Raw genomic sequence first — 53,472 nt, forward strand, 5'->3', positions numbered from 1 at the left:
GTGGCGGGCATATCGCCGCACCGGCGGCTTCCTGCTTCCGGCCATCGTGCTCTACCCTCTGGTCTTCGGCATCTCCGCCGGGTACCTGACCCTGTCCAAGATATCCCCCATGTGGATCCAGTTCTGGCTGCCCGTGGGACTGGTCATTGCCGCGGAAATCCGCGCCCGGCGGGACGCTGATCATGCTGGAAAAATCTGAACCGCGCCAATCATCTTCCCAGCCGCCTTCGGCAAATCGGGACCAGCCTGAGCCGTGCCGGGTTTGCGAGGAACGAACCGTGCCGATCTTCCAGGCCCGCATCCTGGACAAGCACGACGCGACCTATTTCCGTTGTTCCGGGTGCGGCCTGATCCAGACCGAACCGCCATATTGGCTGGACGAGGCCTACGATCAGGCCATCGCCGTCCAGGACGTGGGCCTGGTGCGGCGCAACCTGGAACTCGCGGCCAAGCTGCGGAACATCCTGCCGGCCCATTTCGATCCGGCCGGACGATTTCTGGACTACGCCGGGGGGTACGGGCTGATGGTCCGGCTGATGCGGGACGAGGGATTTGATTTTCATCGCCATGACCCGCTGTGCGCGAATATCTTCGCCCAGGGCTTCGACATCCCGGAACTGAAGGGCCTGGCGGACCGGGCGAGCCAGACGGGCTTGGCGGACCGGAGCTTCGAGGCGATCACGGCCTTTGAGCTGCTGGAGCATCTGGAAGAGCCGACGGCAACGGTACGCCACCTGCTGGAGCATACCGATGCCTTGCTTTTTTCCACCCGCCTGCAACCCGACCCCCCGCCCCGCGGCGTGGACGACTGGTGGTACTTTTGCCCTCAGACCGGGCAGCACGTCACCTTCTACACCCTGCCCGCCCTGCGCGTGCTGGCCGAGAAAACAGGCACGACCCTCTATTCCGACGGCACGGCCCTGCATCTGCTGACCAGGCGAACGTTTTCCGCTGATCCCCTGGCCCGGCCCAGGGGCGTCCTCGCCTCCCTGGAACGGCTCCTGGAACGCTGGCGACGGTCCCTGAACAAGCGGATGTTCCCGGTCAAACATCCGCGAAGCCTGCTTCCCGAGGACGCCCGGCGCACGGCCTGCCCACGTCCCGACAGGCCGGAGGCATTTGAAACGGATCGGCCCAAATGACCCCGATTCCCGCGTTCTGCATGCCCTGGCATACCGCCGTGAGCAATGCCTTCCAGGAAATCCTGGCAGCGCCGTTGCGCGGCATGCTGGACATCGCCTTGACCCCCTGGGACCAGAAACCCCAAGCACCCCTGGACGTCTTGGACCGTGATCCCGGACGGCCCCTGATTTTCTGCCAACTGCCCCCGCCTCCGGAACTGCTGCGCCGGGACACGGCCCGGATCGTCTGGCTACCCATGTGGGACAACGTGGCCCGGTGGCCCGAGTCCTTCTGGGCCGGGCTGGCCCGGTCGCCGGCCCGGCCGCGCATCGTGGCCTTTTCCCGGCCCGTGGAGCAGCTTGCGCGGCGCTTCGGTCTGCCCACGCTGCGAGTGCGATTCTATTTCGAACCAGAACGGTTTGAGCCTGTCCGGCGAGATTCCGAGCGGACCATGATCTATTGGAACCGGGTCGGCCTGTACAGCGAAGCGGCCATCCGCCGCATTTGCGCCGATCTGGCCGTGGAGAAATTGATCCACGTCCATCGCCCTGACCCGGGATACGACCATCCAGGCTTGGCTCTGCCGGAGAGCCTGGGAAAAACCCGTGTGCTGACCATCCGCGACTTCCTCCCGGACGCCGAGCATCAACGGCTCCTGGGGCAAAGCTCCCTCTGCCTAGCCCCCCGGGCCCGCGAAGGCGTGGGCCTGACCGTGCTCCAATCCATGGCCCGCGGTGCCTGCGTTTTGGCCTACGACGGTCCGGCAACCAACGAATACGTGGTCCACGGCCACAGCGGCCATCTGTTTCGCTCCTCCTCTCGCGCCGTGCATAAATGGCGCAAGTCCCTGGGCAAGCGCTGGCACCGCCTTACGGGGAAGCCACAGCCATACCTCTACCACATGGTCGGCGTCGGTCAGGTCGGGTCGGCGCTGCGCCGGATCGACCCGGACCACCTCGGCGCGACGGCCCGGGAGGAGCATGAACAGGGGTATGCCAACTGGAAAAGCGGGCTGGATGGGTACGCCGATTTTCTCGCTAATTGGTAGGGTGGTCGTGTGGTAGCTTGGTGGCCTGGCAGGATCACAGATCGATCCAGGCCAGGGGATCGGATCGGAGTTGGCCGTTTTTTTCCCGCAGGGTTCGGACGTCCAGGCGCAGGGGCACAAAGAGATTCAGGGCCGCCGCACCGAAGGGCAGCTTGCGCGCCAGACGGCGAAATATCTGGGCCGCCCGAATTTCGCGGGGGGAAAAATACTTTCGGGTGACCTCTTCCCGCTCCCGACGGTGGGCCGCCTCGGATGCCGGGTCGTTGGACACGCCGCCGATGCGGAACACGGCCACCGGGCGTTTCAGGTAGATACCCCGGATACCGTGCTTGAGAAACGCCCGGAGCAGCCATTCGTGATCCGCGGTGATGCGCAGCCGGGTGTCGAACGTCCCGCACCGGTCAAAGACGTCCCGAAGATAGAAGATGGCCTGCTGGGTGATGGTCCGCTCCACCAGGGTCAGCCGATTCATCTGACGGTGGCGGCGATAACTCTGGACCTGCTTATGCCCTTCGTCCAGCAGAACCACGTCCCCGAAAACGATGTCCGCGTCCGTAAGCTTCAGACACCGACTCATGGAGGTCAGCACATCCGGCCCGAAGAGCATGTCGTCGTCGTTGAGAAAATGCAGGACTTCGCCCGTGGTCAGGGCGAGGCCCTTGTTCATGGCTTGATAGATGCCTCCGTCCGCTTCCCGGAGGTGGCGCACCGGGTAGGGAGCCGTGCGGGCGTATTCGGCAACCAGCTCCGCGGTGCCGTCCGTGGACAGGTTATCCACCACGACGTGCTCCCAGGGCGGGGTCCGCTGGTTGGCGACGCTTTCCAGGGATGAACGCAGCCGTTCGGCCCGGTTCCACGTGGGGGTGATGATGGAGATTTTCATGGCCTCGCGGCTTGCCACCAGGCTGTTGAACGGTTTTCCCAGGTGAACTCCTCCCGGCGGGCCCGGCAATTGGCCGTCAGGGTTCGGACAAGGTCCGCGTCGCGCACGATCCGGGCAAGGGCATCGGCCACTCCAGCGGCGTCCTCCGGGGCGAACAGCACCGCCTCCCGCCCCGGTCGCAGCACCTCCGCGATGCTGGGCAGGTTCGCGGCCAGAATCGGGCGATTCAATCCCGGATAGTCATAGGCCTTGGTGATGGCCACGTACGGCATGCGACCCCGGTTCAGGGCCGGGATGATCAGGGCGTCCACGTCCTGCAAGAACCGGGGCAGTTTCCCAGGAGCCACCGGCCCGTGGACCTGGACCGTCTCCTCGCGCCCGACGGTCTGTCCGCGCAAGGCTTCCACCTCCCGAGGACTCCCTCCGGCGATCTTCAGCCGCAAGGGCGCATGGACCCGCTCCATGATCTCGCTCCAAGCCCCCATGAGCCACTGGACGCCCTGCTCCGGGTAGAGGGAGCCGATATAGGCCAGGGTGAAGGGGCGGGAAGCGTCCGGCTCGGGTGGAGGGACGGTTTCAGGGTCAAAGCCGCAGGCCAGCCCCAGGCTGGTCACTGGCTTGCCGGGAACAAGCTTCTGAAGCTGGTCGCGAAGAACCTCAGTGGTGGTCAGCAGAACGTCCGCATCGGAAAACACGGCCTGTTCGACTCTGGCCGCCTTGGATTCCGGACCCTGCTCCAGATGCGTCAACTGATGCACTTCATAAACCCGTCGCACGTTCCGCTCCAGCTCCGGCCGACGGAAGAGGAATCTCGTCAATCCGGCAAAACTGGCGCTGGCCAGCGTGTCTCCCGGGCGCATCCGGCGGCGCAGGAACAGAAGACACGCCCAGTAATAGACCGCGTTGACCGTCACGCCGCGACGGCCTCTGGCCCGACGCAGGGCGGGCAGGGGATGCAAGCGCAGATTGGGCGGAGAGGAAAGCCCCATGCGGTTGAGGTCGTCGGAAACGGTTTGGTCGCGGGGGGATGCGCGGAGCGGCACTCCCAGCAACGCACCGGGATAGACCAGTCGCACGGTATTTTCCGGGGCCGCGTCGGCCAGGGCCCGGCAGTTGCGCAGGCAGTAGAGGCCGTGAGCCGAGCCGTCGAAGGGGTCCTGGTTGACGACGAAAAAGAGCGTGCTCATGTCCGGCCTTCGTCCCGGAGCAGCTCGTCGCAGGCCTGGAGCACCATGTTGACGCTGATCCGCTCCGCAGGCGACCCAGGGGGCGATTCTTCGTCCGCTGGTTCGGGTTGGATCACCACGTGCCGGGTTTGCCAGGGGGCCCATTCAATGGGGCTCGAGCCCATGAACAGGGCCGCGGTGGGGCAGGAGCAGGCCGCGGCGAGGTGCATGGCCGCGGTGTCCACGCCCACGAACAAGACGGCCCTGTGCAGCAGGCCGGCCAACTGGGCCCAGGAGGTTTGACCGGACGTGCTGATGATCCGTCCGGGGGCCGATCTGCTCAGGGCGGTGCACAACCGGACCTCTTCCGGGTCCGGACCGCAACTGAGCACGACGGACGGGACGCGCTCCAGCAGCCTGGCGCAAAGTTCCCGCCAGCGTTGTTCCGGCCAGCGCTTGATGGACCAGCGCGTTCCGGGGTGGAGCACGGCGAAGCGCGTCAGATTGCCTGCCGGTGACCAGGGCCGGGTCCGGTCCCTGGCAAAGGACAAGGGCGGAATGGGCAGGGGGAGCGGCTCGGGCAGACAGTCGCTGACCGTATAATAATCTTTTTCCACCTGATGGCTTTTGTACCACCAGAAGTCGGAAAAGTCCGTGAAGGTTCGTTTCCACCACCAGTGCAGCGGTCGGCCCGCGGCATTGGCGCAACGGTGGCGCGCCCCGCTGATCAGGGTCAGCCAGCGGCCCCGGTCGCCGTCGCCCAGTTCAAAGGCGTAGTCGAAGCGTTCCCGGCGAACGGCGGCGGCCAAGCCGAAGTCCGAGGCCCAGTTCCAGGGTCGGCGTTTGTTTTTCTCCGGTGCGGCGGCGGTGAGCACCCGGTCGATGTCCGGGCACCCGGCCAGAATGCCTTCGCAACCCCGGCGCACCACCACCCAGATTTCAGCCCGGGGATGGATCGCCCGGACGGAGCGGATCGTGGGCGTCAGCAATAGGCTGTCCCCGATGTGCTTGAGTTTGACGAACAGAAATTTCATGCTCGTTCACCGTTCTCCCACGAGCCAGCGCCAGTACCATGACTTCTGCCACAGCGGATTGCGCTTGCGCTGGATGCGCACGTCCCGAGACTTCTCCAGAACCACTTCCCAGCGAAAGCGCAGAAACATCCGGCTGTGCCCGGCGTCTTTGCCGTACTGCTTCATTTCGTATTCCTTGCGGGCATCAATGGGCGTGTTGTGGGACAGGTCGCGCTCCAGTCCGTGATAGGCCTCGTCCCGGTCCAGGTCGATCCGAGGGATGCAGCGATACTTCTTGGGGAGATAGCGCTGTCTGGAACCATGATATTTCTGGAACTTGACGAAGCGGTAGTCCTCGGCCCCGTAATGGCCGCAGAATTCCTCGTCATAGCCGTAGAGCCGAAGAAATCTGGCCCGGGAGAGCAGGAAGGTGTTGGAGTGTCCGTGGCGCAGTTTTCCGGTTACCGGATCGGTCCGGTAGATCTTGAAAAAATCTCGGCCGCACTCCCGCATCCGGACCATCCTGCCCAGGGTGGCTTCGGGAAATTCATGGTCGATGTCCGTGAGCAGCACCTTGTCCGAAGCGGCGTAGGTCACGCCAAGATTCCGCGCTCCGCCTTGGTTCCAGGGGATGTCGTCGGTGATGCGCAGCCAGGTCAGGTTCAGGTCCAGGTCAGGCACCTCAAACCGCAGCGGCGAGCAGTCGTCCACCACCACGAATTGGATCATGTCCAGCAACTCCGGCGCGTACCGCTGATACCGGGCCAGAAGGTCCAGGACCGTGTCCGGGCGTTTCTGATCCAGATAGTAGTGGGTGACGTAGCTCAGCTTGATGTGGGATTTGTCCGGAATCCGGTGCAAGCTGGACGGCTCGGGGGTATTCATTTTCGTGCCTGCTTTTGACTCTTCTGACTCGTTTCGTCCATGAGCCGAAGCTGTAATGCTTCGATTCGGCGGCCCATGCCGGAAAGTGTGAATTCGGCTTGGACCATGTTCAGGGCGTTGTCCGTCATTGATCTCGCCATGTCCGGCTGATGGAGCACTCGGGTGATCGCGGCGGACAGGGCCCCTGGGTCGCTGGGGGGGACGAGCAGGCCGGTGCGCTGGTGATCCACGATTTCCGGGATCCCGCCGACAGCCGTGCCCACGAAGGGACACCGCGCGAACATGGCCTGCAGCCCGGCCTGGGGGATGCCTTCGTTTTTCGTGCTGGCCAGCACGGCCACGTCCAGACCGCGAAAAAACGGCCAGACGTCTTCCTGATGGCCGGGCAGCAGGATGCGTGAGGCAAACGGGCTTTCCCGGCTACGTTTGGAATAGTCGCCCATGACCGGCCCCCCGCCCACCAGGAGCAGGCGGGCATCGGGCAGCTTGGCGGCCAGACGTTCAAACGCGTCGATGAGCACGTACTGTCCTTTCCAACTGCGCAAGACCGAAACCTGACCGATGAGCTGGGCGTTGTCCGGAAGGTTGAAACGTTTCAGCAATTCGCCCCGGGCCCGGTTCCGCGTAGGCATGTCCGGCGCGGCGATGCCCGTGGGAATGGAGCTGACCTTGTCCGGCGGCAGGCCCAGGGGGCGGCGCAGTTCGTCCCGTATCATCCCGGCCGTGGTCACCACGTGGTCGCACAACCTGCGATACTGCCACCGATTCATGAAATTATTCCCCACCGGCGTACTCACGTGGCGATAGCGGATCGCCGCCGGGACCTTGCACGCCCTGGCAGCCGTCAATCCCACCCAACTGTCCACGCTGCTGTGGGTGCAGACCACGTCCGGCCGGATGGCCGTGAACCGCCGCATCAGGCGCACAAAGTCCGTTGGCTTGGTCCGCTTGGCAAAGGAAATCGCTTCACAGTCCAGCCCCGCCTCCCGGGCGCGCCGGAACAGCTCGCCGTGGGCCGGAGTGAACAGGTGCACGCGATGCCCCCGGTCCCGAAGCCAAAGCGCCTCGGTGAAGACCCGAATGTCCTGCCCGCCCCAGGCGTCCGAGGCTTCGGTGTGGATGATGGTTAAGGGCTTGGGTCGGAAGGGCATGCGTGACGGGGGGCTGGGAGAAAACGTCTCAGGCCGCCTGAGAGGCGGCCTGAGGGCTTAGGTTCGTCGTGAACAGGTTTTCATGCAACGTGTTCACGATGATTGAAAGGCGAGTAGTGCTTCAGGGTGCAACGCCACGCACTAATTGCATTGACCGATGGACCCGAAGGCGCAGACCCGTCCATCGGGCCAGATGGCCTTGCTGAAATTGGCGCCGGTCAGCGTTGCCCCGTCCAGCTTGGCCCCGTCGAGGTATGTGTCGATGAAGTTGGCATTGGTGAGGTTGGCGTTTCGGAGGTCGGCATTCTTGAGATAGGCTCCCTGGAGGTTGATTCCGGAGAGATTGGCGCCATTGAGGTTCACCCCTGGGCATCTCGTATAGGGTAGCAGGGTGCAGTTATCGATGACCTGTTGCGCGAACGCCGGAGACGCTGCGACGAGGAGACAAACAAAGAATAAAGCTGATCTGAGCATGGTTTCATCCTCCGCTGTGATGGCGTTTCGGTATAGGGGAAAAGGACCGAGGCTCCTACTGAACCTTCCAGGAGCCGTCCGGCATGCGGCATGCGGTTCCGTAGGCCTGTTCCGTCTTGCCGCCGACTTCGACCTGGGTCACGAATTCGCGGCAGTATTGCCCGTCGGGACGCTGATAGGTGTTCACGGGGGTAACGTTGAAGCGATTGCCGGTATCCGGATTTTTCCACTGCGATGTCTGTCCGGTGGGTTGCGTTTCCAGGGTGCGGCTGACCTGCTGCTGATCCATGCGGTCCATATAACCGCCCACGTAGCTGCCCAGGACCGCGCCCAGGATGGTCCCGCCGATGATCGCCGCGACCCTCCCGCTGCCCGCGCCGATTTGCGCGCCGGCAATGCCGCCGCCGATCCCGCCGAGCAGGCCACCACCGATCTGGTTGATGGGTGCGCTGCCGCCCTGGGTGCTGCCGCAACCAGCGGCCAGCAAGGCCAATACAGCCAAAATCGCCAATGTTTTTCGTGTTGATTGCATTTTCATACTCTCCTCCCTGGGGGGTTACGGATCGTGAGATTACTGTTCGCTTTTCAGTTCCCGCCGCATTAATTCCTGCACGGCCTGTCGCGGGTCCTTGCCCTCGTAAAGCACCTGATACACCTGTTCGGTGATGGGCAGGTCGACCTTGTGCCGCCGACCCAGGGCGTGCACCGATTCCGTGGTCTTGACGCCTTCGGCGACCATTTTCATCTGCCCGAGGATATCCAGAAGTTTGTTGCCCTGGGCCAGCTTCAGGCCGACCTGGCGATTGCGGGACAGGTCCCCGGTGCAGGTCAATACCAGGTCCCCCATGCCGGCCAAGCCCATGAAGGTCTGGGCCTGGGCGCCCATGGCCACGCCCAGCCGGGACATTTCGGCCAGGCCGCGGGTGATCAGGGCGGCCCGGGCGTTGGTGCCGAAGCCGAGGCCGTCGGAGATCCCGGCGGCGATGGCGATGATGTTCTTCAAGGCTCCGCCCAGTTCCACGCCGCGAACGTCCTTGTTGGTGTAGACCCGGAAGGCGTCCGTGGAGAGCAAATCCTGGATGGACTTGGCCGCGGCCTTGTCCTTGCAGCCCAGGGTGACCGCCGTGGGCATGCCCTGGCTGACTTCCTTGGCGAAAGAGGGGCCGGAGAGCATGGCGAAAACGGGCTTGAGGCCGATAAGGGCTTCCTCCGTCACCTCGGACATGGTCCGCAAGGTGTCCAGGGCGATCCCCTTGCTGGCGGAGATGACCACCGGCTTTTTAGGGAGGAACTCGCGCACGGTCTTGAGCACCCCGCCGTAAAATTGACTGGGCACGACGAAAAGAAAGAAGTCCGCGCCTTCCGTGACCTGGGCCAGGTCGTCGCTGGCGGTGAGGCCGGGGGCCAGTTCCAGGTCTGGCAGGTACCACGGGTTGCGGCGCTTGGCGCGGATCAGGGAGGCCAGTTCCTTTTCCCGGACCCAGAGCCTGGCCGAGCCGTGCTTGTGCGCCAAGAGATTGGCCAGGGTCGTGCCCCAACTGCCGCCGCCGAATACCGCTGTTTGCATGATCAGAAGTCCGTTGGAATATGGTTTGTGGTCGCCGGGTCGGGAACCGGTCGCGGTCAATACGCCGTGGCGGTTCTCACACATGGGGCCTGCGGAGGAAATAAGGTTCTGTCTACTCCAAGCCATTGCCTCAATCAAGTGCGGCCTTGTGCCGCCCGGCAACGGTTCATGCAAAGAAAATCCAGAAGCCCTCCGCGATGATATGCAGAACCTTTCGGGCATGGATCGCTTTCGGTGGACTTTTGGTCGTCGATTGACACGACGCAGCCACCTCTGTACGCTTTGAATACGTACACAACATAGGAGTCACCCCATGCCCCAACCCTCCATTGAAAACAACTATCGGATGTCCTTGCGGATCGCTCCGGAAGAAAAAGCCCTGCTGATGCGAGCCGTTGCCATTCAGGGCACCAACTTGACCAGTTTTGTCACCCGTACCTCGGTTGATGCGGCTCGGTCTATTGTCCAGCAGGCCGAACGGGTTTCCTTGACTCAGCGGGACAGCCTTCATGTCCTTGAAGTGCTTGAAAATCCACCAAAGCCAACCAGCAGACTGCAGCGGGCCGCCGAAGCCCTGCCGGACTGGGCGTGAGCGTTCCGGCTTGGCATGAACAGCCTATTGATAGAGGGCATCGCCGGGATAACTTTGATTGCGGCGAGCCTGCGCTGAACGAGTTCCTCCGACGTCATGCCCGGAAAAACCATGATCTCGGCGGGGCCAAGACGTTCCTGGCGGTCAGTGCCACAGGGAATGCAACCATTCTTGGTTTCTACAGCCTTGCCCCAGCCTCGCTGGCTTTTGAACGGACGCCGGAATTGGTTCGACGCGGTTTGGCCCGTCATGAGGTGCCGGTCTTCAGGCTGGCCAGGTTGGCCGTTGACCGTTCGGTCCAGGGACGCGGTCTCGGAGGCCAGCTTCTCTTGGCCGCCGGTCGGCGATGCCTTCGGGCGGCGTCCCAGGTCGGCGGCGTGGCATTGCTCATCGACGCCAAGAATGAACGTGCCGCAGAGTGGTATGCCGACTACGGAGCCGTACACCTTCTGGACCACCCCCTCTCCCTGCTCTTGCCGCTGAAGACCATCCAGGCAGCACTTCTCGCAACGGGTAGAATTTGATCCTGTTCTGCGATTTCCAATCCCTCATTGCCTACTTGCCACGGGAAACGTGGACGTCCAGGTTCCGGGCAGGAGCTATCGCTCCCCCTGGACTTTTTTCGTGCCGTCGTGGGGCAGCAGAAGTACTTCCCCTTCCATGCCCAGTATGACAAAATCCAATTATATTTTATAGTTTAGATTGTATTTGAGTATTTTCCAGTAGTTCTTTCGCAAGAAGTGGTAAATACAAGACCGGGCAGCCTCCCCTGGACTTTGGCAGGCCACCGCAAGATCGCCCATCCCTTCAAAGCACCTTGCGCTCCTGGGCCGATGTCTTTTTCGGATCGCAGGGGCCCAGAGCGTACAGGCGGATTTTCGTGCTGCGGGGGAATTCCTTGCGCAGCAGGTTTTGCAGGAGTTTGCGCATTTTCTCCGGGGCGACGTTTTCAAAAAGATCTTTGGCAAAACCATCCTGAAGGATGTTCCAGGCATTCTCCTCTGCCCGGTGAAAGAGCACCCGGCGATTGCGCTTGTAGGTCCGGATCTCCAGGCAGTGGCCCAGGGGCAGTTTGTCCAGGCGCTCCAGAATGGTGGAAAGGGCCGAGCTTTTGTCGAGCATGGTGATCGCGGGACGAAACAGCCCGTTACCGTCCGATGAGGCAAATGGAAATTTTGTCCAGGGCGTCTTGGCGAATCCAGTCCCATTTTTCCCTGAACAGGCGGTCGCTGCGAAACAGGTTGTTCTCCTGGGCGCGGGTCAGAAATCGATCCAGCTGTCCCGGTCCTCCGTTGTACATGGCGTAGAGCATTCCGGCCTGCAAGTCTGCTGTCCAGTTTGCTTCGGGTTCTTTGCGCATCCTGGGATGGGCGTATTTGGCGAAGTACAGGTCCAGGATCTCCACCCCGGCCTGGGCGTTGTAGGCGATGTCCCAGCGTAGGCGGGTCTGGTCGTAGAGGCCGCGCCAGACCCGTTCATTGATCTGCATGATGCCTACGGAAGTGTTGTTGTAGGACCGGATGTACAGGATATCCTTCCCGGATGTCGTGAACTGACGGAAACAGCTTTCCTGCCAGGCCGTGGCCAGGGCCAGGTCGTGGAAAAAATCGTGATGGTCGGCAGGCTTTTCGGCTTTGTCCAGAACCTCGTCGGTTCGATCCCGGAGCACTCCGGTCACCCGGTCCATGTACGCTTTCAGGTCTCGCCCCTGGAAAATCCAATGGGTAAGATCGGCTTCCAGTTCCGCCGGGGGGGACTCGGCCTGGGCGGTTCCAATGAAAAACGCCGCGAGATGGTCTTGGAGAAATTTCAGGCTCCGGGGCGACGGAGAATCCGGCAGCGTTGATTCCCGGTCGGCGTCCTCGTTGTCCGGCCCGTTGCTCAGCCTGTTGCCGAGCCCCAAGATGCGGCGCAACTCCGGAAGCAGTTCCGGGCCGTAGTCCAACAGAGTGTCCTGATTATCCAGCAGCCTGGCCAGGCGGATCAGCCCGTCCCGGCTGATCTCCAGCCCCAGGGTCGGCCCCAGCTTGTCCAGGGCCAAGAGGGCGTCGGAAGCAGAGAAAAAAGCCAGGTAGCCCAGCAAGGAGTTATTGTCGGCCTCCAGGAGATGGCCGCGAAACAACGGTCCAAGCCTGGTCCAGGTTTCCATGAACTGGACGCGGACCAAGTCGGTCTGGCCCACCGGGTCTTCGAGGTGATAGGCGAACTCATGGCGCATGCGCAGCAAAACGTCCAGCAGGAGCAACTGTTCGTCGTCCGTAAGTTGTCTGGTCGTCAAGGTCGTGATCAGATGCACCAAAAAAGCGTCCCAGACTTCCCAGGCGACAATGAACCGCTCCAGTTCCTCGTCGGACAGGTAGGGCTCCAACCATTCAGGTTCGGGCTGATACAGTTCGTCGAAAACCGTCATGACGTTTTCCAGGCGCAACCCTTGAGTCTGGACCAGCACGTCTGCCGGACGCAACTCTCGCAGCATTTCAAGTACCCCCGGTTGATCCTCAACGGGCAGCATCAGCGGCAGGAAGTCTTGCAGCTCCTGTTTGGGCGGGCCAAGGTTCACCGAAACGCCGGCCAGAGAGCCCAGAACGTAGTCCTCCACCAAACGCCATGCCAGGGAGGCCAGGCGGGCCGGTTGGCCGTCCGGGGTGCGCATTTCGGATTTGAGCGGTGTGAAGCGGAGGGTCCAGTCCTCGGGAGAGACCGAGGGATGTTGATACATGACCAGCACCCCGTCGAAACTCAGCGGAAGGACGCAATACCTGCCCATGCTCCGGCCGTAACGCAGATGGACCTGCGTTTCCATGAGCAGTTCGCCGCCTTCTTCCCGGAAGCGCGGAGCGGAAACAACGACGCCCTGACAACCGTCCTGCTCGTAATACAAGGTTTTGCGGCTCTTTTCCGTATCCACCCCCGCGACGATACCTCCTTCCAGAAACGTGTTTCGGACCATGGCGTTGAGCAGCGCGTAGTCGATGGTCATGGGCAGGATGACCTGTTTGGGCTCGCCCAAGGTGTCGGCGGTCGGAGAGGCGGTGGCGATCAACGTCGTCCAGACCAGCAGGCAACCGCACAGGACGGAATATCCGACTCCATGGCGAATTTTCAGCGTCATAGGCTTTTCTCCCCGGCCACGATCCGGAGTAGTTCCTCGGTCATGGTCAGGATATGGTGTTCACTTTTCCATGAAAAATCGTCGTTTTGCAAGACCAAGTGGGCTTGGCTGTAAAGCGGGCGTAGCATCGGCGGGCCTTGGAGCCAAAACGTCTCGTCCCTGGCCTGGCGCAGTTTGCGGTGAAAGCCGAACAGGAAGCGGGTGAAGGCTTCGGCCAGGGCCGGGAAGGCGTGGACCAGTTCGTTCCAGGCGGCCAGGGGCTTTTCCCGATTCCACAGGCCAAGGGAACTACCCCAGAACAGCGACCAGAACTCGTCCAGCATGTCCCGGGCCGACCGCGGGGCGTTTGTGGGGAGCAGGCGGTGGAGGTTGTACAATCCTTCGGTCGTTTTGGCCGACAGGAACAGGTTCCCATCCGCCGTTCTCGGTGTGTTCTCTCCCCGGCCTTTGGAACCGGCCAGCGCATGGACCAGTTGGGCCACGCGGCGGGGCAGGAAATGGTCGTGGCAACGATGGACCCCGTGATGGTCTGAATATGCGCAACCCCAGCAGCCCGCGCAGCTGACCCGGGCCTGAAGCACGAGGTGGCCGGGTTGATACGGGCCGGTTTCCCAAGGATTGACCGGGCCCAAGGACAGGTTGAGGACCCGCAGACCTGTCCAGGCGGCCAGGTGCATGGGCCCGGTGTCCGGCGTGACCAACAGTTCCAGGCTCTGGCCGAGGTCGGCGAACTGGGCCAGGGTCAGTCGGTCGGTCAGGTTGAGGACGTTGTGGCCGATCTGTTTTTGGACCTTGGAGGCAATGTCCCGTTCAGCGGGTCCGCCCAAAAGAATCGGCCGCAGGTCCCGGTGCAACAGCTCCCGGGCCAGGTCGATCCAAAACCGCGGTTTCGGGCGTTTGGCCGGTTCGCTGGCCCCCAGGAACAGACCGACGCGGCGTCGGTCCCCCAGACGGGTCCGGGGCTCGGGCCAGCGGGTGGCGGCGATCCGGGACAGGGGAACGCAGTCCAGGGCGTTCAGGTCGGCCCAATGGAATCGGTTGTGGCGGTTGGCGTGGACCAGGCCGGCCCGGTAGAGTTGCCATGGGCCATGAATGCGGCGCACGCCGTCGGCGGACTGCACGGGGCCGACGCGGTGCTCGGCCCGGACCTCTCCGGCCAGGCCCGCCGCGGCCCGTTCGTGGCTGAGGTTGACGCATAAGGCGAAGGAGGTCCGGCGCACTTGTTCGGTCGCGGTCCAGGGAAAGTAGGTGGCCGCCGGGCTGACGGGCAACAAGGCCTCGTAGAAGCGGGGCTCGCCCACCACCCAGAGCGGATGGCCCGGATGTTCCCGCTGCAACCACAGGAAAAGGGGAAAGGAGAGAATCAGGTCCCCCATGCGCTGCATTTGGAGGATGAGGATCGGCTTTGCGGACATTATCCGTAAACCGCGAGCATGGTTTTGAGCAGGGAGGTCATCCGCAGGTCGTAGGTATGCTCCCGGAGCACTCGTTTCCGTGCGGCCCGGGCGATTTTTTCGCGGGCCTGGGGACGGCGCAGATAGAAATCGATCAAGTCCGGGATTTCTTCGGGGTTTGCATAGGCCACGACCTCCCGTCCGGGCTCAAACAACTCGTCCATCTGGCGGCGCTGATCCGTGATCAGGAATTGACCGCAGGCCGGAATGTCGAAGACCCGCTGGTTCACCGCGCCTTTCATCTGCATGCTGGTGCAGTTAAAGTTGATCTCGGAGCAGGGATAGAATCGGGGCAGATCCGTGTAGTAGCTCAGTTCCGGGTGCCAACGCCACGCTTCCGGTCGGCCTCGCAGGGCGATCTTCCAGTACTTGTCCCCGGCGATGAGCGGTTGGAAGGGCAGGATGCTCCGGACGCAGCGGTTGCGGTACAGGCGGGTGGCTTCCCAGGTGATCGCGGTTTCGAAAGCCAGCCGTTCCTCCACCGATGACAGAGCCTCGAAGCATTGGAAAACCTCTGGGAAGGCGATCCGCAGGTGCTCCCGGACACTATCGTCTGTTGAATCCCCGAAGGACCGGGCCACATCGCGATAGGCCAGGAGCATGGGCCGGGGAAAGTGTCCGGCCTTGAGCCGGGCCGTCACCTTGGCCAGCATGGAGTTGCCCACGAAGGAGACCCGGGCCCGCCAAAAATCGGGACAGGCGCCGGGACGGCTCGCGGGGTCGGCGGGCGGGTGAAAGCGGTGGATGTCCGTGCCCAGGGGCAGGTAATGGACGTGCTCGAAGCCCATGGCCCGCAACGAATCCACGTTGTCCGCGTCCCAGGTGAAGATCGTGGTCCAGGGGCTGACCAGCCTAGTATAGACGTAGAGCACCAGGTGCGGGTTGTCCACGAACCAGGAGGCCAGGGGCAGGCGGCACTTTTCCAGCAGCTCCATGAGCACGCCTTCCCGATCCACCCCCAGGTGGTTGATGGTCAGGACCAGATCCGGCTTGAACTCCAGGATCGCGGTGAGCAGATCCTGGACGAATTCGGTTCGTCCGGTTTCCCGGGGCGTGAATTCCAGCAGTCGGTGAGGGACGTCCATGCGCTGGAAGGCCCCGATCACCTCGCCCAAAAGAAAATACTGGCTGGTCAGCAGCAGTACCCGGGGCGGCCAGGCGCGGCATTTGGGGTAGTTGGCCCGGGCCCAGATGTCGAAACGCGAGCTGGCCTCCAGGTGGGCCAGGATGACCTTGTAGTGGTCCGGATCCAGGCGGGCGTAGAGCGGGATGAGCACCGGGCGAAGCGGCAATCCGGCATGCTCCATCTGCCAGCGGGTCAAAGCGTCCAGAGCTTCTTCCGGAGTTGAGGAGTCCACCCAGAGAACCCGTGGATCGTCGACCAAGTCACGTGAGCCGGTCACGGCCTGGATCGTCGTCTCCTTATCCACCACGGCCACCGGCCCGGAGGTGGTTCGCAACAGTTCGCGCAGCGCGACGCCCAGTCCGCAACCCAGCAACACGGGCAGCCCGCGGGATGAGCCATCCAGCGCCGTCTTGACCAGATCCTCCTCTCGCCGCTTGCCGTCGCGTCCCCAGAGCCGCCATTTTCGGCCAGAGTCAAAAACAATCAGGACGTCTTCCGGAGGGGTAGCGGAGGAGGTTTCGGAGCCGCCGGGGACGGCCTCGGCTCGGTAGGCGATAGGGCGGGCGGGAGTGTCGAGTCCGGAAGCGGGCGTCGGGATCGAGGGTGGGGATTGATGGGCGTCGGTCATGGGCGGGTCACCAGGATTGAGCGTCCGGGGAGTGGTAATAGAACTCGACCCGTCGATTTCTTCGTCGGTTGTCTTCTGAATTGTTGGGCACCAGAGGCCGACTGTCCGCGTAGCCCACGGCCCGCATTCTGGTGGGGGAAAAGCCGCCGTGTTCCATAATATAGCGCAGGGCCGCGGTGGCCCGGGCCGAGGAGAGTTCCCAGTTTGAGGGAAACTGCGCTGTTCTGACGGGCGTATTGTCGGTGTGACCGCGGATGACCAGGTTCATGTTGTAATCGCGCAGAATCTTGATGGCCGCCTCCAGGGCCGGGACGGCCTCGGGTTTGAGCACGGCGGAGCCGACGTCGAACATGGATTCACTGTCCACCCGTAATACCAGCCCCTCGTCGTCCGCTTCCACGCCGATGCTTTTTTGCAGAGCCTCGTCGTCCTGCATGATGGTCCGCAATTGAACGACCATGCTCAGGACTTCCTCGTTTTGTTGGCTGAGTTCCAGATCCTTGCGCTCGAACTCCGAAGGGGAAAAGGCCACGTAGTCCGCCTCCCGGCGTTGGACCTGGACTCCGAAGGCGGTCTGGATGGAGCCGAGCATCTCCCGAAAACGGACGATGTCCATGTTCGCGAAGGAGAGCACCAGAATGAAGAAGGTCAGCAACAACGACATCAAGTCGGCGAAGGTGACCATCCACAAGGGGGCGCCTTCTTCTTCCTGGGGCGGTGTGTTGTTTCTGGGCATGGCGTCGGCGTCTTGAAAACGTGAAACGTCGCGAATACTTCCCTATTCTTGGCGCAGGGCCGGGGGCACGAAGGACTCCAGCTTTTCCAGGATCAGGCGCGGGTTTTCCCCGCGCAGAATGGACATCACCCCTTCCATGGTCATTTCCATGATCGTGACTTCCTCCAGGGAGCGTTCTTCCAGCTTTTTGGAAATGGGGATGAAGGCCAGATTGGCCATCAGGGCGCCGTAAAGAGTGGTCAGCAGGGCCAGGGCCATGCCCGGCCCGATGGCCGTGGGGTCGTCCAGAACCTGGAGCATGTTCACCAGGCCGATCAGGGTGCCGATCATCCCGAAGGCCGGAGCCATGGCCCCCATGCCCTTGAACACGCCTTGCCCCTGGCGGTGGCGCTGCTGGGTGAAGCTGAGTTCGGTCTCCAGGATGGTCCGGACCAGCCGCTCCTCGGTGCCGTCGGCGATCAGCATCACGCCTTTTTTCAAAAACTTGTCCGAAATCGTGGCTCGTTCCAGGGCGATCAGGCTTTCCTTGCGGGCCAGGTTGGCCAGGGCGACCACCTCTTCGATGACGAGCTTGGGGTTGGGGCTTCTGGAGAAAAAGGCTTTCAGCGCCACCTTGAACGATCCCAGCACCACGCCCATGGGGAACATGATGAAGGTTACGGAAACGGTGCCGCCTAATACGATCAGCGCCGACGGGGCGTTGACGAAGCCCATGAAGTCGCCGCCGAGCATGATGGCGATGAAGACGAAGATGACGCCGCTGATCAAGCCGAGCAGGGTTCCGATGTCCATAGCCTCTGGGACCTTCTATTTTTTGGGTTCCGCCGGGGACGACATTTCGATCTGCGCGTCGCGCAGCGTCAGTCTGACGTTGGAAACGGGGTTGGAGACAGGCAAAAAGGCTTGGCCGATGCTTACGTCCACTCCTGGGCGGATTTCTCCGGGTACTATCACCGCGCAAGAAGCCAGATCCGAGGCGGAGACCTGTTCGGTCCAGGCGAAGCGCTGTTTTTCCAGGACCGACAGTTTATGATCCAGCTCCCGCAGCAACTCCGTTTCCGCCTTGCTTTGGTTCTTCCGGGCGTCCAGGGACCCCCGGCGGGCTTTCAATGTCGCTATCGTGCTTTCCAGATCGGAAATTTTCTGCATCAAAAAGGGGTCATAGCCCAGGGTGACGGTGGTGACGGTGCTCATGCCGCCACCCAGTTGAGCGCCGACCCGGACCAGCCGTCGACAGACGGCTTCACCGCCGATCAGTCTGTCCCCCACTGCCAGGGCGTTGCCCACCAGAAGCTTGCAGTGCAGGCAGGCTCCTTCCACCAGTAGGTTCTTGCCGGCAATGAGCAGGGCGTTTTCGCAGAATCTGACCTTGATGCTGTTCTTGGCCTTCAATTCGGCCCGTTGGTCTCCCTTGATCCCGGCTTCCACATGGATGGATTGGGAGGCCTCCAGGGTCGCGGCTTCCACCGGGCCCTTGACCAGGATGTTTCGGCCCTTGACCTTGAATCCGGAACGGACCGATCCATGGATCACGACGTCGCCGACAAAGGAAATGTTCCCCGTGGCGTAGTCCACGTCCCGGCGGATGTTGAGCAGGGTTTTGACGGAAATCCTACCGTCGGGATCGTAATAGACGTATCCGTTGGCCGTGGCCAGTAGAAGCTTGGGGTTTTGAGGATCGACTTTGGTGTTCGTGCCGACGGGGAAAACCGGCTGTTCCAGAATGAACCGGGAATCGTGCTGGCCGACATCCTTGTCGGTTGTCTGGACCAGTTCGGCCAGGACCTGTCCGGTCACCACGTTGTGGACGTAGTCGCGGTTCAGGTGGTCCACCCGTTCGTTGCCCCGTGCCTTGGGCTTGATGTTCAGGTGGTTGAAATCCGGATCAAAGTGATGCTTCAAAACAAAAATCATGGCATCTCCACTCGCGATAAAACGTCCCGTCTACATCGGGAGGCGCGTGATCAGTTCGGATTCGTTCTCGATGAGCTCGAAGAAGGCCAGGAGTTGGACCAATTCCAGGGTTTTCACGACCACCTCATTGGGTTGGTACAGATAAAAACAGCCGTCCCGCTGACGAACCTTGTTGTTTAGAAAGACCAGAAACCCGATTCCGGAGCTGTCCAGAAACGTGACGCGACCGAGATCGCAGACCAGGATGGGCCGTTCGCCCATTTCCGTCAGGATGGTTTCGGCCTGGATCTTCATCGCCTGGGTCACCTCGTAGGTGATTTTTCCGGACAGGGACACCTTGGTCCAGTTGGTCATTGGTTCATGGTGCAAGTCGGCCATGATTTCTCCTGTTGGTGAATGCCTGAACGCGAGGGCGCTATGAGGCCGCGGGGTGGTTCGTCATCGTGAGCCCGGGCCGCGCAACCCCACCCGCAGGGCGCTGACGTCGTCGCCGAGCCGAGGGGTTTGGGAACAACCTAAACCGAAAAACAGGTCCCCGAGAACGCAGTCCGGGCGACCGACGAACTCGGCGGCCCGTTTCATGAATCGTTCCAGACCGAAGAACTCCCCGTGCCTGATCTCCCATTCATAGCAGCCGTCGGTAAAGAAAAAAAGCACGGTCTCGCCTTCCAGCTCGACGGTCTTCGGGGGCGCGGCGCAAGGAAAAACGCCCAGGGCGGGCATGCTTGCCGGCAACTGTTCCGGAACCGCTCCGCGACGCAGCACCATGCCCGGGACATGTCCGGCGTTGATGTAGTCCAGGGCGGACAGGTCGGCCCGGACATCCGCCACAAGCAGGGTGATGAAATCCCCGTCTTCCCCGGCGAATCTGCGCAACTGCTCGTTGATCAGTTCTACCAGTTCAGTCAGGCTTTGGGACGGGGCGCCGGAAAAGCGGACCATGGCCCGGACCATGGACATGATGAACGCGGCCTTGGCCCCGTGCCCGCTGACGTCGGCCATAACCACCCGCAGTCCACCGTCGGGCAGGGAGAAGTAATCGAAGTAATCTCCGCTGGCTTGGGACGAAGGCAGATAAAGGCTCTGGACCGTGATTCCGGGGTGACAAGGGGATGCGGTGGGCAGGAGGCGACGTTGCAGCCGCGCGATTTCCTCGATCTCCCGGTGCATGATCTCGTAGGCTTGGCGCAGACCGCGGGTCAGGCGGACCTGACGTTCGGCGACGCGAATCCTGGCCAGCAACTCCAGGGTGTCGAAGGGCTTGACCAGATAATCGTTGGCGCCCAGGTGCAGGGCCTCTGACTTTTGTTCCAGGGAGTCCTCGGAGGTCAGGACCAGGATGAACAGATCCTGATCCCGGAATTCCCGGCGAATATTGCGGATCACTTCCAGGCCGCCCATTCGGGGCATGTTCATGTCCAGGACGCAGATTTCCGGGCGGTCTTCCCGGTATGCTTCCAGGGCTTCGACGCCGTCGCGACAGGAGCGGATCCGGTATTCGTCCTGGAGGATCTGCTCCAGGTAGTGCCGCACCGTCATGGAGTCGTCCACGATCATGACGCTGATCAGGGCATCCACGCCCGGATGGACGCCCGGATGGACGTTCGGATGGACGTTCGGATGGACGTTCGGATGGACGTTCGGATGGACGTTCGGATGGACGTTCGGATGGACGTTTTGTCGAGTGTCCTGGTGCGGTGTTATCATGGAGTCCACGGAAGCAAACGGCTAACTGTATTGATAAAATCCTTTACCGGCAGTCCGTTCAAAAACCCCAAGTGCAAGGAGCAAAAAAAGTGCAAGGTCGAAGCGTATTTCTTGATACGTGAGAGTTTGAACTTTTTGCGGCGACGTCGCAATGGGGAGTTTTCAACGGACTGCTAAACATCCAGGGAGTCCCAGACCAGGGTCAGAGGCCCCCAGTTGCGCAGCGCCACGTCCATTTCCCTGCCGAAGCGTCCGGTGACGACCCGGTTGGGCAGCAGGGACTCCAGTTCGGCAACGAAGGCCGTGAACAAGGCTTCGGCCCGGCGGGGATCCGCGGCAGGGTGGAGTGAAGGACGGCGGCCCTTGCGGCAGTCGGCGTGCAAGGTGAACTGGGATACGGCCAGGATTCGACCTCCCACATCCGCCACGTCCCGGTCAAGTCTTCCGGTCTCATTGGGGAAGATTCGGACCTGGACCAGTTTGCGGGCCATCCGGGCCAGCATGGGGGAAGGCGTCGGCTCGGCCTCGTCTTCGCGTCCCAGCCCGACCAGGACCAGCAGGCCCAGGTCAATGGCCGCCACCGGTTCGCCTTCAACCGTCACCGAGGCGGACGTGACCCGTTGGACCACCAGCCGCATGTCATTCCTCCGAATACGTGGCGATGGAGGTGGGACCCTCGGCCACGGAAACGGCGTGCATGGTTGCTCCGGGTCCGGGCAGCAGGGTCGCGAGACGGTGATAAATATACCGGGCCAGGTGCTCCGAGGAGGGGTTGATTTCGGTGAACTCGGGCAGCTCGTTCAGGTTGCGGTGGTCCAGTTCGGCCAGGACCTGTTTGAGTAGGGACTTGAGTTCCTGAAAATCCATCACAATGCCCAGCTTTGGGTCCAAGTCGCGGCCTTGGACCTGGACCTGGACAGCGAAATTGTGGCCGTGCAGGGATTCGCATTTGCCCTGATAATGGCGCAACTGGTGCGCGGAACTAAAGTGGTCGGTGACGGTCAGTCGCCAGATTCCTTGGGGCATGGTCAATCACCTGCTCAGGTCGGCGGTCGCGGAGGCGGGCGACCCGGCGTCGTGCCAGGCGGTCACGTCCTTCCAGAACTGCGGGCCCGGCGACACTTGATGCTGGGGCCCGAGCTGCAGAATGCATCGGCCCTCGGGAAGGTCCAGGACCACTCGGACCGGTGTCTGGCCCGCGTGCTTTTCGAAGAGCCGTTGCAGTTCCACGAGGTCGTCCTTGGCCAGGTCGGCGCGCTCGATGCGCAGATGCACCGGTTCGTCGTTGCGGGCGCAGGCCTCGCCGAGGGGACTGACCCGTAACACCTCCAGCTTGAGCTGTTGGGAAGCGTTCTCCGAGCCTGCGTCCCCTCGGCCCTCGTAATCGCTGATCCGAGCTTCCAGGAGCAGCGGGCGGTCGCTTTGAAAGTGACTCTTGGCCGGCAAGTAGACATCCCCGAAGACCGTAGCCTCGGCCATGCCGGTGAGGTCCTCGATCTGACAAAAGGCCATCTTGTCGCCCCTGCGGGTCTGGAATTCCTTGATCCCGGTGACCAAGACACCCAAACGAACCTCGGTCTTCTTGGACAGCTCCTGACATTCCTGGATCGTGCGCACTCCCAGTCGGCGGGCTTCTTCACGAAATGGACGCAACGGGTTGCTGGTCAGGAAAAATCCCAGGGCTTCCTTTTCAAAACGAGATTTTTCTTCGTCGCTCCACTCCGGTTCCGGTCCGTCGCCTACCGGATCCAGGCCGCAGACAAGTTCCAGGGCCATGTTCTCTCCGCCGGGCAGACAGGAGAACAGCGACATTTGCGAGCGCTTCTTTTCCTTGGCCCGTTTTTGGGCCGTGGCCATGGCCGTATCCACTCCGGCCAGCACCCTGGCCCGTCCGGGATGGATGGAGTCAAAAGCGCCGCTCTTGATCAGGTATTCCAGGACGCGCTTGGTCACCTTGCGGGTATTCACCCGCTGGCACAAATCGGTCAGCCCACGATAGAGCCCTTCACCCCGGCCTTGGATGATTTCCCGGATGGCCTCCTCGCCTACGTTCTTGACTCCGGACAAACCGAAGCGAATTTTGTCCTCCTCGACGCTGAACCGGGCCTGGCTGTGGTTCACGTCCGGAGGCAGGATCGAGATGTCCATCTCCCCGCAGTCGTTGAGATAACGCAGAATTTTGTCCGCGTTGTCCACTTCCGAGCTGATCAACGCGGCCATGAATTCCACCGGATAATGGGCCTTGAGATAGGCGGTCTGGTAGGAGATCAGGGCATAGGCCGCGCTGTGGGACTTGTTGAAGCCGTACCCGGCGAACTTTTCCATCAGGTCGAAAATCTGGGCGGCCTTGACCTCGGGCAGGCCGTTCTCGCGCACGCCCTGCATGAACCGGGAGCGCTGCTGGGCCATGACCTGGGGGTCCTTCTTGCCCATGGCCCGGCGCAGGATGTCCGCCTCGCCCAGGGAGTAGGCCGCCAGGTCCGAGGCGATCTTCATGACCTGTTCCTGGTAGAGGATCACCCCGTAGGTGTCCTTGAGAATCGGCTCCAGCTGGGGCAGCAGGTATTCCACCGGGAGCTGGCCGTGCTTGCAACGGATGAAGGTGGTCACCATGCCGCTTTCCAGCGGACCCGGACGGTACAGGGCCAACAGGGCGATGACGTCCTCGAAGCAGGAGGGCCGCAAATCCATGAGCACCCGGCGCATCCCCGAACTTTCCAACTGGAAGATGCCCTCGGTCCGGCCTTCGCAGAGCAGCTTGAAGGTCTCGGAGTCGTCCAGGGGCAGGTGGGCCATGTCCGGCGGGGTCTTGCCGCCCTCGCGGATCAGGTCCACGGCGTCCTGGATCACGGTGAGGGTCTTCAAGCCCAGAAAGTCGAACTTGATCAGCCCCACGCTCTCCACGCACTTCATGTCCCACTGGGTGACGGTTTCCTTCTTCTTGCCCACGCACAGCGGAACGTGTTCCACCATGGCCCGGTCCGAGAGGACCACGCCCGCGGCGTGGGTGGAGGCGTGCCGGGCCAATCCTTCCAAACGCAGGGAAATATCGATCAACCGGCCCACCGTGGGGTCGGTTTCAGCCAGCTTCTTCAGATCCGGCTCCTGCTCCAGGGCATTGGCAATGGTCATGCCCAGGGAGCCGGGAACCAGCTTGGCGATCTTGTCCGTTTCCGAGGGCTTGAGCCCCAGGGCCCGGCCTACGTCGCGGACAGCGGCCCGGGCTTTCATCCGGCCGAAGGTGATGATCTGGGCCACGTTGTTCTGGCCGTACTTTTCCGAAACGTATTTGAGCACTTCCTCGCGCCGGGTAAAGCAGAAATCCACGTCGATATCCGGCAGGCTGACCCGCTCGGCGTTCAGGAAGCGTTCGAAGAGCAGATTATAGGGGATGGGGTCCAGGTCCGTGATCCGCAGGGCGTAGGCCACCAGGCTGCCGGCGGCGGACCCCCGGCCCGGGCCCACGGGGATGTTCCGGGACTTGGCCCAGTTGATGAAGTCCTGGACGATGAGAAAATATCCGGCAAAGCCCTTGGAGCAAATCACGTCCAGTTCGGTGGCCAGCCGCTGGTCGTAGACCTCGCGGTCCGCGCCGGGTCGGATTTTGGCCAGCCGCTCATCCAGCCCCTGGCGGGCGGCCCGGCGCAGCTCCTCTTCCAGGGTCATGCCCTCGGGCAGGCTGTAGGCCGGGAAATGAGGCTTGTTGAACGTCAGTTCCAGATTGCAGACTTCGGCGATTTCCGCCGTGGCCGCCAGGGCCTGGGGGCAATGGGCGAATGCGGCCTCCATTTCCTCGGGCTTGCGATAGTACAGCTCCTTGGTGTCGAAGCGCATCCGCTTCTCGCTCGTCTCGCAGGCGTTGGTCTGGATGCAGAGCAGGATGTCGTGGGCCTGGACGTCCTCGGCGGTCAGGTAGTGGCAGTCGTTGGTGGCCACCAAGGGCAGCCTGGTCGCCTCGGCCAGTTCCTGCAGCCGCTGATTCAGGACGATCTGGTCGGCCAGGCCGTTGGCCTGCATTTCCAGGTAGAACCGCCCCGGAAACAGGTCGGCGTAAAATCTGGCCGTCTCCAGGCCGACGTCGAAGCCCTCATGGGTCAGCTTGTAGGGCACCTCGCCCTTGAGGCAGGCGGACAGGGCGATCAGCCCTTCGGAGCACTGGGCCAGGATTTCCTTGTCCACCCGCGGCTTGTAGTGAAAGCCTTCCATGTGGCCCTGGGAAACGAGGCGGATCAGGTTGCGGTAGCCGGTCTCGTTCTGGGCCAGGAGCACCAGATGGTATCCGGCCTGGGACGCGGAGCGGGCGTCCCGGTCGTGCCGGCTGTTCCGGGCCACGTAGACCTCGCAGCCGATGATCGGCTTCAGGCCGAAGGACTTGGCCGTCTTGTAGAACGTTATCGCGCCGTAAAGATTGCCGTGGTCCGTGATGGCCACGGAACTCATGCCGAAATCCTTGGCCTTGGCGCAAAGATCCTTGATCCGAATGGCGCCGTCCAGCAGGCTGTATTCGGTGTGGCAGTGCAGGTGAACGAAGTCGGGCATGGGGGAGGTGTAAAGTCAGAAGTCAGAATTCGGGAGCCAGAGGGTGGAAGGGCGTGAAAGTCGGGGCTTGGCATCCGGACGAATATCACTGTTCGGATTTCCTAAAGCCGCGCCAATCATTTTTCGGCCTTCTCCCTTTCCACCCCCTGGGCACGAGTGGATTTTCGAGAGCGGGGACTCAGCCCAATGACTTGGCCACTTTGGCGGTCAGGCGCATCAGTTGGTTGCAGAATCCGGCCTCGTTGTCGTACCAGACGATGATCTTGGCCATGTTGTCCCGCATCACGCTGGTGCAGGGGCCGTCCACCACGCCGCCGAAGGTGCTGCCGTAGTAGTCCACGGAAACCAGAGGTTCCTCGGTGTAGCCGAGGATGTTTTTCAGCGGACCTTCGGCTGCCTGGCGGAAGGCGGCGTTGAGGGCGTCCTTGTCCGTGGGCTTGGTGGTGTGGGCCACGAGGTCGACCATGGAGACGTTGGGCGTGGGCACCCGGATGGCCATCCCGTCCAGCCGACCCTTGGTTTCGGGCAGGACTTCGGCCACGGCCCGGGCCGCGCCGGTGGTGGTGGGCAGCATGGACATGCAGGCGGCCCGACCCCGTCGCGGGTCCTTGTGCGAGCCGTCCAGGATGCGCTGGCTCATGGTGTAGGAGTGGACCGTGGTCATCAGGCCGTACTCGAAGCCGAAAGCGTCGCTGATCACCTTGATCGTCGGGGCCAGACAGTTGGTGGTGCAGGAGGCGTTGGACACGATATGGTGGGTGAAGGGGTCGTAGACGTTGTCGTTGACTCCCATGACCACGGTCAGATCCGGGTCCTTGGCCGGTGCGCTGATCAGCACCTTTTTCGCCCCGCATTGCAGGTGTTTTTGACAGCTTTCCCGGTCGGTGAACTTGCCGGTGGTCTCCAGGACGATGTCCACGCCCAGGTCCTTCCAGGCCCATTCCCCCGGGCCGTTGCGCGTGACCTTGATTTGCTTTCCGTTCATCAGGAACCCGTCGTTGTTGGCTTCCAGGTCTCCGTTGAATCGTCCGTGGACGGAGTCGTACTTCAACAGGTGCGTCAAGGCCTTGTTGTCCGCTCGGGCATTGACCGCCGCCAGTTGCAGATCCTTGTTTTCAGCCAACAGCCGCACCACGTACCGTCCGATGCGTCCAAAACCGTTGATTCCTATGCGTACGGACATCGTATATTCCTCCTTCTGGAACAATACCAACATGTTGATGAAAATAGATCGCGGCAGCCATTGCCAGAAGCCGACACCGAAGATATATACCAAGCTTTGAGGATAAGCAAAAAGAAATCATATTGCACCCCTGAAAGGGGCTTTGCCGCGGCGAATCGGCTTCTTGAGGATGATGATTCATGCAGGTAACGGAAAATCAGTTTTACATGCTCAAGGATATCCACGTGCTGACCAAGGTCGGATCCAAGGGGGGATGTCTGCCGCTCAAGGACGCCTTGATTTACGATCCAAAGGAATTGCGGGGCCTGCAAGACAACGACTACGTCAAGGCCGTGACCTTGATGATGCCCTGTGGCGGAGAAGTGCGCGGGTTCAAGTTGACGCGCAAGGGCGAATGGACCTTGCGTAAGCTGGAGGCCAAGTACCGATTGGACTCCCTGGACGCCGCGATCCAGCTCCACGCGGAACGCCACTGCCTGACCCCGGATCAGGTGGATATACTGCGAGACATCTATCATTTTTGCCGATTGAGCAAGTCAGGGGGCATCTTTCCGCGCAAGGAGGCCGAGGCGGGCTGTCGGGCGGATGACCTGGAATTTCTCTATCTGCATGGCTATATTCTGAAAATCCAATCCGGCGACTCCTCCGGCAAGAAAGAGAAAGGTTTTATTCTCTCCAATAAGGGCGAAGACGTCGTGTGCGATGTGGAGGCCCCCCGGGAGCGGGGATATTGCTCCCCGTGAACTCCACGTCGTTTCCAACCCGAGCCGACGACGCGACGCGCCACGCGGCCTTGGTCGCCGCGGCGCAATGTCTGCGAATCAATGTCGCGAAGCGATCCTGGGCCGTTTATCGTCCCGGGGATCTGGAAGCGCTTTGGCAACAGATGGGCGAGGCGGATTTCGGACCGGATGAGCGGATTCCTTACTGGGTGGAGTTGTGGCCGGCCAGTTTGTTGTTGGTGGAATGGCTGGACCGGTGTCGGGACCGGATTCAGGGGAAGTCCTGCCTGGATGTGGGCTGCGGTCTGGGGCTGAGCGCCTGCCTGGCCGCGGACGCCGGAGCACGGGTGGTGGGACTGGACTACATTCAGGACGCCCTGCGCTATGCCCGGGCGAACACCAGGGAGAACCGGGTGGCTTTTTCTCCGCTCTGGGTCCAGATGGACTGGCGGTGGCCCGGCCTTAAACCGCGTTGTTTCGACCTGATCTGGGGGGCGGACATCTTTTATGAACAACGGTTCGCCCAGCCCTTGATGCGTCTTTTTGAACATGTCTTGGCTCCCGGCGGTCGCGTGTGGCTGGCCGAGCCGGAGCGCAGCGTTTCCACCGGAGCCTGGGAATTGTTGCGGGAAGCAGGCTGGGAGGTGCGCCGGGCCACGCGCAAGGCGGTGCCGACCGAAGGGTACACGGTGAACATCAATATCTGGGAAGCACAAAAAAACGAGGTGGAGCATGGGTAAGACGATTCGATTCGGAGTTTCACTGGATTCCGATCTTCTGGAAAAATTTGACGCGCTGTGCGATGAGCGATCCTACCAGACCCGGTCCGAGGCCATCCGCGACCTGATCCGCAATATGCTGGTTCAAAAGGAGTGGGAGGACCTGGACGGGGAAACCGCGGGCACGCTGACCATGGTCTATGATCACCACCAAAGCGATTTGGCTCAGAAGTTGACCGAATTACAGCACGACTACCTGGACATCATCGTGACTTCCCAGCATGTCCACCTGGATCACCACAATTGCATGGAAATTCTTGTGCTGCGCGGCACCGGCGAGCGCTTGCGCGACTTGGGCGCGAAGCTGACCGCCACCAAGGGAGTCAAACACGGCACCTTGAACCTGACCACCACCGGCAAGAACCTGGAGTAGTGCCGGGCCACATGCTCGACGACGTTCAGAACACCCCGGCCTCGGTCCCCGTGGACATCGACCGGGTCGGCATCCGGCACGTCCACTTTCCGCTCGCGGTTTTGGACCGGGCCCAGGGGCGGCAGCACACCGTGGCCCAGGTGGAGATGGGCGTGGATTTGCCGGCCCGCTTCAAGGGCACCCATATGAGCCGGTTCGTGGAGGCCTTGCAGGCGTGGTCCGGTGTTTTGGATTATCCGAACCTGAAGCACCTGCTGGGCGACATCCAGAACCGGTTGGACGCCCGGAAGGCCTGGATCAGCTTTTGTTTTCCCTTTTTCCTGGAACGGTCCGCGCCGGCCAGCGGCAGCCGGTCCCGGATGGACTATCACTGCCGGGTGGTCGGGGAACACCAGGACGGTCGGCTGCTGTTCGGCCTGGAAGTGGAGGTCCCGGTGATGACCGTATGCCCCTGCTCCTTGGCCATTTGCGACCGGGGCGCTCACAGCCAGCGGGCCATGGTCCGGATTCGGACCCGGAACAAGGGGTTGATCTGGCTGGAAGACCTGATCGAACTGGCCCAGGAATCCGCTTCCTCTCCAGTTTACGCGCTGCTCAAGCGCGAGGACGAGAAACGGATCATCGACAACGCTTTTGAACAACCTTGCTTCGTGGAAGACGTGGTCCGCAACGTTTCCCGCGGCCTGGAACGCCTGGACCAGCTTTTGTGGTACCGCGTTGAAGTAGAGAGCCAGGAATCCATCCACAACCACAGCGCCTACGCCCGGATCGAGCGTTCCCTCGCCCAAGCAAAGGGGTAGCTGGCTCAACAATCGAAATCGTGAGCGAAATCGAAATCGAAATCGAAGTCTGAATAGCCTCGACCAAACCAAGCTCAAGGCATGGGAGCAACAGGCTTTTTCGCGTTATTGATTTCGATCACGATTTCGATCACGATTTCGATCACGATTTCGATTTCGATACCGATCCGGATAGCGCGTGAGAATCGAGAACAAAATTGCCTTGGCTGTCCTCGAGTGGATTTGAAAAGCAAGGTCGACTCGGGTAGACTCAAAACCTGCAGTATGCGTCGAGCGGCACCGCCCTGAACCGCCGAACCTCGGGACAAGGAGCCGAACATGAACATATCCCCCAATATCCAGGCCATGCAGGCCATCGGCTTGTCCCGCCAGATCGGGGCGAACAACGTGGCCAACATGAACACCCCGGAATTCAAGGCATCGCGGTTGTCCTTGGAAACCGGCCCGGACGGCTACGGCGTCAGGCCGCAAAGCATCGACCAAGACACCTCGCCCGGCCCGCTTATGCCCGCTCTAGAGGGAAAAGTGGACGAGGACGGGGTGCTGAACACGGTCTGGGGGCTGACCGAAGGCAGCAACACCGAACTTGTCACGGAAATGGTCAATTCCATCCGGGACGAGCGGGCCTTTGAAGCCAACGTGGCCATGGTTCGCGCCTGGGACGACATGACCGGAACCGTCTTGGATCTGCGTGCGTGAATGACTTCACCGCCCAGGACGAGCCCCGCTCACTCTGGGACAATTTGACTTCGCACCAGGCGGATCGGTACGCCTTGGTCCTGGCCGCGGCGGGAATTCCCTACCGTTTCCGTCGTTCCGGCTGGGGGTGGACCTTGGAAGTTCCGGAGCGGGACGTCTCCCGTGCCGTGACGGAAATCGAACAGTTCAATCTGGAAAATCCCCTTCTGGAGGACCATCGTCCTCGTCCGGCCCAATCTTTTCCCCCGCCGCCGCAAACCCTGACCGGAGCGGCGGCGGCCCTGCTCCTGCTGGTCTTTCATCTGGTCACGTCTCGTGACGGCGCCCATGAAGCCATGATCATGGAGGCCGGGGCCCACGCGGCCCGGATTCTCGAAGGCGAATATTGGCGGGCGGTGACCGCCTTGACGCTGCACGCCGATGCCCGTCATCTGGCCGGGAACATGCTGGGCATCGCGGTCTTCGGCACGTTTCTTTGTCGAAGGGTGGGCGTGGGCGCGGCCTGGCTGCTGATCGTGCTGGCCGGGGCCGGCGGGAATCTGCTCAACGCCTGGCTGCACCAAACCGGCTTTCTCTCCATCGGGGCCTCCACCGCTGTTTTTGCGGCCGTGGGCCTGCTGGGCGGGGTCCGGGTGTTTCCCATGGAGGGCACGGAGTATTCCGGCCCCAGGTCGTGGCTGCTCCCGGCGGGTGCCGCCTTCGGGCTGTTGGCCATGCTCGGCAGCGACGTGCAGACCGACATCGGGGCGCACCTGATGGGCTGCGTGGTGGGTTTTGCCCTGGGGGTCGGCTATTCGCTTTTGGGGCCGCGCCAACTCAGCGAAGCGCGCCAGAATCATCTGCTTCTCGGGGCCCTGGCTTTGATCGGCGGGGCTTGGTGGTTGGTCCTGGAAGGGGGGTGAGCGTACGCTCGCGATCCATCAATCGCGTCCTTTTGTACCTACTCAGCACATTCTGACTATAACTGCATTTCGACGCTGGATTCCCGCCTTCGCGGGAATGACTTGTTTTTTCATGTTGCCTCCGAATCAGTCATGCCCGCGAAGGCGGTATCCAGTCGGCTTTACCACGAATCAGCTGAGTAAGTACTCATTTTTTTGTTTTGATCCACACAAAGGAGAACCTCAATGCACTGCAAGACTGTCGCCACCCTCGGCCCGGCCTCGTTGAACTACGACGTGATGAAGGCCATGGTTCAACATGGGGTCCGGATCTTTCGACTGAATTTCTCCCATGCCGACGCTAAATTCTTCGTTCCGGCCATGGAGATGATCCGCGGCCTGGAGCGGGAGCTGGAATTGCCCTTGACGGCCATGGCCGATCTGTGCGGCCCCAAGGTGCGCATCGGCGACGTGGATGGCTCGCCGCTGCAAGTGAACAAGGGAGGCCACGTTCTTTTGGGGCCTCTGGAGCTGAAGCGCCCTGGGTCCGCTCCCTATATCAGCCTGGAGATTCCGGCCCTGTTGCAAGGCCTCCAGGTGGGCATGCCGGTGAACCTCAGCGACGGCATGCTCCAGTTTCGCGTCTCCAGAGTAATTCAGGAGAACGAACTTTTTGAGCTGGAGGCTCAGAACGGGGGCTATCTGACCTCGCACAAGGGCATTTCCTTTCCCGGGAAAAATCTTTCGATCAAGGCGCTGACGGACAAAGATCGTAAGGACGTACGCGAAGCCTTGGAGATCGGCATTGATGCCGTGGCCCTGTCCTTCGTACAGGAAGCCTCGGATGTGGCCGACCTGCAGCAAGTGATCCGAGAGCAGGGCGCTTGGATTCCGGTGATCGCCAAGCTGGAGCGTCAGAACGCCGTGGACAATCTGGAATCCATCCTGGCTCTGGCCGACGGGGTGATGGTCGCCCGGGGCGATCTTGGCCTGGAGTGTCCGCTTTCGGCCTTGCCGATCATCCAGAAAAGAATCCTCCGGGCTTGTCGCCATGCCCAGAAACCGGCCATCGTGGCCACCCAGATGCTCTTGTCCATGGTCACGAATCCCATTCCCACACGGGCTGAATGCACGGACGTTGCCAACGCCATTCTGGACGGCGCGGACTGCGTGATGCTGTCCGAGGAGACCGCGGTGGGCAACAATCCGGTGGAGGCGGTGCGCTATATGCACGATATCGCCAGGGACGCGGAGGCCTATTATCTGGAGCGGCTGGGCGAGCCGTACTTTCCCAGGAAGGAAAAAAATCCCGCCAAGTATCTGGCCTATGCCGCCTGCCTGTTGGCTGACAACGCCGAAAGCAAGGCCCTGGTCTGCCACTCCTCCACGGGCACCACCGCCCGGTTGATTTCCAGCCGCCGACCGGCCCGGCCCATCTACGCCCTGACCACCGACGACCGGGTCCTGCGGGCCCTGAATTTTGTCTGGGGGGTCCATCCCCGCCTCGTGAAGCCGCAATTGGACAGCCACATGAGCCGGGCCACCAATTTCGTGCAGGAGTTTCCCGTATTCCAGTCCGGGGACAACGTGATCATCACCTCGGGGCAGAAAACGCCGGGACAAAAAGAAATGTCCACCAACCAGATCAAGATCTACACCAAATAGCGCACACCCTCCCACCGTGCTTTCAGCCCGCGCTTGGCCCTTCGCGCCGAGCGCGGGCTTGTTTTTTGGCACCACCGGCTTTTCCTCCATTTCGCCGATCGTGGCATGTATTTGAAAAATCGTTCAGGGCTTGACTTTGTGTCAGAACGTTGACACGTATCCTGTCTTTGGATGAAGGACTGTTTTATCAGCATTTTTCCAGTAGAGTACTCAGGAGTATTCCGTCATGGGCGTTGATCGGACCGGAATCATCGGGGAGAGCCCCAGTCTGCGGCAGGTGTTCGGCGTGCTGGCCAAGGTATCGCCCACGGACAGCACCGTTCTGGTCACCGGAGAATCCGGGACTGGAAAGGAACTGCTGGTGCGCGCCCTGCACGCCAACAGCAAGCGCAAGGGTAAGCCATTCGTGCCCATCAACTGCGGCGCCATCCCCAGGGACCTGCTCGAATCCGAGTTGTTCGGTCATGAGAAAGGCGCGTTCACGCATGCCATTCGATCCCGGATGGGCCGCTTCGAAATGGCCGACGGCGGGACGATTTTTCTGGATGAAATCGGGGAACTGGACCTGACCCTGCAGGTGAAGATCCTGCGGGTGATCCAGGAAAAGGAATTCGAACGGGTCGGCGGGACCGTGACCACCAAGGTGGACGTGCGCATCGTCGCGGCCACCAATCGGGACCTGGAGCAGGAGGTGGCCCAGGGGCGGTTCCGGGAGGATTTGTTCTATCGTCTGAACGTGATTCCGATCCACCTTCCCCCGCTGCGCGAACGCGACGACGACATCATCTTGTTGGGGAAGCACTTTCTGAACGTGTTCTGCGAGCAAAAACAACGGGAGTTGTTGCGCTTGTCGCCCAAGGCCCAGGACTTTCTGATAGCCTACCCTTGGCCCGGAAATGTCCGGGAATTGGAAAATTTCATGGAGCGCATTTCCATTCTGTGCGAGAACAATGAAGTCGCTCCAGAGGATTTGCCCGAAAAAATCCTGAAGTTCGTGGGCCATGAGGTTCCGAAGCGGAAGCCGAAACTCGCCCTGGAAGGCTTTGCCTGGCCGACCCTGGTGGATTTGCGCGGTCAGAGCGGAGGGTTGAAGGAGTTCATGGACGAGATCGAAGACCGCCTGCTTCAGGAAGCCCTGGAGGAATGCGGGGGCGTCAAAAATCAGGCGGCGGAACTGCTGGGAATCAAGCGCACCACGCTGATCGAAAAGCTCAAGAAGCGCAACGCCGCCAACGGCTGACCGCAGGCATGACGACGCCTCGGTTTTGCCTGACTGAGCAGTGAGATTATTTCTCTTCTTCATGGTTCAGCATGCTTTTTGCTAAGTAGTTTCCATCCGGAAACTCTTTTGTTTCCGATGCTGAAACTGTCGGTTTTCAAGACATCATGCCCGTATATCCCAGCCAGCCCCATGTAGCCGCTTCACGACGACGTCCGCAAACCCGGCGGCCCTGCTGTTTCGCACCGGCGGCATCAGCCTGGAGCGCGACGATTGCGTTCTGGATCGTGTGCGGGATTGCGGCGGCACTCGTTCTTGCTTTCGGGGTCGGACCCGTCTTGGCTTTGGAGATGAGCCTGCGACAGTATCCACAGCGGGAGCAGGTGACATTACAGTTGCCGGTGGACACCACGACGACTCCGACCGCTCCTCTGGTGCGTCGTGTCGACGGCCGGGTCGTCCGGCTGGAACTGTCCGGCGTGGGCCAAAGTGAGCTGGCTGAGCTGGTCCTGCCCTCTCCCGCAGGATCGCGGCTGTTGACGGCCTTTCTCCGGGACCCCGCCGGTCTCGTGGTGCGCACAAGCACCGAGGCTTTTGGTTTCGTCTCGCAATTCAATCCCTCCACCGGTCTGTTGCTGGTGGACTTTTTCCCGGACCCTTTGGGCAATCGCTGGCGGGACACCGCCCCGCGCCCAGCCCCCTCAGCGCCTCCAGCGCTTCCGGCGCTTCCGGCTCGCTCCGAACCAGCCCCGGGACCTGTTCCCGAACCTTCCGAGGTCCCGGCGGTAAGCCCTCCGGAACCACCCCCTGCCGCTCCTCCACCTCCTTCTTCTCAAGCTCGGGCGTCCTTTGAACCGAGCGGGATGCCCGACCAGCGGATCGTCCCGAGGGCGGAGCCGCCTGCAGACAGCATGACGGGGGAGATTCGTCGGCCACTGCGGGAACGTCCGGAAGACGAAACCGACGACCCGGTCTCCATGGCCGATCCGATTTCCACGGCTACGGATGAAACACCTCAAGTCCGGGCACCGATCCGCGCCGCTGTTCCCGAACAGATTGAGCCGTCCGCTCCTCCCACGTCCGCGTCGGATACCGTTTCTCCGCGGATACAGACCCAGGACCAGACCCAGGACCAGACCCAGGACCTGAGCGCGGTTCGCTCTCCGATTTCGCGTGTCGGCCCGGAACAAGCAGCCCCAGTGGCTCCGATCGCTGAACGAGCCGTTGAGCGACAAATCGAGCCCCCAGCCGAGCCATCGGACGAGCCCCCAGCGGAAGCACCAACCGACCCACCAACTGAACCAATGGTTGAGCCGCTCCCGGTCGTGCCCGATGTCACGCGGCAAGCTGAACCTGCGATGCGCCGGGAGCCTATTCTCCGTCAGCCGGTGATGGAAGCCGAGACGGCGCGTGAGGAAGACGCCGAATCTGCTCCCGCGGTAGAGGCGGTTTCTGAATCGCCCGCGGAGGTCGCGGAGGTCGCGGAGGAACCGGACGCCCTGCCGGACCAGCTCGAATCGCCTCCGGAGCCGGAGCCTTCTCCCGCTCCCTTCGCGCCGGAGCGGGCCGAGGACCCGGACGCGAAATATCAGCGGTTGCTGTCATCGGCCAGAGCAGCGATGATGAATTCGGAGTTCGATGTGGCCATCGAGGCCTTGCGTGCTCTTTCCAATCTGCCGGACCTGTCGGACGCGGTGCGGGAGGAGGTGCTTTACAACATCGGCGACGCCTTGTTCGGTCTGCACCAGGCTGATCTGGCCGATAATTTCGGACCCGTCGCCCACGCCTATGAACGGGCCATGAACTTCAACCCAAAATCCCAGAGGACCGCCCTGGCCTTACGCAACCTGGGAGTGCTTCATTTGCGGGTGAACAACCTGCCGGAGGCCAAGGCGTATTTCAACGTGCTCAAGCGCGACTATCCCCATGATCCTCTTGTGCCCACCGCGGAGTACTATCTCGGACAGTTTTTTCTGGAACGGGGGGACTACGATCAAGCCGCGGATCACTTCCAGATCGTGGTTCAGAATCATCCGGAGCATTCCATCGCCCAGCAATCCTCGGTGGGATTGGCCAAGGCCTTGAACGCCCTGGGCTATGACGAACAGGCATTCCAGATCATGGATTTTATGGAGAAGCGCTGGCCCAGATACTATATCGACGAACCCGAACTGCTGGAGTTGGCCGGAATCATCGCCTTGCGCGTCAACGCGCTGGACTCGGCGAAGCAGCGTTTGCTGACCTATTACAACCTGATGCCGGACACCCCGGAAGCTCATATGCTGTTGGCCCGGATCGGGGACATCTATCTGCTTTCCGGGCAGTCGGATCCGGCCAGACGAGTATTTGAACGGGCCGCGGAGCTCTTCCCGGACCAGGAGGGCGGCTTGATCGCCAAGATGCGTCTGGTGGAGGGCGGGATCCATGATGAACCCAGTCTGGACGATATGTTTGCCACGCGCAGGGCCGCGGAGGTTTATTCTGAAATTATTTCCAAACACCCGGACAGCCCCCTGGCCGCGGTGGCCACGATCAAGCTGGCCATCTGGCAGATATGGAACAAGCGGCTCGAGGACAGCTTGATGGTCGTCAGTGAGTTCTTGGCGAATCAACCCAACCATTCTCTGGTTCCCAAGGCTTTGGAAGTAGGGACCGAAGCGTTCACGCAGTTGGTGGAGCGCAACGCGGCGGACGGACGATATCCCGAGATTTTGGAGCAGTGGGACGAGAATGTCTTTCTTCACGACTTGTTGGATGAGTTGTCTCCGAGGACTCAGCTCGGCTTGGCCATGGCCTACTGGAGCGCCGGCGATCTGGAGCAGGCCATAGCCTTGGCCAGGCCCTACCTTCGGGAGGACACGCCCAAGGAGCTGCAAATCGCGGCTTTGGAGTTGATTCTGGGAATTTTTCTGGAACAGCAGGAGTGGACGCGCATCGTGGACCTGGCTCCACTACGGGACGACCTGCCCGGGCCGCAGCGGCGGGAGCTGACCTATTCCGTGGCCCTGGCCATGGAAAACCTGGGCCGCTCCGAGGAGGCCCGGCCGCTTTGGCGCGGGCTGGCCGAAGACTTCGACCTGACCGACGCCCAGCGCGGCTATGCCCTGTACTTTCTGGCCCGCACGGCCATGCAGGAGGAAAATTTCGAACGCGTTTACCTCTACGCCCAGGAAGCTCTGAGCCTGTTGCTGCTGGACCGGGAGGACCCCGGCAAGATCAGGGATGCCGTAACCTGGCTGACCCAGGTCACGGAACGCACCGGTCGGCTCCAGGAAGCCCTGGCCTGGGCCTTGGAACTGGACCAACTCATCGACCGTTCCGACCCGGACTGGAGCATGAGCCGCTATCGTCTGGCTCAACTCTATCAGCGCGCCCAGAACCACGCCGAATGGAAAGCCGTTCTGGAAGACTTGAAAGCCGAAGACCCCCAAGGCCTCTACGGGCGCTTGGCCGCCTCCGCCCTCCAGGGACGTACCCTGGAAGACAGCGCGGGTCGTTTTTATTAGGGCCTGTTTCTCAAAATAGTTCGTAACTACTCAGCACAAAGCAATGCTGCTGTCGGGGTCGGAATCGGAATCGGGATCGAAAACGCTGGGATGCGTTCTTAATTTTTCCTGTTTCGAAACCGATACCGATACCGACCCCGATTGCCGGAACAAGAGCGGAGGTGAAATGTGCTGAGTAGATACAATAGTTCCAGATATTTCGGCTTCTATGATCTGTTCCGGAACAGGACGTAGTAGGCCACGGGGATCAGTACCAGGGTAAAGACCGTGGAGGCGATCAGGCCGAAGATCAGGGCCCAGGCCAGGCCGGAGAAGACCGGGTCCAGGGTGATGGGCCAGACGCCCAGGGCCGTGGTCAAGGCGGTGAGTACGATGGGCTGGAGGCGGATGGCCCCGCTTTGGAGTACGGCATCCCTGAAGTCCTGGCCCCGCTCCACGGCGGCCCGGATGAAGTCGATGAGCACCAGGGAGTTGCGGATCACGATCCCGCCCAGGGCGATCATCCCGATCATGGCCGTGGCCGTGAAAAAGACCGGGTCCGCGAAACCGTCCACCTCCCGGCCGGTGAGCAGGTTCAGCAGCCAGAATCCGGGCATGATGCCCATCAGGGTCAGCGGGATGGCGGTCATGATCAACAGGGGCAGGGCCAGGGACGCTGTCTGGACCACCAGCAGCAGATAAATTCCGACCATGGCCGCGCCAAAGGCCAAGCCCAGATCCCGGAAGACATCCACGGTGATCTTCCATTCCCCCTCCCCGGTCCAGACCACATCGATGCCTTGGGGCGGCGGAGAGGCGCGCAGCTTGGCTTGCAGGTCCAGCACGGCCTCGGCCGGAGGCAGACCCGCGGTTTCCGCGGTGACGTAGACCACCCGGCGCAGATTCTTGTGCAGGATGGGCTGTTCTTCCATTTCCCGGACAAATTGGCCCAGCTCGCCCAGAGGGAGCATGCTTCCATCCGCTCCGCGCACGTGCAGAGCCTCCATATCCGTCGGGGAGACGCGCAGCTCCCGGGGCAGGATCACTCGTACGGGCAGGGTCTGGCGTTCGTGGGGGCTTTGGATCGTCGCCGGGGTGGTTCCGGCCGCGGCCATGCGTAGGGCGTGGAGCAGGTCCCGGGCGCTCAGGCCGTTCAGCCCGGCTTTTTCCCTGTCCGGGACGAAGGTCAGCCTGAGGCGGGCAGCGACGCGGCTGTCGTCCACATCCACCACGAACTCCTTGGCCTCCATCATGTCCCGGACATGCTCCGCGCCCTGGAACAGACGCCCGTAGGGCTGTTCCGGGCCGCCGTAGATTTCCGCTACCAGGGTGGCCATGACCGGCGGGCCGGGAGGGATTTCCACGATCTGGATGGTGGCCGACCACTGCCTGGCGATGTGTTCCAGGTCGTTGCGCACGGAGAGGACGATCTCGTGGCTTTGGCGGCGGCGTTCGCCTTTGGGCGTCAGATTGATCCGGATGTCGCCCAGGTGGCCACCCTCCCGGGCATAGTAGCGGCGGACCATCCCGTTGAAGTCCATGGGCGAGGCCATGCCGGCGAAGCTGAGCACGCTCACGGCTTCGGGCAGTCCGGCCAGGTAGGCGGCCATGTCCCGGAGCACCGCGTCCGTGGTTTCCAGGGGCGTGCCCTCGGGCATGTCCACCACCACCTGGAACTCGTCGCGGTTGTCAAAGGGCAGCATTTTCAGGGGAACCAGGCGCAGCGCGGCAAGGGACGCGGCCAGGACCAGCAGGGCCAGGACCACGCCGACCAGGGCCACGCGCAGGACGCGATGGTCCAGAAACGGGCCGACCACGGTGCGGTAGGCGCGCAGGACCCAGTCCGGCACCCCGGTAGCGTTTATAGCGTTGGCATCGGCGGCCGGGGCGGGAGGAGGATTGGCGGCGGGTCGCATTTTACGGCGCAGCAGCAGGTGGCAGAGCCAGGGGACGATGGTCAGGGCGCAGATCGTGGAGAAGATCACGGTCAGGGGCACGTTGGCGGCCATGGGGGCCATGTACGGGCCCATCATCCCGGTGATGAAGAACAGCGGCAGGAAGCAGGCGATGATGGCCAGGGTGGACATGATCACCGGCACGAAGACCTCGGCCACGGCACTGAGCGTGGCCCAGGCCGGGCCGGGGTGGTTCAGGCGCATGTGCCGGCGGATGTTGTCCACGTTGGTGATCGGGTCGTCCACAACCAGACCCAGGGAGAGGATCAGGGCGAAGAGGGTCACCCGGTTGATGGTGTAGCCCAGCAGGTGGCTGCTGAACAGGGCCAGGGAAAAACTGACCGGAATGGCCACGGCCACCACCAGGGCGGCCCGCCAGCCCATGGTCAGGGCCAGCACGATCACCACCGTGGACACGGCGAAGACCAGGGACCAGAGCAGATCATTGACCTTGTTCTGGGCGGTTTGACCGTAGTCCCGGGTGACTTCCAGATGCACGTCCTCGGGCAGCACAAGGGGGCGCAGGGTCTGGGCCGCATCCAGGATGCCCCGGGTCACGGCCACGGCGTTGGCCCCGCGCTGTTTGGCCAGGGCCAGGGTCACGGCGGGCATTTCCAGGGAATGTCCGCCCCGTCCGCCCCGTCGTCCACCCTCGGGCAGGTTCCGGGCTTGCGTATCGCCGAAGCGGATGCGGGTATAGCCGGTCGGCTCGCAGGGGCCGTCCAGAACCCGGGCCACGTCCCGGAGGTGCACCGGTCGGGCCTGATTGCGGTCCTGGTACACGCCCACCACCACCCCGGCCACGTCCGCCGCGGAGGTGAACCGTCCGTCCCCCAACACGTTCAGTTCCCGGTTGCCCCGGAGCAGGGATCCGGCGCTGAGCGCCGTGTCCGCCGCGGTCAGCACGCGCTCCAGGTCGGCGAACGTCACTCCGTGCCCGGCCATGCGCGACGGGTCCGGTTCCACCCGGATTTCCCGGTGCCGGCCCCCGACGATTTCGGCCCGGGACACGTCCGGGACTTCGGACAGCCGGGATAGGAACTCCTCCCCGATTCGGCGCAGCTCGAAGTCGGACCGGGTCGGGGAGTACAGGGTCAGGGTGAGTACGGGCACGTCGTCGATTTCCACGGGCCGGATCAGCCAGTCGGTGACCAGCGGCGGGACCTGATCCTCGTGCATGGTGATCTTGTTGTGCAGCTTGACCAGGGAACGCTCCCGGTCCTCGCCCACGAAAAACCGGACCGTGACCACGGCCTGATCCCGCCGGGACACGGAGTAGACGTACTCCACCCCGTCGATCTGCCAGAGCAGCTTTTCCAGCGGCGTGGCCACCAGCTTCTCCACTTCTTCCGGTCCGGCCCCCGGAGCCTGGACGATCACGTCGGCCATGGGCACCACGATCTGGGGCTCTTCCTCCCGGGGCGTGACCAGCAGGGCCGCGACCCCCAGGGCCAGGGCCAGAACCAGAAACACCCCGGCCAGATGCGAGGAGAGAAACGGGGCCACCAGGGCCGGGACGAGCCCAGGAGGGCGGGTGGCCAAGCGGGTGGCCTGGCGGGTGGGTGGCTGAGGAGAGGCGGAAGACGTCATGATCCGGGAGCGGGATGCAGCCAGAGCCGTTCGCCACCGTCCAGGCCGGAGAGAACCTCGACTTGGTCGTCATGGACGCGGCCCAGGCGCAGGTGGCGCAAGATGTAGGTGGAATCGTCATGGACCACGGCGGCCAGCTCCAGTTGCCCGATGCGGAGCACGGCCCGGGAATCCACGAGGACCATTGGTTGCGCGGGCATGGGGATATGCAGCCGGACGAACATGCCGGGCCGCGGATTCGTGTCCGGGATGTCGGTGGTCCTGGGGAGGGCCGCATCGGCAGGTGGCGGGGAAGCGGGGACCAGCTTGACCAGAAAGGTCCGCGAGTCCGTCGCCGCCAGAGGTTCGACCTCGTCCACCACCACGGGGAACTCCCGGTCCAGGGCGTCCACCCGGGCCGTGAACCCCGTTCCCACGGTCATCATCTGGTGAAACCGTTCCGGCACCTGGACCTCCAGGCGCGAATCCGGACTGTGCAGCAAGAGCAGGGTCCGCCCCGGCTGGACCACATCGCCCGGCTCAACGGAGCGCCGGGCGATGATCCCCTCCTCGGAAGCCGTGATGCTGGTATGGCCCAGGGCCACTGTGAGTTCCTGAATCCGCTGCTCCAGACGCGACTGCTGGGCTTCCAGTTCCTGGATGCTTTGCCCGGCCTGGCCGCTCTCGGCTCTGGCGGCCAGAAACGCGGCCCGTGCGTGGTCCAGTTCCTGGGCGGCGGACGCGCCCTGGGCGTGCAGGGCTTCGATCCGGGCAAAGTCGGATTGGGCCAGGTCGAATCCGGCCTGGGCCTTTTCCTGGCCCTGATGTGCCCGCTTCAGCGCGGAGCCCAGGGCTTCCAGGTCGTGGCGGCCCTGGGCCAGGCGGGACTGGAGTTCCCGGTCGTCCAATTCCAACAGGGTTTCCCCCCGCCGGATCCGTTGCCCCGGACGGACCAGGACACGCCGGACCTCGGCCTGAACCTGGGCGCTGACCGCGATCTCGACCCTGGGCCGAATCTCGCCCACGGCCTCAATCCAGGCCGGTACGGCGGCTCGTAGCGCAACGGTAGTTTCCGTGCCTGGGGGCAGAACGCCGCCCTGGAGACTGTTCAGAAAGTCGCTCTGGGCGCCACTCCGGACGCCGGGCGAGGATGGTTCGGGCGGGGCGTCCTTAAACAACAACCATGCTCCGCTCAGCAGCAGGATCAGCACGATGAGGGGAAGGAAAAGCAGCGGGCGGGGGAAGATGCGCGGCATAGGGGAAAGGGTGTTGTTTTTTCGGAAGCGGGATGCATTACCGAAGGTTGTCTTATCGACGTATGGTCCGCATCTTGTCAAATACGTCCGGAGCGGTCGGGTTCATTGAAAGGCGGGGGCGGAAGGTTTAGAAAAGCATCTTGATCGCGACGTCACCGCAAAACGAGGAGGCCTTTGGTGCTCACGGCAATCCAAACCTTACAGGAACAGGTGCAGTACAACTGTTCCATTTCCGACGCCAATTTCAGCGGCGCGTTTTCCCTGTGCGGGCTGTTGCTGCGGATGCGGGAGCTCTACAAGTGGGAAACCGGGCTGGCCCCTTGGGAGGAGCCGGAACACGGGCTGATTCTGGACTGGGTGGAGCAGCGGGAAGAGTTGTGGCAGAAGCTGGAAGGGCAAAGCAGTGAGTCATTAAACCTGGACGGCGAGGAGTTGGACCCGTTCGAGGTGGAACGGGTCAACGAGCGGCTGGCGTCCCGGAACCTGCTCTACGGCGCGGGCTACGTGCTGGGGATGAAGCCCAGCTTTTTGCTGGCCGAGCCGGTGGAATCGCAATTGGTCGAAGGGCTGCGGGTGTACACGGTGGACCACGAGTTGTGCCGGGACATTTTTGCGTCCCCGGTGATGCGCCAGGGCGAGCGGATCATCGCCCGCCGCCACGCCATGGCCTGCCTGCTCTGGGATGTGATCCAGGAACAGCGGCCCTCGGTTCGCCCGGCCCTGGACTACGCCCTGGCCGGGTACGGCCTGAATACGCGGGATCTGCTGCATGGTCCGGGTAACTACGGGACGGTCTACCAGCGGATGGTGGCCGAGGAACTGCAACTCTGGGTGCATCACGAGATCGGCGAGGCCCTGGAGGATGCTTTCCCCGGCGACGTCTGGCACCAGATGGTGGCCAACACCTGCCAGACCCTGGCCGAGGTGTTCATCCGGGCGGTCAAGGACCTCCTGGCCGACACCCACCCCCAGGGCCTGCTGGCCCGGATGATCCAGGAAGACCGCAAACCGTCCCTGGGGCTGTACCTGGCCATGATGCGGCCTCTTTCCAAGATGCTCTTTCCGGACATCTTCACCGTGTTTCCAGACTTCATCCGCTCCGGAAACTGGAGCGAGGTGGACCGGGTCCGGCGCAAGGCCCATGCCGCGGGCCGAGACCTGGCCGCCAGACTGGTGGACATCCACGCCGCCGCCGACCCGTTTAATCACGCTCGGACCGTGGACCGAATCATCGAGGACGTGATCCGGCCTCTGGGGATTGTCGATGGGATGGACGTGGAGGCGGAAGGGGAAAGCAACGGCATGGACGTGGCCGAGGCCAGAGCAAAGAGTTCTCGCGGGGGAGGTTAAATCGCGAGGTCGGGCTTTTGCTTTGAATGGTCCGCGTTCGTCTGGAGGGGCGGATCATTCGAAGCGTCGGGCGGAAACGATATACACCTCGTCCTTGGGCAGTTCCGGAAAGTCTCCGCTGGCCTTGACCACCTTCCAGTTGATCTTCTTGACCACGTCCGAGCCTTCCACAACCTGGCCGAAGACCGCGTAGCCGTAGCCGTCGTCGGAATCGTCCTGGTGGTCCAGGTCCGGGCCGTTGTCCGCGGCATTGATGAAGAATTCATCCGTGGCGGAATCCTTTTCCGGTGCCCGAGCCATGGCCACGCTGTCCTTGACGTTGGACAGCCCGCCCTTGGCCTCGTTGGGGATGGGGGCCAGCGTGGGTTTCTTGTTCAGTCCGCGGTCGTACCCGCCGCCTTGGATGACGAATCCGCGGACCACTCGGTGAAAAATGGTCCCGTCGTAATGCTTGGCGTCGACGTATTGCAGAAAATTGGCCACGGTACGCGGGGCCTTGTCCGGATACAGTTCAATGAGCAGGTCGCCCAAATTGGTTTCGATGAGGACGAACGGATTGTCCATCAGCGGTTCTCCATGTCGTGCGGGATGATATGGTCGGATGAATATGCGGGAAGACTTCCCGGAAAGCTCTTTGAACCTTGCTTTTCCTTATGCGGACGGTCATACTGAAGATGTCCGTAAAAGACAAAGGGTGCAGAGCCGCATGCTCATTTTCGGCGGTTCAACTAATCGGTGTCACACGAATCGGCTCCGCGTTCGCTTGGATCAGCGCGGAGGTATCGCATCCGCGTCGAGTTGGATGCAAAATCCAGAGGAGGTGTCCCATGTCGAACATTAAGAAGATTCTGTGCGCGGTGGATTTCTCATCCGTCAGCGAAAAGGTGGCGGACTACGCGAAATCTCTGGCCAAGCCACTGGACGCGGAAGTCGTCTGCATCCATGTGGTTCCGTCCGGAACCATCTACGCCGACTTCGGCATCCCGATGAACTCCATGGAAACGTTTTGCACGACCATGGTTTCGGAAGGGGAAAAGACTCTGGCCGAATTCATGGAGCGCCATTTCAGCGACATGAATTGTCGGGCCAAGGTGACCTGCGGCGACTTTTCCGAGGAAATCCTGAATTGCGCCAAGGAAGAGCAGGCTGACATGATCGTGATGGGCACCCACGGGCGCAAGGGCATGGATCGCCTGCTGTTCGGCTCGGTGGCCGAAAAGGTGCTCCGCCAAGCTCCTTGCCCGGTGGTGGCGGTGCGTCCGAGTTAGCCTCGGTTCAAACGTAAACGTAAACGGGCCGGGTCGTCTTGCTGACGATCCGGCCCGTTTGTTTTATTTCGCCCCCTGGCCTAGACCTAGGCTTGGTCCTGGTTCTGGGCATGGGGTGCGGCTCGGAGGAACAGCCTGCCAGATATGCGGATTTTCTGGCCAAGGTGATCAGACAGATATTACGGGAAGAAGCCGATCCAGACAGGCAGCGGGAAATCTGCAAGACGATCCTGGCCCACCTGGGAGTGCTGCCGAGCCTTTGCACGTGCTACGCAACTGATCCCGGGCAAGAAAAACGTACTGCTGGAGATCAACGCAACACAGCCAGGCCGGCCAGAACCTGAACAATCATAAGGAGAACGGGTATACCGTGCTTTTCTTTGTGCGGGAGAAAGCAAAACATGAATTTTGTTGAGCAGTTACAAAAATAGCTGCTCCAAGGCTTCTTGGGCAGTCAGGATACGCAGTCCCGGCAGAGGTTTGACGGCCAAAAGGTCGTGGTCGCCGGTAACCAGCCATTCGGCCTGCGGGGCAAGGGCGGCATGGATGAACATGTCGTCGGACGCATCCCGGCAAAAGGATTGCGATGCGATGCCTTCGGGAACACGTATCCATTGCCCGGCGGCGCGGAGGTCGTGCAATATGGAGTGGCGCAATTCCATGCTGATGTAGCGGTCAAACTTGGGCAGCCAGAGTCTTGTTTGCAATTCGGCAAAGGTGGCCTCGGAAAAAACAGGTTGGCCAAGGCCCAGAACGGCTCGCGCCAGTTGGGCCGGGCAGCCTTCACGGGACAGGGCCGCGCTGATCCAGATATTGGTGTCGAGTACGACCAACGGCCGTTGCCGTTCAGCTTTCATCGGCAAGGAGTTTTTCGAGGGTATCGCTAGTCAGTCCGGCAGCGGCCGCTTCTCTGGCGGACTGGTCCAGGGTTTGGCGGAGACGGTCGGCGTAAAATGCGCGCATGGCTTCATAGTCCTGGGGATTGACCATCACCCCGACCATCCTGTTGTGCCGCATGACGCCGACCGGTTCGCGCTGAGCGCGATCAAGAAATTCGCCAAAATGGGTTTTTGCCTCGTTTGCGGTGTAGGTATGCATTTTGCCTCCCTGGTTGTATAATTTTTTGATCATTTTGACCGAATCGTTCGATTCGGTCAAGGGTTCTTGCCCCCCCCCCCCCCCTCTTTTTTTCTTCATCCGTGCAATCCGCGTAATCTGCGGATGAGAGTTATTTTCATCTTCATGAAACATCCAGTCCGGCAAGTTCACCCTGCTCATGGTGGACGACTTTTCGGCCGATCCGTCCCCGCGTCCTGAAATTGAAACGGTATACTCGTTCAGGATTACCCGGTCGCGCAGGGCAACGGCTTATAGAGAAGGGGATTTTATGCGCTTGCTGACCGTGGCCTCTGATCATGACAGTTCATGCGGGAAGCTATGAGATGCATCCGGAGGGGGACAATGTTGGAATTTGAGGGAGGTGTCACGTCCAAGCACGCGTAGCACGGTCTTCCAGGAAAGGACCAGCGTCGCGTTGATAATGGGCGAAGGGTTGGATTGACGGTCGCCGGGGCAACTGCTCCAGACGGTGGGCAGGCAATCCGCGCGGTGGCGGACACCCAGGTCCGCCCCTACCGCGGCTTGCCCACCGGGATCAGGTACAACGGGGCTTCGACGGATGACAGGTTCAGCAGGGCGGCCACGTCCCGGTCGTCGAATGCGCCGATGACCACGCTGCCCAGGCCCAGGGCCACGGCCTGCAGGGACAGGTTCTGGGCGGCATGGCCGGCTTCCATGTCCACGTAGCGGATCGCGCGGCGGCCGTAGCGGGTTTCGGTCCGGGCGTGGACCGCGGTGACGGCGAAGGTGACCGGAGCCTGGAGCAGGGCGGACTGGTTCAGGGCGGCCCGGGCCAGGGACTGCCGCTGGTCCTCCTGGAGTACCGGGATGAGATCATGACGTCCTGGCGCGTAGCGGTACGCGCCAGGGGCGAGGCCTTCGGCCCGCCCGACGATGACGATGATCTTCAGGGGATAGGTCGCCCCGGCCGAGGGCGCCGTGCGCAGCCCCCGCCGGGGCTCGGTGACGCCCTGGGCGGCCCAGAGCAGTTGGCCGATCTCGGCCGGGGTTACGGGGTGGTCGCTGAAGCCGCGCACGGAGCGGCGCAGGGCCAGGGCTTCCTCCAGGGAGACGGGGCCGGACAGGGCCGGTTCGGGGAGTTGGATGGCTTGCGGTGTGGGCATGGCCTCACCTCCGGATTGCTGATCAGCATTGCAGGCAACACCCCAGAACACCAGGCAGAGAAGTGCGGCGGCCACCTTCAGGCCGCTCCAGGGCATGTCCCGGGACATGGGCCAGGCCCTCATGCCAGCTCGACGCCGCTGGTCGCCGATCCGCCGCCGGGCCGCCATTCCAGTTCCACTTCCAGGCTCATTTTCTGGCCGTCTCGCTTGGTTTCCCGCTCCAGCTTGGTTTCCAGGACCAGGTTTTGGGGAATCCGGACCTGTTGTTCCTGGTCTCCCTGCCGCAAAATCACTTCCCCCGCCTCGACCTTGTCCGCCAATTGCCGCAGAAACGCCGCTACATCGCCCCGGCTTTTGGGTTCTTCGCTTTTGAACAGCAATTCTTCCATGTCGGCCTCCCTTTTTGGGGTTCAACGGTTTAACGGTTTAACGGTTTAGTGACTCAGCTCTCATCAAGCACATTTCTTTGTCGGGATTGCGCCTCTGTCACACTCCCGATCCTGATTTCTGCCCCTGCCCCTGCCTTCTGACTCCTGGCTCCTGAATCCCATCCTTCTCTCCCCTTGGCTCACCTCGGCTCATACAACAAATATTTCCGCCGCAACTCCTTGAACCGGTCCCGTCTTGGAGCGATGGCCCGTTCGATGGCTTCGGCGTCCGCGCCCTGGGCGACCATGAGCCGGATTTGGTCCGTGCCCAGGGCCCGGTCGAACAGGCTTTCCCGGATGCCCGGATTGTCGAAGAGTTTGCGTTCCGGGTAGAGATTCTGGAGGATGGTCATCAGGGTGATCTGGGCGGTCATGGGGCGCAGGGCCAGGGGATCGGTGACCACCAGGTGCGCGCCGTGTACGGTTTGTCCGGCATGGCCGCCGTAGCCCGGAACGTAGGAGATGGGGCGGGCGCGCAGCCCGGGGATGTTTCGGGCATTGATGGCCGCCACCAGCTTGTGGCGGTCCATCCAGGGCGCGGCCAGACACTCGAAGGGCAGGGTGTAGCCCACTCCGATGTTCAGGCCGCCCCGCGTTTCGCCCAGCACGCCGGTCAGGCTGTAATGCACCGCCGAAATGGGCCAGGGGATGTGCGTGGAGGTGGGCACCCAGGGCAGGCCGGTATCCGGGTAGCGCATGGTCCGCCGGTAGTTGGCCATGGGGATGATGGACAGCTGGCAGGGTTTGGCCAGGAACTCGCTGTTCAGCATCCAGGCCAGCTCGCCGGGGGTCATCCCGTACAGGGAGGCGATGTCGTACTGCCCGATGCCGCTGCGGAACCGGCTCGTGTCCAGCACCGGGCCGTCCACGAAATCCGCGCCGATGGGGTTGGGCCGGTCCAGGACGATGAACGGAACCCCGGCCTCGGCGCAGGCGGCCATCATGTCGGCCATGGCGTAGATGTACGTGTAGGAGCTGGCCCCGATGTCCTGGATGTCGTAGAGCACCGCGTCCAGTCCGGCCAGCATGGCCGGGGTGGGTTTGCGGCGGTAGATGCTGTATACCGGCACCCCGGTCAGGGGCTCCACGTCGTCGGTCACGGCCTCCCCGGCGTAGATGTCCCCGCGAATGCCGTGCTCCGGGGCGAACAGGGCCCCCAGGCGGACGTCGGGATGCTCGTGGAGCAGGTCGATGGTCGAGCGCAGTTTGGCGTCCACCCCGGTGGGGTTGGTCAGCAGGCCCACGGTGCGTCCCTTGAGCAGCAAATCGAAAAACGAGATCATCACCTGCCCGCCGTCCGCTCCGCGCACCGTGGTCCGCCAGTCCCGGTCCAGCAGGACGTCCACGCCGAGGATCACGCGAGACTCAGTGGTCCGGGTGAAACTCCCGTCTCCGGCTGGAGACGCGAAAGTGGAATGCGCGGTGGATGGACCGGTAGAGGGCACGGAAGACGGCACGGGAGCGGGGGACGTCCGGGACGTGATGGCGGAGCAGCCGCTGATTCCCGTCAGCAGGAAAAAAAACACCAATACGGAAAACAAATGCGTCATGAAGTGACCTTGCCTGGTATCGACGACAGGTTTATCAGTGATGCGGGCAACGTCTTCACGGTTCGACGTCGGGGGCGCCCACGGCCCTTTCACGATGTGAACGGGTCACCAATGGAATCTGCTATGGGAAAACGAAAAATCATTCAAGCGCGAAAGCCCCCAAACCTGCTCTACGGGGTTAACGATCGGCCCTCGGTCTGGACCCTGGCGGTTCTCGGCGTGGAGCACGGCGCGCTGCTGATCTCCAGCCTGATGGCCGCCGTGTTTTTCGCCCAGGCCCTGGGCGCGGACGCGGCCCAGACCCGGTCCCTGGTCAGCGTCGGCCTGATCGCCGGAGGGCTGGCCAGCATTCTTCAGGCCACCAGGAAGTGGGGAATCGGCTCGGGCTATTTTTGCCTGCACACCAGTTCCTTCATCTATTTCCAGGCCTCCATCAGCGCGGCCCAGGTCGGCGGTCTTGCCCTGGTCTGCGGCATGACCGCCGCGGCCGGGGTCATGCAGATCCTGCTGGCCCGTGTCGTCGGCAGGCTGCGCACCCTGTTCCCTCCCGAAGTGGCCGGGCTGGTGGTGGCCATGGTCGGTCTGGCCCTGGCCCCGTACGCCGTCAAGTCCCTGTTCGGGCTGGGCCGCGAGGACACGCTGATCGAAGTGAGCGAAGTCCTAGTGGGCGTGGGCACTCTGGCAACCATCGTCGGGTTCACGGTCTGGGGCAAACGGGGCTTCAAGCTTTACTCGATCCTCTTGGGGATCATCTTCGGCTACGGCTCGGCCTACGTTCTGGGGGTGCTGCCCGTGGGGATGCGCGACCGACTGGGGGAACTGCCCCTGGTGGCGCTGCCCCAGATCGTCCATCCGGGGCTGGCCTTTGACCCCGCGTTCATCCTGCCTTTTCTCATCGCCATGATCTGTTCGTCCCTGAAACTGACCGGCGACGTGATCACCTGCCAAAAAATCAACGACCTGGACTGGAAGCGGGTGGACATGCAGTCCGTGCAACGCGGAATCAACGCCGAGGGGCTGGGCACCGCAGCGGCCGGCTTGTTGGGCGGAACCGGGCTGGCCGCGTCCTCCTCCAACATCGGCATGTCCTACGCCTCCGGGGCCACAAGCCGCTACATCGGCCACGCCACGGGGATTTTTTTCATCGCCTTGGCGTTTATGCCCCAACCGGCCTACGTCCTGAGCAATATGCCCGTTCCGGTGATCGGCGCGATCATCATCTACGCCGCTTGCTTCATGATCGTCACCGGCTGGTCCATCGTCATGACCCGAATGATCGACTCCAGAAAGACCTTCGTTGTCGGTATTTCCCTGATCATGGGCATGAGCGTACTGGTGGCCCCGGAGATCTACGCGCCTCTGCCCGACCAGTTCAAGCCCATCTTCGGCTCGTCCATTGCCCTGACCGCGGTGACCGGGGTGCTTTTGAACCTGCTTTTTCGCATCGGCATCGGCGACCGGGCCGAACTGCTCCTGAGCGCCGCCAATGGTTCAGGGCAAAAAATCTACGATTTTTTTCTGGACCTGGGCGGCAAGTGGGGAGCCCGGCCCGAGGTGATCCGCAAAGCTGCGGCCGCGGCCGCGGAACTGCACGAGTCGCTGGTCGGACAGGGGTTGTCCCAGGGCGAAGAAGTTCTCTTGGCGGCGTACTTTGACGAGTTTCAGGTTCAAGTGGACATGACCTACCAGGGAGAGCCGGTCATTCTGAGCCACCATCGGCCCAGTCCCGAGCAGCTTTTGAAGGACGACCAGGCCTTCGCCAGGCTCTCCGGCTATCTGATCAGCCAGTACGCGGACACGGTGCGCCTGGAAAGCACCGGGCACAAGCACCGGGTGCGGATGGTCTTCGAACACTGAGGCGCGTATGGCAGGGAGGGAAGGTATGAAGGTGGGGAGGTGGCAAGGGAGGCGAGCGGAGTGAGTGAGTTGTACGAGACCGGCTTGGTGACGGCGGGGGACATTCAGATCACTTACCGGGAGTTCGGGCCGTTCGAGGCCGGAGGGGAAGCCTCTGAGCCCCTGGTGCTGATCATGGGCTACGGCGGGTTGATGGAGATGTGGCCTCCGGTTCTGATTCACCATTTGGCACGAGACCGCCGGGTGATCGTGTTCGACAACCGGGGCATGGGGTTCAGCGGCTCCTCGGACGCGCCGTACTCCATCGAATTGTTCGCCGACGATACACTGGCCTTGTTGGACGGGTTGGATATCGAAAAGGCCTCTGTCCTGGGTTGGTCCATGGGCGCGTTCATCGCCCAGGAACTGGCTCTAGGCCATCCGCGCCGGGTGAACAGGCTGATCCTTTTGACCGCCTCGTGCGGCGGCGAGGCCGCGATCTGGCCGGACGACGCGATCTGGAATTCCCTGACCGACCTTTCCGGAACCCTGGAAGAACGCATCCAGCGCATGCTGACAAACCTCTTTCCTCAAGCCTGGCTGCGTCAAAACCCCGACCCCTCCGCATACCTTCCCCCTATCACCGCCCCGATCATCGACGCCCACATCCAGCGCCAGGCCCGAACCCTGCGTACCTGGCCCGGCGCCTGCGACCGACTTTCAACCATCCCCATCCTCGCCCTGATCATCACCGGAACCGAAGACCGGGTCATCCCCCCGGGAAACGCCCATATCCTGACCCAGGCCCTGCCCCGCGCCCGGGCCGTCGAAATTCAGGGTGGCGGGCACGGGGTGATGTACCAGGAGCCGGAACGGCTGGCCGGAATGATCGGCGGTTTTTTGACTTTGGAGTGAAGTGCCGCCGGGGTGGTTATCCAAGATGGCGGAGGGGAAGGGATCGGGCATGGAAAAGCCCTGGTTCGTCTCGGGGACGCCGAAGCAAACCAGGGCTTGAGGATGGAGTTGACTGTATTGGCTATGGAGTTTGCACGTCCACCGTGATCCGATTTGTGCGGATGGTTCCGTTTGCATCCAGTACCTGGGTGATGAAGCTCACTTCGCCCGGCGTAGTGGTCGCGGGGGCAGTTCCATTGATGATTCCGTTGGCGGTGAGGGTGAGCCATGCCGGCAGACTGGATCCTGTTGCCACCGACCATACGTAAGGCTGTCGTCCGCCGGATGCTTCAAGCCGATCGCTATATGGAACGCCGATCGTGATTTCATTGAGTTGGCTCGTCGTAATCTCGAGATCCGAACTGGGTTCGTTGACGACCAGGTTGATGGTTTGCAGCTTGACTCTTCCAGCCGAGTCCTGGACCTGGACCACGAAGCTATAGGTGCCGGGTCGCATTGTACCGGCGTTGCCCGTAACCACTCCGTTGGCACCGAGCGTGACGCCTGGGGGCATGGCGGAGCCGGTGGCCACGCTAAAACTATAGTCCGGCCTACCCCCGGAAGCGGTCAGCAAACTGGAATACGGAACGAACTGCTCGGCCGCCGGAAGGGTGGTAGGGGAAACCGTGATGGTGGCCGTGGGGTTGTCCACGGTGATGTTGACCGTGGCCGAGATGCTTGGTCCGAAACTGGCCTGGACGATGTCCACCCCTGGACGATTGCCTGCCCGATAATTCGCGATGATCGCCCCGTCGGGACCAGTGGATCGGTCGGTGGCGGCGAGTCGTCCCCCGGACGGATTGCTGACAAAGGAAAACGTGCCGACAACCCCTGGAACCGGTCCGTCCTTGTCGGTGAGCGTGGCGGTGATTTTGCTGACCCCGTCCATGTCCACTTTGTTTGGATCAGCGGTAATCTTCAGAGACTGGCGAACCGGATCCACGTGAAAAACCTTGATGTTTACCGTGGAGTCACCATATGGAGGAATGATGGCCCGAAGTACGTCGGTTCCTCCACCATTGCCCGCTCGGTAGATTGCTCGTGCGCGGCCTTGTTCGTCTGTTTGTTGGTCTGCGGACTCTATCTCTCCGCCACTTTCATTGATCTTGATTTCAAAGTTGACCGGCCGGTTGTGTTTGGCGCCTTCGACTTCCTCGCCAAGGCTGGCGGTGATCAGGCTGGGCGATCCTCTGCCGACCTCCACGGGGTCCGCCGCTAATGAAACGGCGTTGGCTGGTGGTGGCGGTGCTGGCGGATCGTCGCTGTTCGAACCCGAAGAGCCTCCGCCGCAACTCAAGAGAATCAAGGACAAAACTAGAACGAGAATCAAGCGAGTCAGAAACGTGGACATAGTCATGCTCCGCGAGGTTTGCGTGTGATGCGCCATTAATTCAAGGATTTCTGGTGTTTATCACCAGATTGTGGGATAGCCGGTTCAGCAAGTAATGTGTATTAAGCAAAAATAGTTCCATGTGCTTCAATGCAAAGTGCGGTGTTTTGACTCCTTGGGGTTTGGGTCACTTTCACCCTAAATAGTGACGAACCCGTGTAATGCTGCTGCTCGCCGCATTACCGGACAATGGACATGGATTTCGGTTGGAATAAACAAAAGCAACGCCCTCTCCGGACAGTCCGGAGAGGGCGTGAAGCCATGATCAAATTGTTGAGTTGGTAGCTACGGCCCTACCCCTACCGTTGCTCCGGCCAGCTGGGCAAAAGAAAACAGGGTGCCCGGGGCGACACCGAGCCAGAGCACGGCGGCGGCGAGCAGTCCACCCCAGAGCAGGCCGGGGTTGGGCACGGCCAGTGCCTCGGCCGGCACGTCGGTTGGCGCGTCGCGGGTGTAGGCGTGGCGGACCAAGTTCAGGTAGTAGTAGATGGCGATGGCCGAGTTGAGCACCGCGATGATCACTAGCCAATGGTAGCCTTCCATCCAGGCGGAGTTGAGCAGGAACAGCTTGCCCATGAACCCTGCTGTGGGCGGCAGGCCCACCAGGGCGAAGGCGGACACGGCTAGGACCAGGGCCAGACCGGGGGAACGCTGGTACAGGCCGTTTAAGTCATCCAGCTTGAGGTTGCGGCCGTCCGTGGACAAACGGCAGATCACCCAGAAGCAGGCCAGGTTCATTAAGAGGTAGAC

Annotated in this window: 51 protein-coding genes (1 of these 51 cut by a window edge); 19 read left to right on the forward strand and 32 right to left on the reverse strand. The window is 62.1% G+C overall.

The features are described 5' to 3' along the window. The 3 genes in view from AC559A_RS06335 to AC559A_RS06345 are tightly spaced (each overlapping or abutting the next) and all read left to right on the forward strand, a layout consistent with a single transcriptional unit that may run on beyond the window. On the forward strand, window positions 1-199 hold the 3' portion of the coding sequence (locus AC559A_RS06335; protein WP_498816887.1) for an O-antigen ligase family protein. Its footprint begins 1,109 nt before the window's first position; 199 of the gene's 1,308 nt are visible here — the last part of the coding sequence; the start codon falls outside the window, past its left edge; the stop codon is at window positions 197-199. After that, on the forward strand, window positions 183-1,142 hold the full coding sequence (locus tag AC559A_RS06340; RefSeq protein WP_498816889.1) for a class I SAM-dependent methyltransferase: 960 nt from the start codon (window positions 183-185) through the stop codon (window positions 1,140-1,142). Before AC559A_RS06335 ends, AC559A_RS06340 begins: the two co-directional genes overlap by 17 nt. Further along, window positions 1,139-2,170: a glycosyltransferase gene (locus AC559A_RS06345; RefSeq protein WP_498816891.1), complete on the forward strand. Its 1,032-nt coding sequence runs from the start codon at window positions 1,139-1,141 to the stop codon at window positions 2,168-2,170. The genes AC559A_RS06340 and AC559A_RS06345 overlap by 4 nt, the downstream gene beginning before the upstream one ends. Before the next feature lie 34 nt (window positions 2,171-2,204). On the opposite strand, the gene AC559A_RS06350 is transcribed toward AC559A_RS06345, so the two are convergent. The 8 genes from AC559A_RS06350 to AC559A_RS06385 all read right to left on the reverse strand — a co-directional run bounded on the left by AC559A_RS06350 (window position 2,205) and on the right by AC559A_RS06385 (window position 9,309). After that, window positions 2,205-3,053: a glycosyltransferase family 2 protein gene (locus tag AC559A_RS06350; protein WP_498816893.1), complete on the reverse strand. Its 849-nt coding sequence runs from the start codon at window positions 3,051-3,053 to the stop codon at window positions 2,205-2,207. Further along, window positions 3,050-4,240, reverse strand: coding sequence for a glycosyltransferase family 4 protein (locus AC559A_RS06355; RefSeq protein WP_028573329.1), 1,191 nt, complete (start codon window positions 4,238-4,240; stop codon window positions 3,050-3,052). Before AC559A_RS06355 ends, AC559A_RS06350 begins: the two co-directional genes overlap by 4 nt. Continuing rightward, entirely contained in the window at window positions 4,237-5,253 is a 1,017-nt protein-coding gene (locus AC559A_RS06360; RefSeq protein ID WP_498816895.1) for a glycosyltransferase family 9 protein, read from the reverse strand. The genes AC559A_RS06355 and AC559A_RS06360 overlap by 4 nt, the downstream gene beginning before the upstream one ends. 6 nt (window positions 5,254-5,259) lie before the next feature. Beyond that, window positions 5,260-6,117 (reverse strand): hypothetical protein, encoded by an 858-nt coding sequence (locus AC559A_RS06365; protein WP_498816896.1) that lies wholly within the window; start codon window positions 6,115-6,117, stop codon window positions 5,260-5,262. Next, window positions 6,114-7,268 carry a glycosyltransferase family 4 protein gene (locus tag AC559A_RS06370; RefSeq protein ID WP_498816897.1) on the reverse strand — a complete coding sequence of 385 codons (1,155 nt, stop codon included), beginning with the start codon at window positions 7,266-7,268 and terminating at the stop codon, window positions 6,114-6,116. Before AC559A_RS06370 ends, AC559A_RS06365 begins: the two co-directional genes overlap by 4 nt. A 141-nt stretch (window positions 7,269-7,409) precedes the next feature. Continuing rightward, entirely contained in the window at window positions 7,410-7,631 is a 222-nt protein-coding gene (locus AC559A_RS06375; protein WP_051434778.1) for a pentapeptide repeat-containing protein, read from the reverse strand. Window positions 7,632-7,797: 166 nt separating this feature from the next. Beyond that, a complete protein-coding gene (locus AC559A_RS06380) occupies window positions 7,798-8,274 on the reverse strand; it encodes an RT0821/Lpp0805 family surface protein (protein WP_498816899.1) in 477 nt (158 codons plus the stop codon). A gap of 39 nt (window positions 8,275-8,313) precedes the next feature. After that, window positions 8,314-9,309 carry an NAD(P)H-dependent glycerol-3-phosphate dehydrogenase gene (locus AC559A_RS06385; protein WP_498816963.1) on the reverse strand — a complete coding sequence of 332 codons (996 nt, stop codon included), beginning with the start codon at window positions 9,307-9,309 and terminating at the stop codon, window positions 8,314-8,316. 313 nt (window positions 9,310-9,622) lie between these two features. Here AC559A_RS06385 and AC559A_RS06390 point away from each other — a divergent pair, with 313 nt between their 5' ends. Together AC559A_RS06390 and AC559A_RS06395 are read left to right on the forward strand one after the other, a co-directional pair. Beyond that, window positions 9,623-9,901 (forward strand): type II toxin-antitoxin system TacA family antitoxin, encoded by a 279-nt coding sequence (locus AC559A_RS06390; protein WP_498816901.1) that lies wholly within the window; start codon window positions 9,623-9,625, stop codon window positions 9,899-9,901. Continuing rightward, window positions 9,898-10,425, forward strand: coding sequence for a GNAT family N-acetyltransferase (locus AC559A_RS06395; RefSeq protein WP_498816903.1), 528 nt, complete (start codon window positions 9,898-9,900; stop codon window positions 10,423-10,425). Before AC559A_RS06390 ends, AC559A_RS06395 begins: the two co-directional genes overlap by 4 nt. Before the next feature lie 283 nt (window positions 10,426-10,708). Here the strand turns inward: AC559A_RS06395 and AC559A_RS06400 are convergent, their stop codons facing one another. The 13 genes from AC559A_RS06400 to gap form a co-directional block, all read right to left on the reverse strand. Further along, window positions 10,709-11,023: a hypothetical protein gene (locus AC559A_RS06400; protein ID WP_498816905.1), complete on the reverse strand. Its 315-nt coding sequence runs from the start codon at window positions 11,021-11,023 to the stop codon at window positions 10,709-10,711. Window positions 11,024-11,048: 25 nt separating this feature from the next. Then, window positions 11,049-13,013, reverse strand: coding sequence for a lytic transglycosylase domain-containing protein (locus AC559A_RS06405; protein ID WP_498816907.1), 1,965 nt, complete (start codon window positions 13,011-13,013; stop codon window positions 11,049-11,051). Continuing rightward, window positions 13,010-14,428, reverse strand: a complete 1,419-nt coding sequence (locus AC559A_RS06410) for a glycosyltransferase family 9 protein (protein ID WP_498816909.1) — start codon at window positions 14,426-14,428, stop codon at window positions 13,010-13,012. The genes AC559A_RS06405 and AC559A_RS06410 overlap by 4 nt, the downstream gene beginning before the upstream one ends. Next, entirely contained in the window at window positions 14,428-16,221 is a 1,794-nt protein-coding gene (locus AC559A_RS06415; RefSeq protein ID WP_498816911.1) for a CgeB family protein, read from the reverse strand. The genes AC559A_RS06410 and AC559A_RS06415 overlap by 1 nt, the downstream gene beginning before the upstream one ends. A gap of 7 nt (window positions 16,222-16,228) precedes the next feature. Then, entirely contained in the window at window positions 16,229-16,957 is a 729-nt protein-coding gene (locus AC559A_RS06420) for an OmpA/MotB family protein (RefSeq protein WP_028573338.1), read from the reverse strand. Between the two features lie 42 nt (window positions 16,958-16,999). Continuing rightward, entirely contained in the window at window positions 17,000-17,749 is a 750-nt protein-coding gene (locus AC559A_RS06425; RefSeq protein WP_498816913.1) for a motility protein A, read from the reverse strand. Between the two features lie 15 nt (window positions 17,750-17,764). Further along, entirely contained in the window at window positions 17,765-18,871 is a 1,107-nt protein-coding gene (locus AC559A_RS06430; RefSeq protein WP_498816915.1) for a flagellar assembly protein A, read from the reverse strand. Between the two features lie 30 nt (window positions 18,872-18,901). Next, the gene (locus AC559A_RS06435; protein WP_035261973.1) at window positions 18,902-19,249 is read right to left on the reverse strand and encodes an STAS domain-containing protein; all 348 of its coding nucleotides are present in this window, start codon (window positions 19,247-19,249) and stop codon (window positions 18,902-18,904) included. 60 nt (window positions 19,250-19,309) lie between these two features. Next, entirely contained in the window at window positions 19,310-20,578 is a 1,269-nt protein-coding gene (locus AC559A_RS06440) for a PP2C family protein-serine/threonine phosphatase (RefSeq protein WP_498816917.1), read from the reverse strand. A gap of 173 nt (window positions 20,579-20,751) precedes the next feature. Further along, a complete protein-coding gene (dtd, locus tag AC559A_RS06445; protein ID WP_498816919.1) occupies window positions 20,752-21,216 on the reverse strand; it encodes a D-aminoacyl-tRNA deacylase in 465 nt (154 codons plus the stop codon). A gap of 1 nt (window position 21,217) precedes the next feature. Further along, complete coding sequence (gene queD, locus AC559A_RS06450) at window positions 21,218-21,604, reverse strand: 6-carboxytetrahydropterin synthase QueD (protein ID WP_498816920.1); 387 nt, start codon at window positions 21,602-21,604, stop codon at window positions 21,218-21,220. Window positions 21,605-21,610: 6 nt separating this feature from the next. Further along, the gene (gene dnaE / locus AC559A_RS06455; protein WP_498816922.1) at window positions 21,611-25,117 is read right to left on the reverse strand and encodes a DNA polymerase III subunit alpha; all 3,507 of its coding nucleotides are present in this window, start codon (window positions 25,115-25,117) and stop codon (window positions 21,611-21,613) included. Window positions 25,118-25,295: 178 nt separating this feature from the next. Next, window positions 25,296-26,300, reverse strand: coding sequence for a type I glyceraldehyde-3-phosphate dehydrogenase (gap, locus tag AC559A_RS06460; RefSeq protein WP_028573345.1), 1,005 nt, complete (start codon window positions 26,298-26,300; stop codon window positions 25,296-25,298). 179 nt (window positions 26,301-26,479) lie between these two features. Between gap and AC559A_RS06465 the strand changes: the two genes are divergently transcribed. The 4 genes from AC559A_RS06465 to folE2 are packed head-to-tail and all read left to right on the forward strand — an operon-like array spanning window position 26,480 to window position 28,974. Next, window positions 26,480-27,043 carry a hypothetical protein gene (locus AC559A_RS06465; protein ID WP_028573346.1) on the forward strand — a complete coding sequence of 188 codons (564 nt, stop codon included), beginning with the start codon at window positions 26,480-26,482 and terminating at the stop codon, window positions 27,041-27,043. Further along, complete coding sequence (locus tag AC559A_RS06470; RefSeq protein ID WP_245590085.1) at window positions 27,040-27,762, forward strand: class I SAM-dependent methyltransferase; 723 nt, start codon at window positions 27,040-27,042, stop codon at window positions 27,760-27,762. Before AC559A_RS06465 ends, AC559A_RS06470 begins: the two co-directional genes overlap by 4 nt. Then, window positions 27,755-28,174, forward strand: coding sequence for a nickel-responsive transcriptional regulator NikR (nikR, locus tag AC559A_RS06475; RefSeq protein WP_028573348.1), 420 nt, complete (start codon window positions 27,755-27,757; stop codon window positions 28,172-28,174). The genes AC559A_RS06470 and nikR overlap by 8 nt, the downstream gene beginning before the upstream one ends. Before the next feature lie 11 nt (window positions 28,175-28,185). Continuing rightward, window positions 28,186-28,974 carry a GTP cyclohydrolase FolE2 gene (gene folE2 / locus AC559A_RS06480; protein ID WP_498816925.1) on the forward strand — a complete coding sequence of 263 codons (789 nt, stop codon included), beginning with the start codon at window positions 28,186-28,188 and terminating at the stop codon, window positions 28,972-28,974. A gap of 74 nt (window positions 28,975-29,048) precedes the next feature. On the opposite strand, the gene AC559A_RS06485 is transcribed toward folE2, so the two are convergent. Beyond that, complete coding sequence (locus tag AC559A_RS06485; RefSeq protein WP_498816927.1) at window positions 29,049-29,294, reverse strand: hypothetical protein; 246 nt, start codon at window positions 29,292-29,294, stop codon at window positions 29,049-29,051. Between AC559A_RS06485 and AC559A_RS06490 the strand changes: the two genes are divergently transcribed. From AC559A_RS06490 to AC559A_RS06510, 5 genes are all read left to right on the forward strand, one after another. Then, window positions 29,293-29,673, forward strand: coding sequence for a flagellar basal body rod C-terminal domain-containing protein (locus AC559A_RS06490; protein ID WP_498816929.1), 381 nt, complete (start codon window positions 29,293-29,295; stop codon window positions 29,671-29,673). The genes AC559A_RS06485 and AC559A_RS06490 overlap by 2 nt on opposite strands. Next, window positions 29,670-30,575 (forward strand): rhomboid family intramembrane serine protease, encoded by a 906-nt coding sequence (locus AC559A_RS06495; protein ID WP_498816930.1) that lies wholly within the window; start codon window positions 29,670-29,672, stop codon window positions 30,573-30,575. The genes AC559A_RS06490 and AC559A_RS06495 overlap by 4 nt, the downstream gene beginning before the upstream one ends. A 225-nt stretch (window positions 30,576-30,800) precedes the next feature. Continuing rightward, window positions 30,801-32,219 carry a pyruvate kinase gene (gene pyk / locus AC559A_RS06500; protein WP_498816932.1) on the forward strand — a complete coding sequence of 473 codons (1,419 nt, stop codon included), beginning with the start codon at window positions 30,801-30,803 and terminating at the stop codon, window positions 32,217-32,219. A gap of 226 nt (window positions 32,220-32,445) precedes the next feature. After that, the gene (locus tag AC559A_RS06505; RefSeq protein ID WP_498816934.1) at window positions 32,446-33,459 is read left to right on the forward strand and encodes a sigma-54 interaction domain-containing protein; all 1,014 of its coding nucleotides are present in this window, start codon (window positions 32,446-32,448) and stop codon (window positions 33,457-33,459) included. Window positions 33,460-33,788: 329 nt separating this feature from the next. Further along, the gene (locus AC559A_RS06510; protein ID WP_498816935.1) at window positions 33,789-36,944 is read left to right on the forward strand and encodes a tetratricopeptide repeat protein; all 3,156 of its coding nucleotides are present in this window, start codon (window positions 33,789-33,791) and stop codon (window positions 36,942-36,944) included. Between the two features lie 206 nt (window positions 36,945-37,150). Here AC559A_RS06510 and AC559A_RS06515 read toward each other — a convergent pair whose 3' ends face one another. Then, complete coding sequence (locus AC559A_RS06515; protein WP_498816937.1) at window positions 37,151-40,468, reverse strand: efflux RND transporter permease subunit; 3,318 nt, start codon at window positions 40,466-40,468, stop codon at window positions 37,151-37,153. Further along, window positions 40,465-41,703 (reverse strand): efflux RND transporter periplasmic adaptor subunit, encoded by a 1,239-nt coding sequence (locus AC559A_RS06520; RefSeq protein ID WP_498816939.1) that lies wholly within the window; start codon window positions 41,701-41,703, stop codon window positions 40,465-40,467. Before AC559A_RS06520 ends, AC559A_RS06515 begins: the two co-directional genes overlap by 4 nt. Window positions 41,704-41,880: 177 nt before the next feature. Here AC559A_RS06520 and AC559A_RS06525 point away from each other — a divergent pair, with 177 nt between their 5' ends. Then, a complete protein-coding gene (locus tag AC559A_RS06525) occupies window positions 41,881-43,053 on the forward strand; it encodes an Sfum_1244 family protein (RefSeq protein ID WP_498816940.1) in 1,173 nt (390 codons plus the stop codon). Between the two features lie 54 nt (window positions 43,054-43,107). On the opposite strand, the gene AC559A_RS06530 is transcribed toward AC559A_RS06525, so the two are convergent. After that, window positions 43,108-43,617 carry a peptidylprolyl isomerase gene (locus tag AC559A_RS06530; protein WP_498816942.1) on the reverse strand — a complete coding sequence of 170 codons (510 nt, stop codon included), beginning with the start codon at window positions 43,615-43,617 and terminating at the stop codon, window positions 43,108-43,110. A 263-nt stretch (window positions 43,618-43,880) separates the two neighbouring features. Between AC559A_RS06530 and AC559A_RS06535 the strand changes: the two genes are divergently transcribed. Further along, a complete protein-coding gene (locus tag AC559A_RS06535; protein ID WP_028573356.1) occupies window positions 43,881-44,321 on the forward strand; it encodes a universal stress protein in 441 nt (146 codons plus the stop codon). Window positions 44,322-44,413: 92 nt separating this feature from the next. Continuing rightward, window positions 44,414-44,665 (forward strand): hypothetical protein, encoded by a 252-nt coding sequence (locus AC559A_RS06540; protein ID WP_498816944.1) that lies wholly within the window; start codon window positions 44,414-44,416, stop codon window positions 44,663-44,665. A gap of 75 nt (window positions 44,666-44,740) precedes the next feature. On the opposite strand, the gene AC559A_RS06545 is transcribed toward AC559A_RS06540, so the two are convergent. From AC559A_RS06545 to AC559A_RS06565, 5 genes are all read right to left on the reverse strand, one after another. Then, a complete protein-coding gene (locus AC559A_RS06545) occupies window positions 44,741-45,178 on the reverse strand; it encodes a putative toxin-antitoxin system toxin component, PIN family (RefSeq protein WP_498816964.1) in 438 nt (145 codons plus the stop codon). After that, entirely contained in the window at window positions 45,168-45,599 is a 432-nt protein-coding gene (locus AC559A_RS06550) for a type II toxin-antitoxin system Phd/YefM family antitoxin (RefSeq protein ID WP_498816946.1), read from the reverse strand. Before AC559A_RS06550 ends, AC559A_RS06545 begins: the two co-directional genes overlap by 11 nt. A 353-nt stretch (window positions 45,600-45,952) precedes the next feature. After that, window positions 45,953-46,687: a SagB/ThcOx family dehydrogenase gene (locus AC559A_RS06555; RefSeq protein ID WP_498816948.1), complete on the reverse strand. Its 735-nt coding sequence runs from the start codon at window positions 46,685-46,687 to the stop codon at window positions 45,953-45,955. Beyond that, on the reverse strand, window positions 46,684-46,953 hold the full coding sequence (locus AC559A_RS06560; RefSeq protein WP_498816950.1) for an amphi-Trp domain-containing protein: 270 nt from the start codon (window positions 46,951-46,953) through the stop codon (window positions 46,684-46,686). The genes AC559A_RS06555 and AC559A_RS06560 overlap by 4 nt, the downstream gene beginning before the upstream one ends. 179 nt (window positions 46,954-47,132) lie before the next feature. Further along, window positions 47,133-48,542, reverse strand: coding sequence for an exo-beta-N-acetylmuramidase NamZ family protein (locus AC559A_RS06565; protein WP_498816952.1), 1,410 nt, complete (start codon window positions 48,540-48,542; stop codon window positions 47,133-47,135). A 123-nt stretch (window positions 48,543-48,665) separates the two neighbouring features. On the opposite strand from AC559A_RS06565, the gene AC559A_RS06570 reads away from it, so the two are divergent. Continuing rightward, a complete protein-coding gene (locus AC559A_RS06570; protein WP_498816953.1) occupies window positions 48,666-50,399 on the forward strand; it encodes a uracil-xanthine permease family protein in 1,734 nt (577 codons plus the stop codon). Between the two features lie 60 nt (window positions 50,400-50,459). Further along, window positions 50,460-51,293, forward strand: a complete 834-nt coding sequence (locus AC559A_RS06575; protein ID WP_498816955.1) for an alpha/beta fold hydrolase — start codon at window positions 50,460-50,462, stop codon at window positions 51,291-51,293. Window positions 51,294-51,414: 121 nt separating this feature from the next. Here the strand turns inward: AC559A_RS06575 and AC559A_RS06580 are convergent, their stop codons facing one another. Beyond that, entirely contained in the window at window positions 51,415-52,683 is a 1,269-nt protein-coding gene (locus AC559A_RS06580; RefSeq protein ID WP_498816956.1) for an Ig domain-containing protein, read from the reverse strand. 324 nt (window positions 52,684-53,007) lie between these two features. Further along, a partial coding sequence (locus tag AC559A_RS06585; protein ID WP_498816958.1) for a proton-conducting transporter transmembrane domain-containing protein occupies window positions 53,008-53,472 on the reverse strand: 465 nt, incomplete at its 5' end.

Origin of the sequence: Desulfonatronum zhilinae (assembly GCF_900182865.1) — a bacterium.
GTDB classification, from domain to species: domain Bacteria; phylum Desulfobacterota; class Desulfovibrionia; order Desulfovibrionales; family Desulfonatronaceae; genus Desulfonatronum; species Desulfonatronum lacustre.

Bases quoted from the DNA above. Each gene is read 5' to 3' on its own strand.
- folE2 (WP_498816925.1), top strand. From the start codon at position 28,186: ATGCTCGACGACGTTCAGAACACCCCGGCCTCGGTCCCCGTGGACATC.
- dnaE (WP_498816922.1), bottom strand. From the start codon at position 25,117: ATGCCCGACTTCGTTCACCTGCACTGCCACACCGAATACAGCCTGCTG.
- AC559A_RS06380 (WP_498816899.1), bottom strand. From the start codon at position 8,274: ATGCAATCAACACGAAAAACATTGGCGATTTTGGCTGTATTGGCCTTG.
- AC559A_RS06580 (WP_498816956.1), bottom strand. From the start codon at position 52,683: ATGTCCACGTTTCTGACTCGCTTGATTCTCGTTCTAGTTTTGTCCTTG.
- AC559A_RS06565 (WP_498816952.1), bottom strand. From the start codon at position 48,542: ATGACGCATTTGTTTTCCGTATTGGTGTTTTTTTTCCTGCTGACGGGA.
- AC559A_RS06505 (WP_498816934.1), top strand. From the start codon at position 32,446: ATGGGCGTTGATCGGACCGGAATCATCGGGGAGAGCCCCAGTCTGCGG.
- AC559A_RS06570 (WP_498816953.1), top strand. From the start codon at position 48,666: ATGGGAAAACGAAAAATCATTCAAGCGCGAAAGCCCCCAAACCTGCTC.
- AC559A_RS06430 (WP_498816915.1), bottom strand. From the start codon at position 18,871: ATGATTTTTGTTTTGAAGCATCACTTTGATCCGGATTTCAACCACCTG.
- AC559A_RS06385 (WP_498816963.1), bottom strand. From the start codon at position 9,309: ATGCAAACAGCGGTATTCGGCGGCGGCAGTTGGGGCACGACCCTGGCC.
- AC559A_RS06560 (WP_498816950.1), bottom strand. From the start codon at position 46,953: ATGGAAGAATTGCTGTTCAAAAGCGAAGAACCCAAAAGCCGGGGCGAT.
- AC559A_RS06355 (WP_028573329.1), bottom strand. From the start codon at position 4,240: ATGAGCACGCTCTTTTTCGTCGTCAACCAGGACCCCTTCGACGGCTCG.
- AC559A_RS06510 (WP_498816935.1), top strand. From the start codon at position 33,789: ATGAGCCTGCGACAGTATCCACAGCGGGAGCAGGTGACATTACAGTTG.
- AC559A_RS06415 (WP_498816911.1), bottom strand. From the start codon at position 16,221: ATGACCGACGCCCATCAATCCCCACCCTCGATCCCGACGCCCGCTTCC.
- pyk (WP_498816932.1), top strand. From the start codon at position 30,801: ATGCACTGCAAGACTGTCGCCACCCTCGGCCCGGCCTCGTTGAACTAC.
- AC559A_RS06530 (WP_498816942.1), bottom strand. From the start codon at position 43,617: ATGGACAATCCGTTCGTCCTCATCGAAACCAATTTGGGCGACCTGCTC.
- AC559A_RS06350 (WP_498816893.1), bottom strand. From the start codon at position 3,053: ATGAAAATCTCCATCATCACCCCCACGTGGAACCGGGCCGAACGGCTG.
- AC559A_RS06345 (WP_498816891.1), top strand. From the start codon at position 1,139: ATGACCCCGATTCCCGCGTTCTGCATGCCCTGGCATACCGCCGTGAGC.
- AC559A_RS06440 (WP_498816917.1), bottom strand. From the start codon at position 20,578: ATGATAACACCGCACCAGGACACTCGACAAAACGTCCATCCGAACGTC.
- AC559A_RS06545 (WP_498816964.1), bottom strand. From the start codon at position 45,178: ATGAAAGCTGAACGGCAACGGCCGTTGGTCGTACTCGACACCAATATC.
- AC559A_RS06435 (WP_035261973.1), bottom strand. From the start codon at position 19,249: ATGGCCGACTTGCACCATGAACCAATGACCAACTGGACCAAGGTGTCC.
- AC559A_RS06515 (WP_498816937.1), bottom strand. From the start codon at position 40,468: ATGACGTCTTCCGCCTCTCCTCAGCCACCCACCCGCCAGGCCACCCGC.
- AC559A_RS06410 (WP_498816909.1), bottom strand. From the start codon at position 14,428: ATGTCCGCAAAGCCGATCCTCATCCTCCAAATGCAGCGCATGGGGGAC.
- AC559A_RS06535 (WP_028573356.1), top strand. From the start codon at position 43,881: ATGTCGAACATTAAGAAGATTCTGTGCGCGGTGGATTTCTCATCCGTC.
- AC559A_RS06365 (WP_498816896.1), bottom strand. From the start codon at position 6,117: ATGAATACCCCCGAGCCGTCCAGCTTGCACCGGATTCCGGACAAATCC.
- AC559A_RS06370 (WP_498816897.1), bottom strand. From the start codon at position 7,268: ATGCCCTTCCGACCCAAGCCCTTAACCATCATCCACACCGAAGCCTCG.
- AC559A_RS06550 (WP_498816946.1), bottom strand. From the start codon at position 45,599: ATGAGCAGGGTGAACTTGCCGGACTGGATGTTTCATGAAGATGAAAAT.
- AC559A_RS06390 (WP_498816901.1), top strand. From the start codon at position 9,623: ATGCCCCAACCCTCCATTGAAAACAACTATCGGATGTCCTTGCGGATC.
- AC559A_RS06425 (WP_498816913.1), bottom strand. From the start codon at position 17,749: ATGGACATCGGAACCCTGCTCGGCTTGATCAGCGGCGTCATCTTCGTC.
- queD (WP_498816920.1), bottom strand. From the start codon at position 21,604: ATGCCCCAAGGAATCTGGCGACTGACCGTCACCGACCACTTTAGTTCC.
- AC559A_RS06340 (WP_498816889.1), top strand. From the start codon at position 183: ATGCTGGAAAAATCTGAACCGCGCCAATCATCTTCCCAGCCGCCTTCG.
- AC559A_RS06420 (WP_028573338.1), bottom strand. From the start codon at position 16,957: ATGCCCAGAAACAACACACCGCCCCAGGAAGAAGAAGGCGCCCCCTTG.
- AC559A_RS06405 (WP_498816907.1), bottom strand. From the start codon at position 13,013: ATGACGCTGAAAATTCGCCATGGAGTCGGATATTCCGTCCTGTGCGGT.
- AC559A_RS06465 (WP_028573346.1), top strand. From the start codon at position 26,480: ATGCAGGTAACGGAAAATCAGTTTTACATGCTCAAGGATATCCACGTG.
- AC559A_RS06360 (WP_498816895.1), bottom strand. From the start codon at position 5,253: ATGAAATTTCTGTTCGTCAAACTCAAGCACATCGGGGACAGCCTATTG.
- AC559A_RS06520 (WP_498816939.1), bottom strand. From the start codon at position 41,703: ATGCCGCGCATCTTCCCCCGCCCGCTGCTTTTCCTTCCCCTCATCGTG.
- gap (WP_028573345.1), bottom strand. From the start codon at position 26,300: ATGTCCGTACGCATAGGAATCAACGGTTTTGGACGCATCGGACGGTAC.
- AC559A_RS06490 (WP_498816929.1), top strand. From the start codon at position 29,293: ATGAACATATCCCCCAATATCCAGGCCATGCAGGCCATCGGCTTGTCC.
- dtd (WP_498816919.1), bottom strand. From the start codon at position 21,216: ATGCGGCTGGTGGTCCAACGGGTCACGTCCGCCTCGGTGACGGTTGAA.
- AC559A_RS06400 (WP_498816905.1), bottom strand. From the start codon at position 11,023: ATGCTCGACAAAAGCTCGGCCCTTTCCACCATTCTGGAGCGCCTGGAC.
- nikR (WP_028573348.1), top strand. From the start codon at position 27,755: ATGGGTAAGACGATTCGATTCGGAGTTTCACTGGATTCCGATCTTCTG.
- AC559A_RS06555 (WP_498816948.1), bottom strand. From the start codon at position 46,687: ATGAGGGCCTGGCCCATGTCCCGGGACATGCCCTGGAGCGGCCTGAAG.
- AC559A_RS06485 (WP_498816927.1), bottom strand. From the start codon at position 29,294: ATGTTCGGCTCCTTGTCCCGAGGTTCGGCGGTTCAGGGCGGTGCCGCT.